Raw genomic sequence first — 57,671 nt, forward strand, 5'->3', positions numbered from 1 at the left:
AAATCAGTGTCACCACTCACATAGACTGTAATTTCCTTAGTGGTTTCCCCTGGGGCAAACTCAACTGTACCTGATGGTAATGGATTTCCATAAGTCAAAAGCAGTTGTACATCACCACCGGGATTTCCAAAGCTAAAGCCAAAAATGAACTCAGTGTTATCAATACCATCCAAGGTTGTTATTTGTCCTCCCAGGGCAAATTGTTGACCACTCTTGGCATTGAGGGCATTGACTAAACTTGAATTCAAGTCGATTGTGACTGTTGTATAACTATCTCCTGCGGAGAAATCCCTGGAACCATAAACTGTGCCATCACCTAGGTCGTTGTAGATACTAGTTAAGCCGTAACCACCTGCTCTGAGGGTACTTACCGGGGTGGTAACATCTCTTAACTCATAGGTCTCACTTGAATCATTTGAACTGTAGACGTAGGTTTGGATTTGTAATTGGGCAGCCGTCACTGGAGTTGTAAAGGTGGGTAGGTCAAAGGCTATCCAGTTACGGAAGTATCCGTCCGCATCATAAGTTTCACCTACAATATAGTTTGTATTACCCTCATCGTGCCATCCCGTGCTATCATACCATCCTGTATCTATGGCATTGATGATGCTGGCATTGGTGGTAGGAGTGATTGTTGGACTGGATGTGGGGCTGAAATCAACACCAGCAGGATTGATACCTGAGCCGATAATTTCCCAGTTGACCTCACTCACAGACTCGATGTACTCAAATACCCGGCTATTTCCGTAGGTAGCTAGGGCTGTTTCTATGGGGGTTGTTTCTGGTAGTTGCCATATTTCTACCTCTGGGAGATTAATGATTTGTGTCTTGACTACTCCCAGGCTATTTTTAATTTCATCGATTTGGGTGGTGGTGGATTGTGGGTTTAACTTGACTATCAGTCGATCAGCAGTATTGATAAATGCCGGAATAAGGCTAAAGTCAGCAGCATCAGCCGCACCGGAAAGGGTCACCGCCCAGTTGACGCTACTTGTACCTGTGGTGTCGCCGCTACGGGTGACGGTGAAGGTAAAGGGGGTTGTGCCTGTGTCGCCTTCTCCTTGCACTGCGTCAAGAGGGGCAATGTCTAAGGTAGGAGGTGGTGCATCATCATTAAGAATGGTTCCCTCTGCAGTGTCCGTGTTGATGATGGCGTCCGTAGCATCAGATAAGGTCACGCTGAATCCTTCATCACCTTCAAAATCAGTGTCACCACTCACATAGACTGTAATTTCCTTAGTGGTTTCCCCTGGCGCAAACTCAACTGTACCTGATGGTAGTGTTGTGGTGGTTGCCAGCAAGGCATTATAAACATTCAGTCGCCCCCCAGATACCGTAATCCCATTTAGAGTCTCAGTGGGGTCTACTGTCTGCAGTAACACGTCTTTCACCTGCTCGGCTGTCCAGGTGGGATTTTCTGACCATAGTAGTGCTGCGGCTCCCGCAACGTGGGGAGATGCCATGGAAGTTCCAGAATAGCTAGCGTAACCATTTCCGGGAACTGTGCTGTAAATATCTGAACCCGGCGCACCTAAATCTACTGTGGTCAGCCCATAGTTGGAGAACCATGATAGACCATCTGTGTGTGTGGTGGAAGCAACGGAGATGATATTGTCTAAATTGTAGCTTGCCGGATAGCTGGGGCTACTGTCGTTATTATTAGACTCATTTCCCGCCGCTGCAATGAATAATGACCCTGCGTCCCCAGCGGCTGCAATGGCATCGTATAGTGCTTGGCTGTAACCGCCACCTCCCCAGGAGTTGTTTGTCAGTTTTACCCCCTGGGCTGTGGCATAGTCCACTGCCAAAATTGCATCAGAAGTCCAACCAGAACCCGTGTCGTCTAGGAACTTTAAGGGCATAATCTTGGCGTTCCAAGCAACTCCTGTGACTCCCACCGCGTTATTACCTTTACCCGCAATGGTTCCAGATACATGAGTTCCATGTCCTTGTACATCCATGGGGTTGTTGTCGTTATAGGCAAAGTCCCAACCCCTGATGTCGTCTATGTAGCCGTTCCCGTCATCATCTATACCATTGCCAGCAATTTCTCCGGTGTTTGTCCAAATGTTCCCCACTAAGTCCGGGTGGGTATAATCTACTCCGGTGTCAATTACACCAATTACTAAGTCGGGGTTACCAGTTTGAATGTCCCAGGCTTCTGGGGCGTCGATGTCTACATCTGGGGTGCCCCCTGTTTGTCCTGTGTTATGTAGTCCCCACAGGAGGTTAAAGCTGGGGTCGTTGGGAATGGTGGCGGCGGTGGTGACAATATAATCAGGCTCAATGTATTTAAATACTTGACTCCTACCGTAGGTGGATAGGGCTGTTTCTACGGAGGTTGTCCCTGATAGTTGCCAAATTTCTGCCCCGGTGAGTCTGATGTTTTGTGTCTTGAGTACTCCCAAGCTATTTTTAATTTCATTGGCTTGGGTGCTGGTAACTTCTGGGTTGAATTTAACTATCAGTCGATTGGGTGCATAAGGCGATGATGGCGTGGTTGTGTCGCTTTGGCTGTTTGGTGCATAAGGCCTTGATGGTGTGGTTGTCTCCCTTTGGCTGTTGTTAATGGACGGAGTGAGGCTAAAGTCAGCAGCATCAGCCGTACCGGAAAGGGTCACCGCCCAGTTGACGGTACTTGTAGCTGTGGTGTCGCCGCTACGGGTGACGGTGAAGGTAAAGGGGGTGAGTCCTTCATTGCCTTCTGCTTGCACTGCGTCAAGAGGGGCAATGTCTAGGGTAGGTGGCACATCATCATTGAGAATAATTCCCTCTGCGGTGTCTGTGTTGATGATGGCATCCACAGCATCAGATAAGGTCACGCTGAATCCTTCATCAGCTTCATAACTAATGTCACCATTGACGTAGACTGTAATTTCTCGGTAGTTAGTGGTATCCCATGGTTCAAAGGTGAGAGTACCCCGTGGGAATACTCCCAAATCAAAGTCATCAGCAGTAGCAGGGTTGTCACCCGTACCTGTCACCGCCCAGTTGACGGTACTTGTAACTGTGGTGTCGCCGCTACGGGTGACGGTGAAGGTGAAGGGGGTTGTGCCTGTGTTACCTTCTGCTTGCACTGCGTCAAGAGGGGCAATGTCTAGTACTGCTACATTTTCATAAATTCTCAAATTACGGAATTGACCATTACCAGTAGGTGATGTTACATCATGGTCGTTGCTAAGGACGAAGTACTGAAAGTCACCTGTAAAGAAATTTCCCACTGGAATCTGGTAAGTCTGCCAACCGGAACCCGTGACGTAGTTATCAAAGTCTCTCAATCCCACATTCTGGGTTCCACTGAGTTTGAATAGCCAACTCGTGCTCAGTACATTATCATTATCAAACCCAAGTCCGTGAATTTCTCCCTCGATGGTGCTTTGGAAGTCAAATTCTAGGATCGTATCTGTGGTAATAGTGTAGTTAACGCCAAAGTCGAGTTTTTTCCAAGTGTTACCTTTGAGTTCTAATTGGGTTTGATTGTTTGTAATATTGAACTGACCGTTTCTATCTTCCGTAGCGTAGGAGGAAAGAGGGTACAGTACGCTATCACCGTTGATTTGTACAAAGAGTTTGTCAGTTTGAGTCATTTTACTTGATCATTAAATTATTTAACTCGGACGACAAAAATTAAATTACTTTAATCCTTGTCGCGCACATTTAGACCTTGAATGCTGCTTGCGGCTATTTCGGAGCAAAAAAAATAATTAATTTTTGTATCCACCCGCGCCGGTAAAAAGATGTTTGGCAGTGTACATTTATATCCACCCCAAACAATAGATTAAGGACTATTTCCTGATATTAACGGTATGGGTTACCAAACATATTTAGGTAACTAAATAATCATCTTAACCTAAAAATATGTATTTACACATTTAAATTTTTTATGTTTAATAACGTTAATACAATAGTGATTTAAGTTGACTATGTAAGGATACAATGGCAAATAGTATACAAAAAACTACATGATAATATCTTATGTTAATTATGTTTAACTTACTTGCTTGTGTGCAGTTTGCTGGGTGGGGAGTGTTTTCACTGCTCCTGGCCGAAGTATTCAGAGATAGTTATCATGTTTTGTGTCACCAGGTGAAATGGTTAGCTAAATGGCACAATAAGCATCATCAAGTATATCGGCGGGATTTGTCTATAGTCTCCCTACAAGCTTACCAGGATTCCCAACTGTATCATGATGTAGTTGAGTCCGGTTTACTAGTGGTGGTTTTAACAATCATTGCCTTACTGGTTAACCACATGGGGTTATGGCTGGGAGTAGTCTATGGCTGTACTTTCTTGTATGGCGCTTCTGTGCGATATTTTTCTGGTAAAATCGATACAGACTACAACCACTTACCTGGACCTTTACAAATCATCCCTTCTGTGTGGTGGGTCAATCGTTCTTACCATTGGCGACATCATTTTGATGATGTCAATGCTTACTACAGTGGTGTATTTCCTCTAGTGGATAAAATACTGGGTACAGGACTATCCCTGAAAGGTAAAACCGTCGCTTTAACAGGAGCATCCGGCGCTCTGGGTCAAGCATTAGCAGCAGAACTACTCAAGCATAATGCTAAAGTAGTCGCCTTAACCACCAACCCGGAAAAATTAGCACCCCAGAGTAATTTAAAGGTGCTTTCCTGGGAATTGGGGAATGAAGAGCAACTGCGGGAGAGTCTCCAGAAAATTGATATTTTGATTATTAATCACGGTGTGAATGTCTACAACAATCGCACACCTGATGCGATCGCCACCTCCTATGAGGTGAACACTTTTTCCGCAGTGCGACTGATAGATATATTTCTAACTACAGTCACCGGACCCCAAGACAAAGCCACCAAGGAAATTTGGGTTAATACTTCCGAAGCTGAAGTTTCCCCCGCTTTCAGTCCCCTGTATGAACTGAGTAAACGCACATTAGGGAATATTGTTACCCTCAAGCGTTTAGATGGAAGTTGTGTAATTCGTAAGTTAATATTGGGTCCGTTCAAAAGTTCACTAAATCCCTATGGAGTCATGTCAGCCCAGCAGGTGGCTCGTGGTATATTGTTTTTAGCACGGCGAGACTACCGCAACATTATTGTCACTATCAATCCTCTGACCTATTTGCTGTTTCCTCTCAAGGAAGCAACTACATGGTTTTACTACCGGGTTTTTAGTAAGATGACTCAGAATTAGGCACATACAAATCATAGTGGGTCACTGACTCTGCATTGACCCCGATGAAGCGCGCTGTAACTCCTAAACCCCAGCGATCGCAAAAACAGTAATTAAAGAGGTAAAAATGTCCCCAAATGTGCGATTTAAAATTCCCCATCAAAAGTTAATCATATTAGTGGTAGGTGCCACGGTAATCACATCGGGAATTGCTATTTATGGACTATCCCAGTTTAATTTAAGTAGTGAAAATACCGTAGCAGTAGAAAATCAGCCAACTGCAACCAGAGTTACCGCATTAGGAAGACTAGAACCAGAAACAGAAGTAATTAGCCTATCAGCACCACTACAATTAGATGGCGATCGCATAGCTGAGATTTTAGTACAGGAAGGGGAGCCAGTCAAATCTGGGCAAGTAGTAGCAATTCTCGACTCAAGAACCCGTCTGCAAACTGCTGTAGTCCAAGCAGAAAAACAGCTCAGAGTTGCTGTTGCTAAACTAGCTCAAATTCAAGCTGGGGCTAAAACTGGAGAAATTCAGGCGCAACAAGCAACAATTGAACGTTTACAAGCTGAGTTAGAAACAGACATCATCGCCCAGCAAGAAGCGATCGCCCGCATAGAAGCACAATGGCTAGGGGAAAGGATAGCACAAGAGGCGACAATTAACAAACTGCAAGCAGAACTGAATAACGCCCAAGGGGAATATCAACGTTATCAGCAACTATCTGCTCAGGGAGTAATTTCTCATTCTTTATTTGACAATAAACGCTTAAGTTTAGACATCGCACAACAGCAACTAAAACAAGCGCAAGCAGTTCTCAATCGCATTAACTCCACAGCGAGCAGAGAATTAAACCAAGCGCAAGTCGCGCTCAAGCGCATCAACTCCACCGGGAATAAACAAATCACACAAGCAAAAGCCAGACTCAACAGTATTGCTGAAATTCGCCCCGTAGATATAGAACTAGCCAAAAGTGAAATTGAGAATGCAACCGCCGTACTCAAACAAATAAAAACCGACTTAGAATCTGCCTATATTAAAGCACCAATAGAGGGAAAAATCCTCAAAATTCACGCTCGCAAGGGCGAAAAAATTGGGGATGATGGAATCGCGCAACTAGCACAAACCCAGCAAATGATTGCTATAGCAGAAGTGTATCAAACCGATATTAGTAAAATTCAACTAGGACAATCAGCAGTAGTTACCAGTCAAGCATTTAATGGTGAATTGCAAGGAACAGTTTCTCAAATTGGTTTACAGGTAAATAGACAAAATGTATTTAGCAACCAACCAGGGGAAAACCTAGATAGTCGAGTCATTGAGGTAAGAATTCGCCTAGATCCCACAGACAGTAAAAAAGTAGCGGGATTAACTAACTTACAAGTGCAAACAGCCATTGAATTATAAGAGGATGTTTTATAAGTTTTCAACAGGTAATTTTTATCTTAGGGAACAGGGAACAGGGATTAGGGAACAGGGAACAGGGATTAGAGAACAGGGAACAGGGATTAGGGAACAGGGAACAGGGAACACACCGGAAGAAACAAAATCAAGTCCCATTCCCTTGTGAAGGGAATGGGGAGGGTGGGGGTAAAACAATATTTGATACACTAATCATACCTTTTAAAACATCCTCTAACACTCATTTGACTTCTATTTGATTTTTGAACAAGACTCAGTACAAATGGCAATTCTTCTTACCTGTTCCCTGTTCCCTGTTCCCTGTTCCCTACCTAGACAAATCAATTCAGAAACCAAACCGGATTTCTATATGTTTTTCAAATTCTTACATAAAACCCCCCTTGCATGGCGACAGTTAATGAAAGAAAAAACTCGTTTACTAGTCGCCGTCGCAGGTATTACATTTGCTGATATGCTGATGTTTATTCAGCTAGGGTTTGAAAGTGCGCTATTTGACGCAGCTACCAAACCGCATCGGAACCTACAAGCAGATTTAGTTTTAATTAATCCCCAATTTCAAACTTTATTTTCAGTCAAAAGCTTTTCTAGAGAAAGACTTTATCAAACATTGGGTTATGAGGGTGTACAATCAGTAAATTCTGTTTATATTGGCACCGGACAATGGCGCAATCCCCAAACACGTCTGGATCGTGCTATTTTAGTTTGGGGTATTGACCCTGTAGCACCGGCGTTTAAATTTCCCGCAGTACAACAAAATCAGCATCATCTCAAGGCATTGTATCAAGTTCTGTTTGATCAAGATGGTCGTCCAGAATATGGCGCAGTGGGTGATATTTTTGCAACCACAGGTAAGTTTAACACAGAACTCAATAATCAAGCCATCAGTGTTCGGGGGTTATTTAATAATGGTGCTTCCTTTGCTGCGGATGGGAATGTCATTACCAGTGACTCTACCTTTTTACAACTCTTCCCCGAACGCCAAAGAGATAAGATAGAGGTAGGATTAATTACACTTAAGCCCAGTGTAAATATTGAGAAAATGCGATCGCAACTAGCCGCCGGCTTACCCAATGATATTAGCGTATTAACCATAGCAGATTTCGCCCAAATAGAACAGACTTACTGGGCCGAGAGTACTGGGATTGGTTTCATTTTTGGTTTAGGTGTGGTCGTGGGGTTTATTGTCGGTATAGTCATTGTCTACCAGATTCTTTACTCTGATGTCTCCGAACACCTACCAGAATACGCCACCCTCAAAGCCATTGGATATACTGATGGCTATCTGTTGGGGGTTTTGCTACAAGAAGCGTTATTTTTAGCTGTTTTGGGTTATATACCCGCTTTGTTCCTGTCATTTGGATTATATCAGTTAACCTACGCCGCCACCATGCTACCCATAACTATGAAGGTAGAACGAGCCATAACTGTATTTATTCTCACAGTCATCATGTGTAGTATTTCCGGTGCGATCGCCATAGGTAAACTACGTAAAGCTGACCCAGCTGATGTTTTCTAATTCCCAGCAGTTGTGAGTTTATGAAAGTCCCACCCTTGAGTAGTATTCTAAAAACATAAATTAAATTACCTTAGGGGGATGTATCCTATGACAATTTGGGTAAACGAGCAAATTGATCCTTCCGGTATGATTCACGCTTGTATTGCTTGTTGTGATGAATCCCAAGCCAAACACTGTCATCAATCCTTTGAAGAAAATTTGACTGATAGCCAAAAATTAGCCGGTTGGGTAGCACAATTGCGAATAGTTAACTCTTGGGATGAAGTCCCAGTTAATGCGCTCAAACTTAATTAGACACCAGTCTTCTATAAAGGTCATACCTTTGAGGTTTTGACCTTTATTTTTCTACCAGGGGGGGAATTTTCCCTTATATACAGCGCATTTTATCTGAGTAGGTACAAGGGCGGGCAGGATGCGCACCCCACAAGATTTATGATCTTAAAGTGTGTACTTTATTTACTTGAGAAGTGCTGTAAGTATTAAATGTATGATAATTTATACGTATCACCTAATAAACCATAAACATTAGACTCACAAAATCAGCACTCATACACAACAAATTTTAAGAAACATCAATAATTATGCAAATTTCATGAGTTTTATGAACTTTTAAGAGTTATCATCATAGCAATAGTTTAATGTAAAACTTGCGAAACCCGAATTAATATAGTGAACTATTCCCCAGTTTACACTATGGCTAACGCCACGCGATCGCTATCGGAGCAAACCTGTCCTATTAATTTAGTTGGCGAAACAGGACAAGCAGTGCAGATTTCTATTCATCCCCCCAGCCATTATATCTGTGCCAACTGCGAACAGATATTACCAGACTGGAAAAATCAAGCTTGTATATGGGTCGTAATTGTTTTACAGCAATCACGTTATCAACTAGTAAAAAGAACCACCGCAATAGAATTAGAGAAAGAACGCTTACGAGAAAAGTTTATGCGGTTTGGTTGCGATTTAGCATTTAAACTCAGAGATTGCGGCTATTTAACAGACCTGATTGATCCTCGCACTGGCTATCCTTTACTGTCACGTCCGGGAAAAATTCCCCACAATGACACAGCAGTAGTGCAAGCTTTGCTCAACTATCCAGTCATGAAAAACAAATGTCGTGTACTGATTCATCCCCTATGGGGTGCAGCAGTTTATCCGAGTATTTTAATATCAGCTGCACCCCCAAGAATTATCGCCACTTTTACTAAAGAGATTGCACCCTTACACGGTTGGAATTGAATTTAAATCAAATATCAAGGGAACAGGGAACAGGGAACACCGGAACAGGGAATGGGGAATGGGAAATAGGGAACACCGGAACAGGGAATGGGGAATAGGGAACACCGGAACAGGGAATGGGGAGCTTGGTGTGCAACTTTATTTATTAGACACAAACCAAAGGCTTTACCTGAATGTTGGGATTAATTAAATATTTCTCCCTCGGTGTCGTGGTTGAGCATTAATAGGGATGAGAATTTGGTTAAGCCTACGTAATTGCTCTGATGTTCCCAGGCAAATTAGTGTATCTCCAGGTAATAAAATAGTATCCCCAGTCGGACCGCCAATCAGACTACCATCAGTGCGGCGAATGGCAATCACTAAAGCCCCAGATTGTGATCGCAACCTTGTTTCTTTTAAACTCTGACCCACCAGAGGACATACCAGGGGGTCTACTAGAAACTGTTCCATATAAAACTGGCGGTCTGCACTAGAGATAAAACCATCCACAAAATCCAACACCTGCGGTCTTAAGGCCGCCGCCGCCATCCGCTTACCACCAGTAATATAAGGTGAAACCACGATATCTGCCCCGCCGCGTTGTATTTTTTTTGCCGATTCCTCCGTACTAGCCCGGGCGATCGCTCTAATTTTCGGATTCAGTGTTTTTGCAGTCAATACAGTATATAAATTTTCAGCATCAGAAGGTAAAGCCGCCACAATACAAACCGCTCGGTCTACCCCCACCCTCAAGAGGGTATCATCCAAAGTGACATCGCCCTGGTATGCTATGTAATTTTGTGCTTGTGCCTGTTCTACAGATTCTAAATCCGAATCAACCACCACAAAAGGTGCGCCTTCGGCCTGAAATTCCTTAGCAATTTGACGGCCAGTGCGACTAAATCCACAGATGATATAATGTTGTGTCAGGGTTTCCATTAACCTTCTCTGCTGCCGTAATCTCATTCCTTCTTGAAAGTAGCCTTGAATCACGGCTTCTGTAAATCTATTGATCATGTAACCAATAGTGACTACACCCAACAAAATCAAGGCAATTGTAAATAATCGTCCTTGTCTACTCAAGGGATTAGTCTCCCCAAACCCCACAGTAGTTAAGGTAATCACTGTCATATAAGCCGCTTCTTCCCATGACCACCCCTCCATGAACTTGTACCATAAAGTACCGGTGAGAAAAACGCCCCCCAGGGAAATAGTCCCCAGGGTAAGTTCTTGTTGGAGTCTTCGGTATTTTTTCTCAAGTGTGGAATACAAAGTTATTTTACCGTTACCATTATTTGGCAGAATATTTAACCGTTAACCTAGAAAAAAGTATCAGATTTAATAAATAAAATGTTATTTTTAATAATTTCTAGCAAACTAGTAAGTGACTATTAAAATTAAAGAGATATCAGGAGGCGCGGCCGTGAGTATCGAAACTCTCATTGAGCAAGCTACCATCCCCCCAACATCAAATTCTATGTCATCCAGCCCTTTTGACCCTGATAGCTTCAATGAAGCTGTTATGTCAACCTATGCTCGGTTCCCCCTAGCTTTAGATCGGGGTGCAGGTTGTCGGGTTTGGGATACCCAGGGACGTGAATATCTGGACTTTGTGGCCGGAATAGCCACTTGCACCCTGGGACACGCCCACCCGGCTATGGTAGAGGCGGTAACGCGCCAAATCCAAAAGCTGCACCATGTTTCTAATTTGTACTATATTCCCGAACAAGGTCAATTAGCCCAATGGATAGTTGAACACTCCTGTGCAGACCGGGTATTTTTCTGTAATTCCGGTGCTGAAGCTAACGAAGCAGCCATTAAACTAGCCCGCAAATATGCTCACACGGTTCTAGAAATTGACAAACCGATTATCCTCACAGCCAATGCTAGTTTCCACGGTCGCACTTTGGCCACAATCACCGCCACCGGACAACCGAAGTATCAAAAATACTTTGATCCTTTAGTCCCCGGCTTTGAATATGTTCCCTATAACGATGTTAGTGCCTTTGAGGCAGCAATTAGTGAGTTAGATGAAGGTGATTATCGTGTCGCCGCAATTCTAATTGAACCCTTGCAAGGAGAGGGTGGTGTCCGCCCAGGGGATCTGGCTTATTTCCAAAAGCTACGGCGACTTTGTGATGAAACTGGTATTTTGTTGATCTTCGACGAAGTGCAAGTTGGTATGGGACGCACCGGTAAGTTATGGGGTTATGAATATCTGGGCGTAGAACCAGATATCTTTACCAGTGCGAAAGGTTTGGGTGGCGGTATCCCCATTGGGGCGATGATGAGTAAGAAGTTCTGCGATGTTTTTCAACCAGGAGAACACGCCAGTACTTTTGGCGGTAACCCCTTTGTTTGTGGCGTGGCCTTGGCTGTCTGTCAGACTTTGGAAAAAGAAAATATTTTGCAGAATGTGGAAGCCAGGGGTACTCAGTTACGTGATGGATTAAACGCGATCGCCGCTAAATATCCCCATGTGATTTCTGAAGTCCGCGGTTGGGGTTTAATCAATGGTATGGAGTTACAAGCAGATATTGCGCTCACCGCCGCTGATATTGTGCAGGTGGCTATAGATCAGGGTCTGTTGTTAGTACCCGCAGGTCCCAAGGTTGTCCGGTTTGTACCCCCGTTGATTGTCACTGAGGCGGAAATCAATTTGGCTTTACAAGCTGTCAAAGAAGCGATCGCTTCTTTGACAGCTTAGTTGTATATCCTCAGCGAGGATGGGTTGTACCTGTCTCTCGCTGTTCCACCCAGGAAAGAGGCAGAAGATGTAAAAATATGTTAATTTTCTACGGGGTGCTGCCCATAATATGGTTGAGCATCGAACCAATGGGGATGTTTACCTTCTTGCCAATCTAAATAAGCCAATTCCAAAATACTGCCTACAGTTATAGCCAAGTTAGATGTAGCTTTAATTAGTTTATATTCACTTTGCCAGTTAGCTAAGGTTTCTTGCCATGCTTCCGGTGTGAATACAGTATCCGGTAATAAGGCTCTGATGCTCGACTTATCAGGGGATGGTTCATATATCCCACCAAACACTTTTCCCCTTTGTGCTGGCATTTCTACGGCTATTACCCCCGATTTTTCCCGGTTTTGAGGTTTTTTAGCCCAAGCCAATGCCGCTAAGGTAGAAATCGTAAATACAGGGATATTTAATTGTTGTCCTAAGGTGCGAGCAATGACAAGGCCTATCCTGGTTCCGGTAAAACCACCAGGACCTTTAGCTACAGCAATAAATCCTAACTCTTCCCAAGTGTGGGGCTTAATAAATTCTACTAAGTATTGATGGACGTAACTAGATAAATCACGCCCCAAATCCCAAGTATGAGCACGACTTTCACTATTAAAATCACTGATAGCCAAACCCAGTGAGGGAGTGGTTGTGTGTAGGGATAATGCGTATGGTTTGGCTCCAAGGTCTTCTAGTTGTTCAATCACGGCTAATTACAATGGTATATTCCACAGTCATTTAACCTCTATGTTAGATGCACATCACACTTACAAAGCAACTGAGTACATTAAACGATAAGAATCCATACAGGAGGAAACATCGCCCTGATTTTTGCCCAAACGGCTACCTGCGTCACTCAGTAGTAGCCGCTTTCAATGATAATTGTATTGGCTCAGGTTGGTACTAGTTCTCCAGGACGCAATTTTGACCACTTACCCACTTCCTGCTTAAAGCTCAAACAACCCACCACGTCCCACTCCATTTCAATGATATCTTGGCTGGTACGAATGTTGACGTTGATGGAAGGTTCACTCGGAGCAAAGGTGGGATTTTCAGTTAGGTGCGGCTGTTGGTGCTGTGTTTCTACCGCGTGGTAGGTTTGACAGCGGTCTACGTAGTGGCAGTTCACACAAATACACATAATCGAACTGACTCCAAAAACCTATTTTACTGTTAATGTTAATGTAACTTAAGCCCAAGTTGTATTCACTAGTTGTTGGGTTGATTTTTATGACAATCCACAGTTTGAGAAATCTCACTCTAGTTACCGAAAATTGCCCTTTTAACTGGCAACTTCTCCCTCCATCTGCTTATATGGTAGGTGGTGCAGTGCGTGATGCCCTGTTGAGTAAGACTCGTGAATATTTGGATCTCGATTTTATTATTCCCTCTCAGGCGGTGCTGTTAGCTCACACCATCGCCCGCCATTATCATGCTGGTTTTGTGCTACTCGACCCCGAAAGGCAAATCGCTCGGGTGGTATTTCCCAACGCTACAGCCGATTTTGCCCAACAGGAAGGAGATAGTTTAGAGGCAGATTTATCAAGAAGAGATTTTACCATTAATGCGATCGCCTATCATCCCCATACCCAAACCATCTTCGACCCCTTACACGGTTATGATGATTTACAACGGGGTATATTACGCATGGTATCACCAGCTAACCTCAAAGATGACCCCCTGCGATTAATGCGGGCATATCGTCAAGCTGCCCAACTTGGTTTTACCATTGAACCGACTACTCAGGCAACTATTACCACCCTAGCACCACAGATCACACAAGTCGCCCCGGAACGAGTACGGGGAGAAATTGCTTATTTATTAGCAAATCCTCAAGGGACATTTTGGCTAGTTAAAGCCGCGTCACATCATTTACTTGCGCCTTTCTTTCCCCATGCTACCCCCGAAAGTTGGCAAAAATTGGCAACAATAGACACAGTAGCTGATTTGATTGCTCAACATTGGCCACAATTAGATGTAAAATTACAGCAGCATATCCGGGATACAGTCAAAACTACTTGGTTAGGCATTGCTAAACTCGCTTGTCTAGTTCACCCTGACCCAGAAGTTGCTAAAATCCAACTCCAAGCACTCACTTACAGCCGTGCTGAAATTCAGGCTGTGACCACCGCCCTAAAGCTGTTTCCCCTACTCAAATCCCCTCATATGTCTGTGAGAGAACAATATTTTTTCTTCCAAGAGGCGGGAAATGTATTTGCGGCTACAATAATCTTAGCCTTAATAAATAATAATTTGGTATCGGCGACCTCAGTCCACAAGTCGCTACGCGCCTATGCACCATTAATCAGCCGGTACCTGAACCCTGATGACCTGGTTGCCCATCCCACTAAATTAGTGAGTGGCGATGAGTTAATCATAGCACTAAATATTCCCCCTTCCCCAAAATTAGGCGAATTATTAACAGAAATTGCCATTGCACAAGCTGAGGGAAAAGTTTCTACCCCAGAAGATGCGATCGCCTTCGGGCAGCAGTTATTATTAAATATAGACTGAAGGTGATTTTTCATCCTCAAGATTATCATGGTCAAAATATCAATTCCTTCTCGACACCAGAAGGAAAACTAGACCCTAACAACCAGAATCTAGCTGATTTAGAAAACCATACACCAACATTAATCACCCATCAGGAATTTAGTCCGATTATCTTTTCATCCTCATATCACCAGGCGAAATCACGTCATAATTCTCAATCAACTTTAGTAATAAATAACTTACCAGCTGATATCATCCGAACTTTCCTGACTAATTTACATCAACAATCACATAGCAAATACCAGTTAGAAATTTTACCTCTTGCTATATCTGTAAATAATCGTCTAGTAGTACAAAGTACCTTAGTCCGGGGTTATGAAGATGGTCTTAATCCAGTAGACTTAGAGAATTGGCAAATACCCTATGAAGTAGTTTTACAAGCTCTAGACATTCAAACCTCTCAACTACCAGATGGTCAATTAGAACTGCGATCAGCTCATTTTATCCTGGGAATCAATCCCAAAGAACTTACTCTAGACCCAGAATTGGGACGAGTGATCAAAATTAAAGATATACAAGAATTATTTGATGTCGTAGTCAAATTTGAGATTAACAGTTATACATTGCTCATTCAAGCTCCCTGGTTAGATCAAACACCTTCTCAAATAACCAGGAAAAAACCCGAAATAATCACATTAGATGGATTACCAAAAGTCAAAAGTCCACTATTTAGCTTTAGTCATCTTTTACACGATATACAGTTCAATAGTTCTCATAACCATACCATTCAAAGTTCAGCTAGTTTTCAAGCCATTGGTACAGCTTTTCAGGGAGGATGGAGCTTAGGAGTTCAACAAGGAAATATACTAGAAAACCCAAAATTCCAAATTAATTCCTTTCAATGGGTTAATTCAGATGCACACCAAGACTACATTGTAGGACAGCAACAAACATTGTGGCCCAGGACATTCTTTCAGCAATACTGGGGAGTGTCATTAGTCCAGCGCCATGGTTACACCTTGTCACCTACCCAAAGCACTAATATAGAGCAACGCAACCAAGCTGCTGACGTTAAACGTACCATTCAGGGAAAAGCCGAACCCGGAACTTTTGTCGTCCTCCGTCCCCAGAGTGACACTAAAAATATCTTAGGTGAAATATTAGTAGATGAAACTGGTATTTATCGCTTTCCTGATGTCAGTAGTGGGGTGTTTGTGATTGAAAAATATCCCCGTGGAAGATTAACAGCACAACCCCAAGTTAAAGTAATTAATTTAGCTTTTACACCAGGACAATTATCTTCTGGGACAAGTTCCTCTGTATTTTCTGCTGGTTGGTTATATCAACCCCCATTCCCCCAAACTTCCGAAATTATCGGCAATTTTTCTAATTTTCAAGCTGGAATAAAAAAAAAGTGGGGAGTTTCCGAAAGTCTCACATTAGGAATAGGTGCATTTTATCATGGCAATATTAATGCTATTGGTGAGCTATTTTTTCATCCTCAAAATGTCCCTTTAAGTGTTTATTTGAGTGCGAATACCCAAGACAGAATCAAATATCCCTCAAATCGTGGCAGCAATATTTATACCCGCATTAAATATCGCATTTCTAACAACACACAAATCAACTTAAATGGAGATTTATACTCACAGACATTAAATTTTAACCATCAATTAAATTTGAATCAAAGTACAACTATGCAGTTGTTTAGCAACATTCAAAATACAGGAACTGGTAGTTTACAAATTAGTTTGCGCCAAAATGATGATAATTTCAATACACAGATATCATTAGACAAAAATCAGAACTTAAATTTTAATAATACCTTGAATTTAGCCAAAGCATATAAAAACTTTATTTTTACCTTCCGTACTAATTTATCGGGAATAGATGCTGAAATTAAATACAATTTACCAAAAGCTAATACTGGGGTGGCGACTAATCAAATCGCATTGAGATATCAAGGTTATCAAAAAAACTATGATATTTTGACAAATCCCATTCCCCAATTTCCAAGAAATTTCTTAGAATTATCTTGGCAATATGCTCAGAAAAATGGATTACAGTGGCGAATAGGATCCGGTCTGAGTAACGATGGCTCAGGGATAAATGCTACATTGTCTATACCGATGCTTTCAGGATTAAACCTGTCTGCACGATACCAATCAATATCTCAATTTTCCCATGGGTCTTCCTTTCAAATTCAAATTAATAGTAGCTTTAACCTCCAACAAGGTTTCAGAACTATTAACCAGAAATTGGCTACACAAGGGTTATTTATTCAACCCTTCCTTGATAAAAACAGTAATCACAAACTAGACCAAGGAGATGAGATAATTACTGAGGACTTAGAAGAACTCTTATTGATTAATCATCAAAGCATTAGTCAATATCAATCGGAGTGGGAACATGATGGTATTCGTATATCCTTACCACCCGGTAATTATCGCCTCGATTTAAATACTACCGGTTTTCCCCCACAGGCGCAAACATTAGTTCCTTCCTATGCGATCGAAATTGCTCCCGGTAGTTTTACCACTCTTCCTATTCCATTTAGTCTAACTCATCCCGTTGAGAGTATAGTAAATTACATACAAAACTAGCCCATTACTCGATCATATATAGAACAGTCATCCGGTTCACTTTTAATTGGCATAACATGGGCTGAAAACAGACAAGTTTGCCTCAGTCTCCCTGGTAAATGGCATTAGGTCAAGATGTTAGCAATAAATCCTATGAATTACCTCTGAAATATCACAATTATCCTATTTTATCGACTTTAAATAAATTAAGTCAGTTGCTATCAAATCCGGGTTAACTATAGGTTAAACTGTGTTTATGGGGGCTATTATATGTCAAGTGCATATTAACTATTAAATGGGTGGTTCTGATGTCTGTGGCTTGTATACAACCTCACGTAAATCTATCCTTACGAAATCGAGGCAATATTATAGCTGTTATGCCCTGGCTGCGGTGTCCTCATGAGTTAATTAACACAGATGTCGGAGTACTTGTGGGAAGGGAAAGTTTATAAGTCCCGTTAAATTCAGGGAATTTAACATAATGCACAACCAAGAAAGTTATGAGTTGAGCAGTGATGCTGCGATCGCCATCAATAAAAATTTATGCATAAATGACCGCCACAATAAAGTGAATAATTCCTCCAATTTAAGTTTCGAGACCTTGGCAGACGCTGTCCCACAAATTGTTTGGACTTCCCGTCCAGATGGCTGGTTAGACTATTATAACCAACGCTGGGTTGAGTATACAGGTATGAATTGGGAGGAAAGTCAAGGTTGGGGCTGGCAATCTGTACTGCATCCCGAAGATGTGCAAATGTGCCTAGATACTTGGCGTGAATGTCTTCGTACAGGTCAAAAATATCAGGTAGAATACCGTTTGCTTCGTGCTAGTGATAGGGAATATCGCTGGCACTTAGGGCGAGCTTTTCCTTTACGTAATCACAAAGGAGAAATTATCAAGTGGTTTGGTTCTTCTACTGATATTGATGACCACAAACGCGCCGAAGCAGAACTGTGGAAAGCCTTGGAACAGCAACAAGCAGCCCGCGCAGCAGCTGAAAAGGCGAACCGCATTAAAGATGAGTTTCTTGCAGTCCTTTCTCATGAATTGCGCACCCCACTTAATCCCATTCTCGGTTGGGTACAGCTATTGAAAACTAACAAACTAGATCAGGCTAAGACTGCTCAAGCTATAGAAATTATTGAACGCAATGCTAAATTACAGGTGGAATTGATTGAAGATTTACTGGATGTATCTCGCATTCTTCAGGGAAAACTAACTTTAAATGTTTCTAAAATCAATCTAGCCAAGACTATTTCCGCCGCTTTAGACAGTATTAATTTGGCAGCTTCTGCGAAAGAAATTAGCATTAATACTATGTTAGACGAAAATGTAGGGGAAGTTACCGGTGACTCGGCTCGCTTACAACAAATTGTCTGGAATCTTTTGTCTAATGCTGTCAAGTTCACTTCTCCGGGGGGGAAAGTGGAAGTACGCCTGGAAGAATCTCATTGTATGGCTCAAATCCAAGTCAGTGATACAGGCAAAGGTATTAGCCCTGATTTTTTACCATACATATTTGATTACTTTCGTCAAGAGGATAGTTCAATTACCAGAAAATTTGGGGGACTAGGCTTAGGACTGGCAATTGTGCGGCAGTTAGTAGAGTTACATGGCGGTACTGTTGAGGCTAATAGTTTAGGTGAAGGGCACGGAGCCGCTTTTAGTGTGAAACTACCTTTGTGTAGATGTGTAGTGACTGAAGATAAATCATCCCGGCCAGAGATATCAACAGAGAATATACTGCAAACAGGAACTTTGGATTTAAATGGCATTAAAATCTTAGTTGTGGATGATAATCCTGATTCCCTTGATTTTATCACTTTTGTGCTGAAAATGTATGGCGGGAAAGTGACCAAAGTAGCATCAGCCTGGGAAGCATTGCAAATGCTCCTCAAGTCCCAGCCAGATATTTTAGTCAGCGATATTGGTATGCCTTATATGGATGGGTATGAATTATTACGAAAAGTTCGAGGATTACCCTCACAAATGGGAGGGAGAATTCCCGCGATCGCCTTAACGGCTTTTGCCGCTGAGTTTGACCAACAACAGGCTATTTCCGCAGGTTTTCAAATCCACATACCTAAACCAGTACAACCAGAAACTTTAGCAGCCGCAGTTGTTCAATTAGTTAAGCAGCATTCGACCACAGATGAACACAGTTAAACCGTCACACCTTCCAATTGTTCCTCTGTTAACTCATATAACTGACGCAACTTACCGATTTTATCTGCATCCGCTTGCCATAAACCCCGCCCATGTGCCTCAATCATTCTGCTTAAAATATTCCGAAAAGCTTCAGGATTAGCCCGGCGTAACTTCTCCGCCATTTCAGCATCTAAAGCATAAGTATCTGCCGCTTGGTCATATACCCAGTCATCCTGGAAATCAGCAGTACCACCCCAGCCAATTAACGCCGTCATCCGTTGGGAAATTTCAAATGCACCCCCAGAACCTTGATTAGCCATGGCTTGCGCCCATTTGGGATTGACTAACTTGCTGCGGTACTCCATACGGAGTAAATCATCTAAATTCCGGGGGGTACTGTCCTTAGAAAAACTTTCCACAAAGCTGGTAGTCACCTTTTTACCCCGTTGCTTTTCTGCTGCCTTTTTTAAACCGCCAGTATTAGCGTAATATTCTTGAATATCGGTTAAACCATATTCCACAGAATCAATTTCTTGAACAATGCGATCGCTAGTTTTCAATAAAGTATTTAAAACCTCTGGTCTAGCCTGACCCTTATCTTGTCTACCATAACTAAACACATTGCGACCTTCCCAAGTCTTACCCAACTCCTCCCCAGATTCCCAATTACCATCAACCACCTGATCATTGACTAAAGAACCAAAATCACCAGCGGGATTAGAAAACAATCTTGCAGAACTATTCTCTACCCCTTGGGCCTGCAAAGCCAAAGCGTGCTTTCTAATAAAATTCTGCTCTTCGGGTTCATCAGCATCAGCCGCCCGTTGAAACAAATCATCTAATAATTCAATAATATTGACAAAACTATCCCGAAAAATCCCCGATAAATTCCCCAAAATATCAATGCGCGGATGTCCCACCTCAGCTAAAGGCTTTAACTGATAACGGACAATACGCCCAGTCCCCTCCTTCACAGGTTCCGCCCCCACCAACTCCAAAAGAATACCCAGGGACTCGCCCTTAGTTTTAATCGCATCCAAACCCCATAACATCACCGCCACCGTTTCCGGATAAGTTTTATGTTCCGCCAAATGCTGGGCAATAATTTTCCCCCCAATTTCCCGCCCCCGAGCATAAGCAGCAGGAGAAGGCATTCTATAAGGGTCTAAAGCATGAATATTTCTGCCCGTAGGTAACACCCCCGCACCATCCCGCAGTAAATCACCCCCGGGCGCGGGTAAAATGTACTCTCCATTCAACCCCCTTAACAAACTCCTCAACTCATCAGTAGACTGCATCAACAAGTCAGTAACTAACTCCTCCTCCTGTGGGTGTTCTGTGCTTCCCTGGGGTTCCTTGCCAAAATAAGCCTCTAAATATCCCGCCAACTCCTCCTGATTCGGCGGTTCCCCCAAAATATGCAGCCCAGAAGAAAACAGACGATTCTCTAACACCTGGAGATATTCATACAACTTCAGCAAATAATCATCAAAGGCGTGAGCGCTAAACATCCTCACATTCTCAGGACTAAAAGCAATTCCCAAACGTTGAGCATCAGTAAACGGACAATCAGCATCCAAACCAGTATCAACAATCTGCTTACAAATCACCTGCTTCAAAGCATAATTTTTCTGGGGGTCTTCTCGATACTCCGCAATTAAATCTCGCAAAGATAACAACTCTTTATACAAACCAGCGCGACCGTAGGGAGGGACATTGTGAGAAATTAACACCCCATAACCCCGACGCTTGGCCAAAATCGACTCAGAAGGATTATTGGCGGCATATATATATAAATTAGGTAAATCTCCCAATAAAATATCCGGCCAAGAATAACCAGTATTACCCAGGGGGGATCCAGGCAACCATTCTACTGTCCCATGCATCCCAAAGTGAACCACAGCATCAGCCGCAAAATCATTTTGTAGCCATTTATAGAAAGCCGCATATTGGGGATGGGGAGTTAAATCCCGTTCAAACATTAACCGCATCGGGTCGCCTTGTATACCCAAAGGCGGCTGTACACCAATCCAAATATTACCTAACTGTATACCGCCAATATGTAATTCTTCCCCATAGGTTTTAATTCCAGTTCCCCGTAGAGACTTCCATTGTTTTTCAATGCGGGAAGTCAGCAGATACCCCAACCATCTTTCTAGTTTACGGACATGAACAGTATTAGCAGAGGAGGGAAAAGGCTGATTTTTTTGCCAGGTTTCCATTTCTTCATCTGCTGCTTTCACCTGACGAATTAATTCTTCCCCATCCTCGGGGATATCCCCAACATCATAACCTTGGTCTTTGAGGGCGTGGAGAAACTTAACTAGACTGCGGGGAACATTCAATAAAGCCGCAGTCCCCACAGCCCCATAACCAGGGGGAAATCCATATAAAATAATCGCTATTTTACGTTGAGATGGCAATTTCTGCCGCAAGGAAACCCAATTTTTAACTCTACCAATTAACCGTTGTACTCGTTCTGGCACCAGATAAATTTGTTCACCCACTAACCCCCCCAGGGGAATAGTATCTATTGCCCCATCTAGTTCAGGTAAAGCATATAACACTACACTTTGCAGTCCGCCGATTCCCTGACGTGTCCAGGAGTGAATATCTTGAATCAGCAGGGGTGCTGCTACTATATAAGGTACATTTTTCGCTGTCAGGATGCGTTTAGCTACTTCCACCTGGCGGCCTGCTTCCATTGAACCGGCCGGACCGCCTACTAAGGGAAAGCCAATGGTAGAGACAATTGCATCTACCTGGACTGCTTGATCTGACAGGGAGTAAGTTTCTATATTTCCTTGTTTTCGTTGCTGGGCTTCATGGTCGGTGGTCATCCAATCCCTTACCGCTACGTGTCCTTCTACACCGTTGATAAAAATGGGTAAGGGAATTAAACCCCCTTGCTCAAAACGGTGAATGAGTTGGGGAATGTATGGTTGTTGCGTAATTACGTGTTTACGGTAAAGCAGAATACCTACTATAGGTGTGGTTGTGTGGCTATGTTCCCCGCTTTTTGATGATGTCTGTCTCTGAAGATACCACTTTAAATATTCCCGGGGAGATGTGAAAAATCCCTCATATTCAGGATGCAGTAACCCCATATTCGGGGTTTCCTGCGGTGGGGGAATGTCGCCAACCTTTAAATTTAAATATTTTTCTGCTAGTATCCAGAATAGGGCAGCAACGTTTTCAGAACCGCCAGCGTTCCAATATCCATAGATAATTAACCAGTTGCGTAAGTCTTGAACTTTCTTTACTGGAATGAATTTCAGCAGTTTAGGACCGATTTTTAAGAAGCTAATATACCCAGCAAGTTTGTCTTCTTCCCTTCCGTTGCTGAATTTGTCCAGGATGAATTTAACTGGTTTTGGCATTCCTTTGGGTTCGCCGCCAATGGTAAAGTTACCCAACTGGGTTAAACTCATTAGCTCTAAGGCTGACTCGAATACCAGACGGATGGGAATTTGGTTAATGCGCGATCGCAGCCACAAAACCTGATCATAATCAAATAGTAAGCTGCCGAAAAACACATCCGCCCCATCCAGTGCTGCTTCTACTTCCCCAGGGTCAGTGGTAATATTGCGATCGCTAAACACCCGAATATCCAGAGCACACCGTGATTTAGCCAACTCAGCCGCCTTCTTGTACAAGTCAGCATTAAACGATTCAAATCCAGCAATCAAAACAATACGTTTCATGCCAAAGCTAGTAAAGATACCTTTACTGATGATCTTAAACGTAGTTTCGGTTTCATGACCCATTCCCCAAAATGAATTTGGTCATCTACCAGTAGACATAGGGTTATGGCGATCGAAAATAATTCGGCAATTTGGCATATTTTCTTACTTAAGATTTAATATGATTAAATTCTCGAATATCGTTGTGTGACAATACCGACTTGCAGAATCCCTCAGTTAACTACTGGGGGTATTTTTTTATTTTAACTCCCCCCGATGTCATACAGCAGATCAAACATTAAGAGTAAATATCACTAGAGGAATATACAAAGATTGCCTTAATGTGGAATTTTTTCATAGAGATGTACAATAAGAATAACTGCCAAAGGTTCAAGCTTACTTCTACCATTACAGGAAGCGGGTTTCACCCAAGTTATTGTCTCCTGTAGTCAACCTATATGCATTAGTAGTAAGTCATGAAAAACATACCTGTAGGCACTGGAAAGATTGCGTAAAACCTGCGTTAACCAGATTGAATCACTGCTCTGGGCTTTACATTTGGGAATCTCTACAATTAGGACAATTTGAGTTTATTTGCAACTAGTCCCCCATTGGTAACATCAAAAAACTTTGATTTCGGGATTTAAACTGTTGCAAATGGTAGCTCTATTTACGCCATGAAACCAGACTATTGACAAATTACCCCCAAGCGTTGCCAAATTTAAAATCTAGAGGAGTCAATGACTAGCACCAATTTTACCAAAGCAGAAAAGCCCCACAAACGACCACAGGAAGAACCTGATTTACCCAGAAAAAACTTAATAAAAAATAGTGCCAAAAATGAACATTCCCCAAAAATAGAGCAATTACCTGATGGTTCCTCATTAAATATTCAAAATCGTGGTCGAGTAGCTATTTTCATTGATGGCGTCAGTCTATTTCAAACAGCTTTGCAATTGAGTATGGAAATCGACTATCTCAAATTGCTGTGTTATTTAACTGGGGGGTCGCGCTTGTTGCGAGCTTTCTTTTACACTGCTATCGATACCTCAAGACTAGGTTCTACACGTTCACGCCCTAACGAAAAGCAACAAGGTTTTCTTTTTTGGATGCGTCGAAATGGTTATCGTGTGGTTACCAAAGAAGTACAACTGGCAGACCATACAAAAAAACACAACTTGAATGTAGAAATTGCTGTGGATATGATTACTTTAGCTCCTTACTATGATACAGCTATCTTAGTTAGTGGAGACGGAGATTTAGCCTATGCGGTCAATGCAGTTACCGCTACAGGTTCTCGCGTTGAATTGGTTAGTTTGCGAACCATGACCAGCGATAATTTAATTGATGTTGCTGACGAATTTATTGACCTCGATAGGATGAAACAATACATTCAAAAAGATTCCCATCTCGGCTATAGTTATCGCATGCTTTCTAATTCCAAGCTGTAAATCTCCATGGCTCATTGAGCTAAGACAATGATTACTGCCTACCTACTAACTAATACCAGAAAGTAGAATGGCAAAATCGGGAATTACTCTGCGTATTTTTTTTGATTATTTATACATTTGTCACAGGATTTCTATGACTGATACATTCTTTTTGTATAGTTGGTTACCGGGGGTTACACCCCTGTGACAACTCGTTCCAGAATGAATTAATGTAAATTGGTCTAACTGAAAATTAGTCATAATTGCCACCCACTAATTTTTAGCTGAAATTAACCATAAATACTGTTTGCTTCTCAGGGGTAATATTATCTATCTCACTAAAAAATATTAGTGCGGTATCAGAAGGAAGAAGATCGAAGTTACATATATCTGTATTTTGGGAAATCCAATCATATAATAGTTGTATTCACTTGAGTGGTACTAATCATAAGGAGTGTGAAACATGAATCAGATCCAAGTAACATTACTATTAAGTTATTTCCTGATGAGCTGCTATTTCTTCACCAATTGGCTAAGATTTTCTCTGCGTCATCCAACTTCTACCCCCGAAGAGAAATTTTTATCTTTTGTGATGTTTCTAGTCACAACGATTTTATGGCCTGTAGTTATCATCATGAACCTGTGGCAAATTTTCAATAAACGAAAACTGGAACTGAGCAATGTCATTCCTGTGATTTTCGCGATGTTTGCCTTCAGTCTTTCATACTATTTAACTTATTGGTATTAACGCGGTTTCTGTTATCAAAATTTATTCCGCTGATTCCCTTCTAATTTTGAGCAGTTCAACGATACACCCCTGCATGCTATAAGGCGGCAATTCCATATATAAAAGTTAAATAATATCTCAGCACAACCCGGTAACTGCTATTGGTTATAAATCAACACAGAATACCAACATTATTCAGGGTGTATACTATCTGAATTATATCACCATTTCAAATTCTAACTGATGACTCTCGAATAAATCATGAGTGAAATGATCCACTACATTAGTATCAGCCAGTTCTAAGTTATAAAAATCTACAACTTCATGTGCAAAATAGGGTCCCGCGTGCCAAGTACCCTGGTTTAATTTGATAAAGCAATTTCCCGGTATACGGAAAGCAGCCATCTGGGCTAATACTGGTTGATTTAAATGATTATGAGGAGGACAAACAGCCATTAACCAGTCCTTTCCTCCTAAAGAACCTAAACATTGGGTACATTGTAAATGACGAGTAATTTTATCAAACTTACAACCCCGATTTTCTAGCCTCATAATATAAAATCGCGGTGTCCCATTCTGTAAGTTTAATTGCGCATCTTTCCCATCAAAATTCTTGCCATCTTCACTAGGCAAAATTACCTGACCATAAGACCGAAAATTTTCTGGTGTTATCCATTGCGCCGGTAATTGTTGCACTGTTTTTGATGTAATCATAAATCTGACTGCTTATCTTAGAATATTATTTTTTCTGTCCACTTATATCAGCATCTGATCTGGGGTGAACTTATGCCAATCTATGTATATTGGGGTGAAGATGATTTCGCTATGGAAAAGGCAGTGGCGACATTGCGCGATCGCATCCTTGATCCCCTGTGGGTAAGTTTTAACTATACAATCCTATCACCAGATCAACCAGATGCAGCAATTGCTGGTTTAAATCAAGTGATGACACCAGCCTTTGGTGCTGGTGGAAGGTTGGTGTGGCTAGTCAATAGCACACTCTGTCAGCATTGCCCAGAGAACATTCTAGCAGAACTAACGCGAACTTTGTCAGTCATTCCCGATAACTCCTGGTTATTACTCACCAGTCGCAACAAACCAGATGAACGCATCAAATCCACTAAATTACTCAAAAAATGCGCTAGTGAATTTCGAGAATTTTCCCTCATCCCACCTTGGAAAACAGAATTGCTGGTACAGTCCGTCAATCAAGTGGCTGAAACTGTGGGGGTGAAACTAACTTCCCGCGGTGCGGAACTTTTAGCTGAGGCTGTAGGTAATGATACACGCTTGCTGTATAATGAAATGGAAAAACTGCGACTTTATACAACTAATACCACTAAGCCTCTAGACATAGATACCATTACGCAATTAGTCAGAAATACTACCCAAAATAGTTTACAATTAGCAGCAGCAATTAGAATGGGAGATACACCCAAAGCCTTGAGCATTTTGGCCGATCTGATCAATGCTGCGGAACCGGGACTACGGATAGTTGCTACTCTCATAGGTCAATTCCGTACCTGGTTATTAGTAAAGATAGCCATGGACAGCGGAGAACGTAACCCCCAAGCGATCGCCCAATTAGCCGAAATTAACAACCCTAAACGCATTTACTTCTTACAGCAAGAAGTCAAATTACTTTCTCTAGAGCAACTCATCTGTTGCTTACCACTACTACTACAATTAGAAGTAAGTCTCAAGCAAGGATCCCCTGAAGTATCTGCACTACAGACAAAAGTTATAGAAATTTGTCAAGTATGCCAAGTTCGTAGACACTCCCAAGGCTAGAAGCGCTGGGGATTCTTGATTCATTCAGCCCACTTATTTAGAGGAGTTTCCCCACCCAAACAGAGGTTGTTCTGGTAAAGATTAAAGATCAAAAAGATAAAAATTTTATTCACAGGCAGTTTTGTTGGAACTTCTAACTCCTAAAATAATTCAAAGCTATTAACTATTCCTATTATACTTGTGTGTCATAGACTTTATGAAACCAACCCCTAATTTATTTTGTCACACTAGTCTGCAACATATGCTCTCCCAGATTCTATGTTTAGGCATTCTCACCACTGCTAGTTTCATCACTAGCGCTCTTACCTTCAGTTACCAAGCCGATGGTCAAACACCACCTGTAAACAATTCCGTTAATAATACTGAGATTACCAACTACGCCCAAGCTATTTTGGCAATGGAAACACCCCGACAACAGGCTTTTGATGAAATTAAAAAACTAATTGGGGGTGGAGAAATGCCCAGAATCTTTTGTAACGACCCCAAGAGTATGCAAGAGTTACCACGCCAGGCTCAAAATATCGCTGTAACTTACTGTAATAATTCTCAGAAAATAGTCGAAAATAATGGACTCAGTATTGATCAATTCAACAAAATCACTATGGAGCTACAAAGTAACAATGAGTTAAAACGAGAAGTTTATAATACGTTGATTCGCTTGCAAAAAACTCCGGAATCTCCATAGGTGACAACCTCTAAGAGTGAGTTGTCAGGTTGCTGTTTCAGCTAAAAACCGCCCCTTTTAGTGCGGTTACCACAACTGGGGAATAAATTAATAGATTTTAATATTACGTTACAATTATTGGATACAGCAGACGTATTCAAAGGTGTACGGCATGAATGGTACAATTCGCGTTGGCAATCTCTTCGGGATTCCCTTCTATATCCATCCGTCGTGGTTTCTCGTGCTGGGCTTAGTAGCTTGGAGTTACAGTAGTGGACTAACAGCACAATTTCCCTGGTTATCTGGGGGATTAGCTTTTTTACTGGGACTGATGACGGCGTTGTTATTGTTTACCTCCGTCGTCGCCCATGAATTAGGACACAGTTTTGTCGCAATTCACCAGGGAATTGATGTAAAATCTATTACCCTGTTTATATTTGGCGGTCTAGCTAGCTTAGAAAAAGAGTCCCAAACCCCAGGGGAAGCATTTTGGGTGGCGATCGCCGGTCCTTTAGTCAGCTTGTTGCTGTATGGGACATTTACAGTAATTAATGTCACCACCACCGCCACAGGAGCAACAGCAGCCATCCTTGGTGTTCTCGCCTCCGTTAACTTAGCCTTAGCATTATTTAACCTGATTCCCGGCTTACCCCTAGATGGTGGCAATATCCTCAAAGCAGCCGTGTGGAAGATTACAGGAAATCCTTATAAAGGTGTATCCTTTGCCAGTAGAGTCGGACAAGTATTTGGTTGGGTGGCGATCGCCTCTGGTGTGATTCCACTAGTATTATTTGGTAGCTTCGCCAACTTCTGGAACCTATTAATTGGTTTCTTCCTGCTGCAAAATGCCGGTAGAGCAGCGCAATTTGCCAGGGTACAGGAAAAATGCACAGGTTTAACAGCAGCAGATGCTGTTACCGCTGATAGCCCCATTGTATCTGCTCATACTAGCCTTAGAGAGTTTGCAGATCAAAGAATTTTCCAAAATCAAGACTGGAGGAAATTCTTAGTCACTGATGAAGAGGGAAGATTAGTAGGGGTAATTAACCTGGATGATTTGCGAGGTATTCCCACAACCCAATGGACACAAACCCCCATCAGCGCCGTCATGAAATCCATTGAGCAATCTACCACAGTCAAATCAGATCAACCCCTGTTAGAAGTAGTACAGCTACTCGAACAGCGCAAATTATCCACCCTGTCTGTGATTTCTGAGAATGGGGTACTTGTGGGAATATTAGAAAAAACTGCGGTTATTCAGCTACTGCAAGGTAAAACTCAACCTAACCCTGTATAGCTAGTCATCAGAATTGAATACCCCCCAACTCCCTGATAATTTATCGGGGATATTTATGTGTAAATTTATTTCAACCAGTTATTCTAACCAGAGGTAAAAGATGTTTGAGAAACAGCCACAAAATTTACAGCAAAGGGTAAAACAACTAGCGACTAAAGCCATAGAGGACTCAAATCCTACCGCCTGGTTTGATGTTTTGTATAGTCAGTCCCAGGGTGATGTTACCCAAATCCCCTGGGCGAAGTTAACCGCTCACCCCTATTTACAAGATTGGTTGACGACTAATAACCCTGAAGGTGAGGGAAAATCAGCCCTGGTAATTGGGTGTGGTTTAGGGGATGATGCGGAAGCTTTAGCAACCAGGGGATTTCAAGTAACCGCCTTTGATATTTCCCCCACAGCTATTAACTGGTGTAAGCAAAGATTTCCTGATTCCTCTGTGAAATATGTCGTTGTAGATTTGTTAGCCCTTCCCTCACACTGGGAACAAGCCTTTGACTTAGTGGTAGAAATCAGGAATATCCAAGCTCTACCCTTGAATATCCGCTCAACTGTAATCACATCGGTTGCTTCTGTAGTTGCACCAGCAGGTACTTTACTATTGATTAATCGGTTTCGCGAAACTGAGGTAGAACCTGATGGACCGCCTTGGCCTTTGTCTAGTTCCGAATTAGCCCAGTTTACACAATTGGGTTTACAAGAACTCAACCGGATTGTATTTTTTGAGAGTGACCGGGCTGATATTCCACAACTACGGATAGAATATCAAAAATCTGCCCCAGTGTAGGAATGCTACAAAATATTACTGAAAGTTCACATCAGCACTATTTTAGGGATTTTTGAGCCACAATGGAGGTAGGAAACCAGCTGGAGGTGTAAGATGACTCACAATCTCACATTATCTGACCCTACCACTTACCTGATATTTAAACTCAGTATCCTGATTATGGTACTGCTAGTATTGTTGGTGATTTCCGCTGCTCCAGCGGTTTAGTCCATCCGCGACTAATTCCACGCCGAATACTTGGGCAAAACACCGGGCTATATGAACACGTACCTCTTGAGAGGTAATACCGGGAATCCATTCGGCTAAACTACTTACAGGCTTATCGGCAATACCACAGGGGATAATCTCTTGAAAGCCTAACATATCAGGACAAACATTGAGGGCGAACCCATGCATAGTAATCCAACGGCTAACTTTAATCCCGATGGCGGCTACTTTTCGTCCTTCTAGCCAAACACCAGTCAAACCCGCAAGGCGATCGCCAGACAGGCCATAAACAGCTAATACCTGAATTAATACTTCTTCTAATTGCCTTAAATACCAATGCAGGTCTTGGCGATAATGTCGCAGATTTAAAATCGGATAACCTACCACCTGACCAGGACAATGGTAAGTCACTTCGCCGCCCCGTTCAACTGTGTGGACATCAAACTTAGTATTTTGTCGGTCAAACTTGAGAAATTCCGGGTTACTTCCTTGTCCCAAAGTGTAGACAGGGGGATGCTCGAGCAAGATTAACACATCCTCTAGACTAGGGTGATGAATGCGCTGAGTCAAGAGCGATCGCTGCCATGAGAGAGCATCGAGATATGGCATCAATCCCACATTAAATAACAAACAACTTCTGTGATCTGTTTCCATACTACGGATCATGCCAAAAATCAACTACCTTATTGACCAAATATATTGCAAATGACAAGACTTGAAGCAACAAATGTCAAGCTATGCAAAGGATTTTAAAGGAACATCAACTAAATGTGCATTACAGAATACAAAGTGCTACGTTAGATATATAACCTCAATGGTGTTAGGAGGAATTCTCTGCATCAAGCATCAAGCCCAACAGGATCACAACGAATGCACTGGCCGATCAATATCATAAATAGTTCGCATCTCAAACCAGATCGAAGATCCGATAGAGAGTACATTAAAATCGTTCAAAATTTGTTTTGGCGGTAATGCGCGATATTACCGCGACATCCATTCATACAAAACAAATTCACATCAAAAAATATATCAGTGGGAGGGTTTACATGAAGCTTGTCATCCACGGCAAAAATATTGAAATCACCGATGCAATTCGGGAGTATGTACATCAAAAAATTGAAAAAGCCGTCAGTCACTTTCAACACATCACTAATGAAGTGGATGTACATCTAAGCGTCGCCCGCAATCCCCGAATTACTACCAAGCAAGCAGCGGAAGTGACTATTTACGCCAATGGTAACATTATCCGTGCTGAGGAAAGCAGCGAAAACTTATATGCCAGCATTGACTTAGTGGCAGATAAAATTGCCCGTCAACTGCGTAAATATAAAGAAAGACGTCAAGATCAAAAAACTCACGCCCAACCCACAAATCAAGCATTAGTTCCCGAACCAGTGGCCGCAGATTTAATCGGCGATCGCACCCCGGAATTACCCGATGAGGTGATCCGGACAAAATATTTTCCCATGCCACCCATGACCCTTGCAGAAGCCACAGAACAGCTGCAACTAGTGGGACACGACTTTTATATGTTCCGCAACTCAGAAAGTGGGGAAATTAATGTGGTTTACGAACGTAACCACGGCGGTTACGGTGTCATTCAACCCCGCAAGACCAACGGTCATACCAACGGTAAGAATGGTCATTCAGCCCATGTTAATCATCCAGTAGGGGACAAATCCCACTCCTATAAGTAAGTAAATCTAGTCCCCTCCCCTTAATCAGGGGAGGGGTGATGGGTGGATTTATTTCACAGCTAAATCTTGCAAAATTTTCAGAGCTTCCTCTACGTGAGCCTGAAAATTAAACATAGTATCCAAAACAAACCGCACAACCCCCTCTTGATCAATTACATAAGTTACACGGCCAGGAACAAAACCAAAAGCCATAGTAGCGCCGTATTCCTTACGCACCTTGTTATCTTTATCACTCAAGAGAGTGAAAGGCAAATTGTATTTTGCCGCAAATTGCTGGTGAGATTGCGGAGAATCTCCACTCACGCCGATCACTTCAGCACCCGCAGTTTTAAACACCTCATATTGATCCCGGAACCCACAAGACTCCGCCGTACATCCGGGTGTGTCATCCTTGGGATAAAAGTATAAAACCACCGCTTTTTTGCCCCGAAAATCCCTCAGGCTGACCCTAGAGCCATTTTGATCACTCAGGGTAAAATCAGGGGCGGTATCACCAACTTTAACTGACATATAATTTCTTACCGTTTTTCTTAAGATTCCATCTCAGCTAATTCTAACCAGCGTTCTGTAGCTATATCAATGGACTGCTTCAGGTTTTCTACCTGTTCGTAGAGTTTTTGGACCTGGGTGTAATTCCCCCCAGATAGACTACTCAAGGCTTTCTCCGCTTCCGCTTTCTCAGATTCCAACTTCGCAATTTTAACTTCTAACTCCCCAAATTCCCGCTTTTCCCAATTTGACAGTCGGCGACGCTTTTTATTTTCCGTCACTGTAGATGAACTGCTAACCTTGGGTGTTGCTGGTGGTTTTTCAGCCACATTGGCCGCTTGCTGTTGTTTTTCTAGCTCCTCTTCTGCTTTTTTGTAATCTAGATAAACTGAGTAATTACCTGGATATTGTCGCAGATTACCGCCCTCCTCCAGGGCAAAAACATTATCTACAGTCCGATCTAAAAAGTAGCGATCGTGAGAAACCGCAATTACACACCCCGCAAAATCTTCTAAATAATCTTCTAGTACCGCCAATGTTTGCACATCTAAATCATTAGTTGGTTCATCTAAAATCAACACATTGGGCGCACCAATGAGAATTCGCAACAAAAATAAACGGCGTTTTTCGCCCCCAGATAATTTATGAATTGGCGCGTACTGCTGGTTTCCCGGAAACAAAAATCGCTCCAACATTTGCGAAGCCGAAATTTGAGTACCGTCGGCGATTTTGACAAATTCCCCTTCTTCCTTGATATAGTCAATCACCCGCTGATTTTCATCTACCGCTGCGAGTAACTCTTCAGAATGCTGATCAAAATAACCAATGTGAACCGTAGCCCCAATTTCCACAGTACCAGAATCAGGTTGAATCCGCCCGGTAATCATATCCATTAAAGTAGATTTCCCAGTACCATTACCCCCAATAATCCCAATCCTGTCTTCTGGACTAAATTCATAGGTGAAATTATTAATCAGAGTGCGGCCATCATAGCCCTTAGATACATTATTTAATTCAATCACCTTTTTACCAATGCGGCGGCTGACTGTGGAAATCTCCACTTTACCTTGAACTTGTTTAAACTCAGTTTCCCGCATGGCTTGGATGCGTTGAATTCGGGCTTTTTGCTTAGTACTCCTGGCTTTTGGCCCGCGACTCAACCATTCTAATTCCCGACGTAATACACCTTGATGTTTACGTTGGCTACTCATAGCCGACTCTTGGGCTAAAGCTTTCTTTTCCAGGTAATATGAATAATTACCTGCATAGGTGTAAACATCACCTCTGTCTATTTCAATAATCCGGCTTGTGACCTGATCTAGGAAATAGCGATCGTGAGTAATCAGTAGCAGCGTACCACGAAAGCGATTTAAATAACTTTGCAGCCATTCCACAGACAGCGCATCTAAATGGTTAGTAGGTTCATCCATCAGTAAAACGTCTGGTTCCGATAGTAAAGCTGTAGCTAAAGCAATGCGCTTGCGATATCCCCCTGATAAAGTCCCAACCACCGCATCAAAATCAGAAATTCCTAACTTAGTTAAAATAATTTTGGCGTTGGTTTCCAACTCCCAAGCGCCCGTGGTTTCCATCCTTTGCATCACCCCAGACAAGCGGGACATCAACTGACTATCTTCTGGATGATCAACAAGTTTGTGAGATAGTTCCTCATACTCACGTACTAAAGACAAGTGTTCACCGCTATCGGCAAAAATTTGCTCTAAAACTGTGTAATTCTCGTTTACATCTGGTTGTTGGGGTAAGTAAATTACCTTTGCACCAGCACTAAAAGTAATCTGTCCACTATCAATTGATTCTAATCCGGCAATCATTTTTAACAAAGTTGATTTACCAGAACCATTAGTACCAATTAACCCCACTTTATCAGTAGCATCTAAACTAAAACTGGCATCTCTTAAAATTTCCTTGATCCCAAAATCTTTTTTAACTGATTGTAATGTAATAATACTCATAGAAATTAGTCGTTTTAACTTTCAAATTATTTTGCTATTTTAATTATTATAAGCATAAATATTGATTGTGGGGTGGGCATCTTGCCCGCCCTGCCTACCTACTCCCATCAAATCCGGCTGTATCCATAGAGGACTAAAGTCCTCACTACAAACCTGATCTAAACTAGAAGACTAAAATCCTCACTACCAATCTGATCTAAGCAAACAAATCCAGGGGCAAATGCCCATACATTTCGTTAATTCCCCCTTCACGATAAGATTGACAAGAAATTAATACTCCCCGATGATGTCCCGCATAGGAATCAAGATAACATAAACCATTTTTGCCATTCAATTTGATATAAACTGGACCTTCTGGTGTTGGTAAATTACTCGGGGCTTCATAGCCAAAAGCATAAGAATAAGTTCTCATCGCCAGTATCCCTTCTGCGGCTGTATCAGCACAAATTCCCAATATTTGGTAATCAGAAATACTAGTTACCAAAATTAAAGCCCGACGCACTAAAGCCTCCTCTGAGGGTTTGAGGATAGGTGCTATATCTAAGCAGTTGAATTTGTTCAGAATTTTTTTGGCTTCTGAGACTGTGAGATTTTGATGGTTGGGAGTTGACATAACTTAGTTTCTTATGTTCTGGTTGAGTTTTGCTAGTGGTGTGTGTGAGGTGGGTATAGCCCACCCCGCTATGATTAACCTAAATTATGATTGGTCGGTAACATTACCTAAGTTGAAAATGAATGGTACACTGCCTTTGGCTTCACCACCCATAACGAGAACTTTCGGCATTTGAGCGCCGCCAGTTCTCCAAGCTTCAATTGCTTCTTTTTGCAGAACTAACTCTCCCCCTTGGGCTTTGAGGGTTTCTGCTAAAAGTCTTTGAGCCTCTGCTTTACCCTTAGCGCGATTAACATCTGCTTGCGCTTCTTGTTCAGCTTCTCGTGCTACATAAACTGCTCTTTGAGCCCGTTGTTCAGCTATTTGTTTTTCTTCTACAGCCCTGGCAAACTCCGGTGAGAAATTCAAGTCAACTACACTAGTGTCTAAAACGATTATCCCATATTTAGCCAAGCGATCGCCCAAGGCTAAATCAAAATCCTCTTTTAATTCACTTCTTTTGGTAATTGCTTCTTCTACCGTTCTTCTGGCCGCCGCGATTTTAAACGCTTCCTGTGTTTGCGGCGCAATTATCTTTGAAACAATATTTGCTAAAGTTCCTTGTCTTCTTCTCACCTCAACTACCTGCGCCGGATCAAGGCGAAAGTTAATCGCAAATCTTGCAGATAAATTTTGCAAATCCTTGGTAGAACTTTCCGCCGGGACTTCAAACTTTTGTACTGTCAAATCATACACATCAACTACTGAGATAAGCGGTGGTTTAATGTGAATACCTTCCAGTAGCGCCCCATCTCTAGCTCTACCTAAGATGCTGATGACTCCTGCTTGTCCCGGGCTGAGAATCACAAAGGAATTTACACCCACAAGGACAACCAGTGCTAATACAATACCCAAAACTGTAGTTTGCCAATTCCCGAATTGCTGACTTTTCAAGGTTTGATCTCCTTTTGCATCTTTAGGCAACTCCTGTACTATGGTGACACGTCTTCAGCTGTTCTCACCGAAGAATCAGATTACAAAAGCCAGATGCTCTCCTCTCCCCTATGGTGGTAATATCGGTTTCACCCAATGGTAAATGACCTTAGCTGTGGCTGACCAAAAGCCCTATCTGTCAGCCCTGACTTGACTACTAACACGAGTATTCGCAATAAATTTGACTCGTTATCGGCTGTTTGATTTTGGGTAAAGTTTTTAACTTGGCAGCACCAGCATTAATTGCCATGGCAGTTGATCTGCTAGTTAAGCAGCAAGATTCTATCATTGGTTAGTTTGGTGTTCAAGATACCTTTGGACAATTTTCACTTCTGTTATAATATCTGAATGTTTGGCTGTGGTGGCGCGGTTTTTGCAGTTTTGGTGACAAACTGGGGTAAGATAGGTTTCACGTACTAGGCGCACCAGGCGCAGAGAGTTTATGATGTTTGGTAGTGGTGGCGCGGTTTCCCATAATAGCAAGTGGCGTGTTGAGTTAGATAAGTTTGTTAGGGATAATCACCGCGATTTGGCGGCTGTTTTTTGGGGGTTGTGGTTACAAAATGGTAATGAGCAGGGTACCCTGGGTATTGATTTACAGCCTAGTCCCCATTTTATTTATTGTCCTCAAGGGGCGATTGAGGTTTTAAATCAGAAGGTAGAAAATCGTCTTCAGGAAATTTTGGGAATTATTGACCATCATGATCCTGAGGTGGAAGTGTTGATGATTGCAATTGGTAAGGGTGAACTGAAGTTGATTCAGTTTGCGCCTGAACCTCCCCCCCCGGTTTGTTTTGCACAGGTGGGTAAGGATGTGAATGAGTTATTAGATTTGTTGGAAGCAAGGTTAAATGAGGTGGAGTTTTTTTAAGCTGAGTTAGCACTGAGGTTTTATTGGTCTCCCTCTATGACTGTTAACACGGCTTTGGGTAAAAGTTTATCTTTGAACCAGACTATTTTGGCGGGGACGTTATCTAATTTGACTCCAGCTTTTTCTAGGTTCAATCTTTCGGAAATGGCTAAAATTAAATTCTCACATCCAGAACGCCGCACTTGATAAAATTTCTTTTGTAAATATTCCGGTCGCCAATAACCAACTATTTCTAGTAAGTAGTCACGTCCATCAGGATGTACTAGGCGAAAGTCGGGAATCATGACGCTACCAGGTATGGGAATTAAATCTACTTCTCGCTCTAATACCCAATCGGTTTTAAGTACATCCCATTTCTCGGCAAAGGATGACTCTAACATACTATCGTAAGGTTTACCGGGGGAATAGTGGGAGACTAAGCCACATTCAGAGTTGAGGGTAAAACGTCGGGTGTTCCATTGTTTGGTGTCAAAATCTCTGCTCTGTAAGGTGGCGCAAAGACTCCATTTAGTCACATGAAGTAAGGCGGGAATTAATTTGGCGATCGCCAGTCCATATCTTGTACTCGGTCTAAATAAACTTGTCGGACCGTCAACAGTAATTGTAAATCCATGGTCAGCATCCCCCTCAATATACGCCATCAATTGAAACAATTTTAAATAACGAAATAATAGTTTATATTGCCCCGGCACATTGCGATGAGCATTTAAAGTTAACTGACTGGCTTTATAAAAAATTCCCTGGACTTGAGACAAGTTATATCTATTTAATAATTCTACGGGCGTGGGTGCTTCAAAACTAGTTAAAATCTTATTTTCATTCAAATCAGCATATAACCCATCCCGCACTTGTTCCCATAAAACTTCTCTTTGCAGTTGCTGACTCAGTTCATCAGCAATTCTAGTTAAAATAATTTGGGTTGATTCTCTACTACAAACAGACTGGGAGGCTAAACTAAATACCCGCTCTCTTAACATGGGTGGTTCTAGGGGACTAACTACCTCAAAGGTACAGAAACTGCTTTTGAGAATATAACCTAACCCCCGCTTGACTCGGTAATCTGTCCCGTCTCCCTCTAGGTCTAACAGTTGACTTTCTAGCAACCCTACAGACTTACCCCGCGCTTCCTCAAAACAATTAATCAACTCCTGCGCTAACTCCAAACTATGGCGATCAATCTTCAATCTCTTGGGAATGATTTCCTCTCCGTTCTGGCGATGACTCAGTAAATCCGTCGGTAACATTTCCCTGATCTGTTGAATATTTAATGTCTAACTGTTCTGCTGCTTTGGGGACTCTACCTTGACCCCCGCCATAAATTACCCGTAAATTCCCCTTGTTCTCTGGGTGTTTTTCCCTGCTCTGGGTTTGGTGATCCACCCCCCTGCGTCTGGCGGAGGTTCCCTCTTCGCTGGTATCTTCTGCTACTACTTCATATAAAATCGCCTGTTTATTAGCTACATTCCCCTTTCTTAACACCCTACCCAACCGCTGTATATACTCCCTGGTAGAACCAGTACCAGATAAAATAATGGCCACGGAAGCAGCGGGAACATCAACCCCCTCATTTAAGACATGGGAAGCTACCAAGGTATTATACTCACCCTCTCGAAACTTGGTGAGGATTTCGTGCCGTTCTTTGACAGGAGTTTGATGGGTAATGGCGGGAATTAATAACTGTTGGGAAATTCTATATACTGTGGTATTATCGGCTGTAAAGATTAAAATCCGCTCCGGGAAGTGTTGGGCTAATAGGTCGGCTAAAATTCGCAACTTGCCATCAGTACCTAAAGCAATATTTTTCGCTTCCCGGTGTGCTAACATAGCTCTACGACCTGCAGGCGATCGCCCACTCATTTTCACAAACATTTGCCAACCTTGAATACTCCCCAGGGAAATTTTAGACTGGCGGAGAAAGTCGTTACGGGTTTGAATTAACTGGTTGTATCGCTCTCGCTCCTGCTGGGATAACTTCACCTTCATATGCACAATTTCATGATGAGCTAAAGCACCCCCCGCTAAATCCTCAGCGCGTTTGCGATAGACTTCTGGACCGATAAGTATATTTAAATCAGCGTGTTTCCCATCAGTACGTTCCGGTGTAGCTGAGAGTCCTAACCGATAAGGAGCAATAGAATACTCAGCAATTACCCGCCCAAAGTCTGTTGGTAAGTGATGACATTCATCAAAAATTATTAAAGCATATTTATTGCCTAAACTTTCCGCATGAATTGCCGCACTATCATAAGTCGCCACTAAAATCGCCGTGCGATCGCCCGAACCACCCCCCAACAAACCCACCTCAGCATCAGGAAAAGCCGCGACTAAATGAGCATACCACTGATGCATTAAATCCAGAGTTGGCACTACAATTAGGGTAGTCCGGGGTGTAGATTGCATCGCCATTTGTGCTAAATAAGTCTTTCCCGCCGCCGTGGGGAGAACCACAACCCCCTGTCTACCCCCCAATTTCCAAGCCGTTAACGCCTCAATTTGGTGGGGGTAAGGCTCCATTTCTAAACTGGGGATTAAATCCACCGGGTAAAATTCCTTGGCTTCATCAATAAAATATACCTCCTCCCCTTGCAGTGCTTCCACCACAGCGCGATAATTAATCGCGGGAATCCGAAACTTTTCCACCCGGTCATCCCATGTAGCGTAATCCATCCACCCTTTACCCCTTGGTGGTGGATGTAAAATTAAAGTACCTCGGTTAAATTGTAGGGTGGGTGTGCGAGCCATTACATATGAAGATTTACAAGCTAGGTTACTGACAGTATTGAAAATTATCGGGGTTGGGGTGCAGACAGTCTGGGTTGAGACAGTAGATTTGATTGCTCATGTCTGGGGCGGTTTGTCTGGTGGTGATTGCCAAGAAGTATTATACACTTAAGTATGGGTTAAAGTGCCCGCACAAAAAACTTTTATGGCACACACCGAACGGTTCCACCAAGGACGGATAATTTACAGGATGAACAGAGAGATTTGATCACCAATTACCAATTACCTAATAAAAGATATGGAGATTTAAGCAATGCTGAACTTGCGAATTACCAAAGAACAAGTATTTAGTTTACTTGAACAATTATCTTGGCAAGAAAAACAGGAGATTTTCCAATATCTGAGTCAAAAACTCCATCGCCAACCAGTTGATAGTCAAGCCAATCTTGATCATGCTTTAGAGCATCCCATTAACCAACTCTCAGGCAAAATTACAGCTTTTCAAGGGGTTAATGCTTTAGCTTGGCAAGAGCAAATCCGGAGTGAGTGGGATGAAACTGGATTATCTCATTGATACTAATATTTTTATCTCATTGTTCAATCAAGAATTAACCCAACCTGTCCCCAATGGTAACATAGGTTATTCTGTGATCACAAGTATTGAGATTTTGTCTTTTAAGGGTTTATCTTTGGAGGAAGAGAATCTAATTCGCTCAACTCTAAAAACTCTTATCGAAGTATCTCTAGATGCGGCTATTGCCGAAAAAACGATTCAATTACGACGAAAATATAGCTTAAAGATTCCCGATGCTGTTATTCTTGCGAGTGCTTGGGAGTGTGCAGCAGTGTTGATTACGAATGATCAGCAGTTGTTCAAAATCAGCGAAGTACAGGTTATTTCTTTGCCAACGAAAAGTTAGGTAAGAGGGAACAGGGAACGGTTCCACCAAGGACGGATAATTTACAGGATGAACATAGACCCTATGCTAGTATCCTATTCTCAACTTTATCAACGGTTTATTGAGCAGGTTATTGGTTTAAGTCAAAAAAAAGATTTTTCCTTAACTGCTTTAATCACTAACTATATTAGCATGAATTACCAGCTTAAATTAGAACAAATAGACAAGTTAAAAGCCTGGTTAGATGACTTTAGACCATTTGACCAAACAATAATCGCCGAACTCAAAAAGCTGTATCATGTCCGCTTTACTTATAACTCTAATGCCATTGAAGGGAATACTTTAACTCAAAGTGAAACTGAGTTAGTGTTAACCAAGGGAATTACAATTGGTGGTAAGACTCTTGATGAACATTTAGAGGTAATTGGACATAAGGAAGCGATTGACTATATTGAGAGTTTAGCCCAAAAAGATACAGTAATTAATGAATGGGAGATTAAACAAATTCACAATCTAATTCTGAGAAAAATTCACCCTAATGAGGCGGGATATTATCGGCAATTAGATGTAATGGCTGCAGGGACAAATTATATTTATCCTCCCCATTATTTACTGTCTCAATTAATGACAAATTTTGTGATCTGGCTCAATTCAGATGCTGCTTTAACACTCCATCCTGTAGAATATGCAACCATGGCACATTATCGTTTTGTTTCTATCCATCCTTTTCGAGATGGGAATGGCAGAACGGCTAGATTATTAATGAATTTATTGTTAATTCGTGCCGGTTATCCTATTGTAGTGATTAATAATCAAATTCGTAATGATTATATTCATGCTTTAGCCTATGGACAACAAAACCAAGATGATTTAAGTCAGTTGTTTGATTTGGTTTGTGATGCTACTATCAGTTCATTGGTGGAAACTTTAAGGTTATTAGTAACTGCGAGTAGCAGTAGGGAAAAAGGGCAGGTTTTTTATCAGGAAATTACTGATTTTATTGATAATTTTTTGATAAAATAGGTAAATTGCTGTTTTAAATTAATCGGACAATTCCATTATTCAGGGCGATCGCCCTGGGTGCGGGTGTATCCGGGTTGTATATATTATTGCATAGGGAGCCAGGGAATAAATTCCCTGTCTGAAAGCTCAAGTCGGTTAAAAACCGACTGGTTTTGGGGTGGGGTGGAGGTTGTTCTAAAAGCGACTTAATTACCTTTGTGAGCGATCGCCCCACGATTACCGCTATGCTAGGGATTAAAAATCGCCTGTCCCGAATAAATTACCTACCAAAAACGGTGGATTACCCCAGAGCAACTAGCTGCGATCGCAGATAAATACGCCAAAAATAGTTATGGTGAATATTTATGTAAGTTATTAGGACAAATCCCTTGACCCTTTGATTTCGGTGGTTGAGCGAAGTCGAAACCACAATCCCGCCAATACCCCCTGATATTCCTTCGACTTCGCTGACGGGAACGTATTGATTTCGGTTTCGATCTTACTATCGAATATTATTATTTTACCCCACCCTAACCCTCCCCTTGTAAGGGGAGGGGACTGGATTTGATTGTTTTTTGTGTGTTCGGTGTGTTCCCCAATCCTTCAGTGTTCCCTGTTCCCTGTTCCCTTTACTCTGTATAGGACTATTATTTGATTCTTGAACAAGACTATGATTATATTATTGCCATAAAGCCATAATTAAATTGATAAATTAAATTAACAAATCACACGAAAATCCTGACACCCCTCCCTAGTCGGTTTTCAACCGACTTAAGCTTTTAGACAGGGAATTTATTCCCTGGCTCCCGTGTGGATAACTATAAATTATGGCTCCCGTGTGGATAACTATAAATTATGGCTCCCGTGTGGATAACTATAAATTATGGCTCCCGTATGGATAACTATAAATTATGGCTCCCGTGTGGATAACTATAAATTATGGCTCCCGTATGGATAACTATAAATTATGTCTCCCGTGTGGATATTAAAAACTCTTAACGTCCTGGACAATTATTTCTATTTGTGAACTTGTTAACTCTGGGAACATGGGTAGGCGCAATAAACAATCAGACAGAAGGTTAGTATGATCCATCTTCCCATTCACCCGTCCATAATGCTTACCAGCAGGAGAGCTATGTAAAGGTACATAGTGAAACACCGCATTAATACCTTGTTCTTTCAAGTAGTTAATTAGCTGGGTACGGGTTTGTAAATCCTCTAGCAGGATATAGTACATATGTCCATTGTGCTGACACTCAGGGGGAATGATAGGACGGCGTAATTTACCGGATTTTTCTACAGGTTCTAGCAGTTGATGATAATGGTTCCATACTTTGAGGCGGTTGGTAATAATTTGTTGTGCTTCTTCAAGTTGCGCATAGAGAAAAGCGGCAATTAATTCTCCTGGTAAGTAACTAGAGCCTTTTTCTATCCAGGTATACTTATCTACCTGTCCCCGGAAGAATTGACTGCGGTTAGTGCCTTTTTCCCGAATGATTTCCGCTGATTCTGTGAATTGGGGATTATTGATAATTAAAGCACCGCCTTCACCGGCGATAATATTTTTGGTTTCATGGAAACTAAAGCAAGCCAAGTCACCAAAACTACCAAGGGGTTTTCCTTTATAGGATGACATCAGTCCCTGGGCTGCATCTTCAATTAACAATAGTTGATGTTTGGTGGCAATTTGTTGCAAGGTATCCATTTCACAACCAACCCCAGCATAATGGACGGGGACAATGGCGCGGGTGCGGTGTGTAATAGCTGTTTCTACTAGGGTTTCATCTAAATTGAGGGTGTCGGGGCGGATATCTACAAATACGGGAATAGCTCCCCTGAGAACAAAGGCGTTGGCGGTGGAAACGAAGGTATAACTGGGCATAATTACCTCGTCTCCTGGTTCCAAATCGGCTAAAATAGCTGACATTTCTAGGGCGGCGGTGCAGGAGTGAGTCAGGAGGGCTTTATGGGAGTGGGTATGGTTTTCTAGCCATTGATGGCATTTTTTGGTATAATTTCCATCCCCGGCGAGTTGTCCTGCGTGGTGAGCTTGGCTGATATACCATAGCTCTTTACCTGTCATGTAGGGTTTGTTAAAGGGTATTTTATTCATGGGTTATTGTTTGTAGGCAATTACTAACAAAGAGCCGCCCCAGGGAAAGGAAAAACCTAGTTTAATCAACCAGCGTTCTACATCTAAAATTTTCTCTAAGAGGTAATTTAAGCTGCCACTAATTTTTAACTCACTGGTGGGGTCATAATTCTTTGATGAGCGCTGATTGAGTCGAGAAAGTAGCATTAAGGGTAAGAGAAGAGAAACAAAAGAGGTAACTTTTACTACTTTAAATCCTGTTTGCTGTAACTTGGTGATTAAATCTTGTTTAATATAGCGCCGGACGTGGTGAGCGTAGGTATCAGCTTGACTCCATAACCAGGGATGTTGGGGGACAGTCAGTATTATACCCCCACTGAGTGGAATAGCTTGATACATTTGTATAAGTACATCTTCATCTTGTTCTATGTGTTCCAGAACGTCAAAAGCTCCAATAATATCAAATTCCTCGGCAAAGGGGATATTACGGGCATCCATTTGAAAAAGTGTTGTTTTACACAGGCGTTCTGTGGCAAATTGTAAGCCGGTAGTAAATATTTCACTACCGCAGGTGATGAGGTGGGGGAGGTGTTTTTCAATTCCCTGAAGGACAAAGCCAGTTCCGCAGCCGATTTCTAGGAAGGTTTGAGCGTGGGGGAAGTAATGTTTAATGGCGTAAATGATTAAGCGGTTGCGGGCGCGAAACCAGAAGTTTTTGGCTTCTAGTTTTGCTAGTATGGGGAAGGCTGAGTCCTCAAATCCTTCGCTAGCCGCTGCGAGTTGCGGTGCAAAGCTCTGGTGTCCATCTAATATTGGGGGTGTGTAACCACAGGCGGGACAATCCCAGTTAGGTTGGTTAAAATGATGGTGACATTGGGGGCAGATTTTCATCGAAAATTATTGTTTATTAAAAAAAATATGTGATTTTTCCGTTTAATCTGGTTTTATACATTCTATAATGATATGAGTATAGGGTATCCGTAATAAGTCATGACGAATGTTACAGGATGTATGTGGGGGGGGGAATAAATTATACCCTAGATTTAAGTAACCTTTTTCATCCCTTACATTTTGTCCCCGGTCTTTAGATATAATCCATCTGGCAATGGGGGATTGATTCTCTGTGTAGCAATTCTCGACAGCTACTAATCGGCCTCCGGGTTTCAAGGCAGTGTGAGCTAATTTAAACAGTTTTTCTGCTTCTATATCGTCAAGATGATGTAATACTCCAAACACTAGAACAATATCAAAATATTCCCTATATGTGAGGTTGTCAGATGTGACTAGTTGACAGATAAAGGTTCCCTGATTGCCATAACGCTTTTTGGCATCACTAATATACTTTTCACTGGCATCAAATCCTATATACTCCACTTGGGGTAAATAGGCTAATATATTAGCAGGTCCACAACCAATATCTAGTATGCGATCGCCGATACTGGGTCTGAGATAATTTTTAATCAGAATACTATAGACTCTATTCTGACCTAGGATTTTTTGAAATAAGCTATAAAAGAAAGGGATTGAAAGGATTGAGCGAATTCCTTGGGTAATTTGGGGCATATTAATTTTTTATGATTCTTTTGAGAAGTGGATTTCTACCCTTTGCTACCAATGATAATACCTAAGATAATGAATCCCAACCCCAGAGATTTGGGAATAGTTACGGGTTCTTTAAAGAAGATGGCGCTGAGGAAGAGGACTAGGACAAAGGCTAAACTCATGAATGGGTAAGCATAGCTGAGGTCAAATTTAGTCATGGCGGCCATCCAGCTAATTGCTGCTAGGAATGCACCAGCAAAGCCACTAATTACCCAGGGGTTGAGTAGTAGTTTAATGATGTATTCTAGTTTGGCTATATTGTCTGGGGGAAGTGCTCCCGCCAGTTGCACTTGCCATTTAATCACAATTTGTCCGTAGACTGTGAACAGGATGGTTAGGAGAATGTAAAGATGATTCATTAGTATTATTGAAAATTGTATGTAATTGGTATGTAATTGAGTTGAAATAGTAATTAATTATTCTACAAGTAAATGATATATATCTACCGGTTTTCTAAACCTAAATCCTAAAGATGAATAGAGATTTAGAACGGCCACATTAGATATAGATATTGAACTTGTTAATTCTTGATAACCTTTTTCTAATAATCTTTTACAAGCAATACTCCAAAAATATTTGGATAGTCCTTTTCCTCTATACCCTTTACTTAAAGCATGGAGTATAATTTTATTATCTGAATATGCCCAAAAACCTACTACAGAACCGTAAAACATTAAACTAAAAACTGTTTTGGACTGCCAAAGGTCTCTTAACCACAAATCATATCTTAGATCCGCAAGATTTTGATTTATATTAAAATCTCTATGGAAGCGACCATAAGTGAAAGCACCATAAACAATCTGACTTATTTCTTCTATGTTTAATGGTTCACAAATCTCTATACCCTCTCTTTTATATGTTAATAACCTCTCAGAAGTACAATAAGGTTCAATTAAGGTATCACAATAATAAAAACCGAACTCATGTAATGTTTTCTTTGGGGCTAATGGGTTAATTTTAATAGTATAGTGTCCCTCAGATTTTTGCTTTTTAATTTTCTCTAGCGTATTTCTTAGATCATTTTCAGATATATAGGGTATTTCAAATGTTTTGATTCCAAAAGCGCGAGAATCCCATGGAGTAAATACAATATCCTCAGACATATTCATCACATTTTTTTAGTTCATAACTGATATTTAAAGTTTCATGTACAGTATCAGTCTTATTCCTGACTAAATATAAAGGTCTTCTTTTTGTCTGATCAAAAGTTTTCCCTAAATAAATACCTAGTATTCCCAGAATAGAAATAATAATCCCACCTAGAAAATACAAAGACACAATCAGGCTACTCCAACCAGTTACAGGCGAACCATAAAACACAAACCTAACAGCAATATAAATACCATAAATAAATGACAAAGTGGAAATCAGAAAACCTAACTTAATAGACAGGCGTAGAGGCTTGTCTGAATAGGCGATAATTGTTTCACTAGCTAGTTTCCAGAGTTTAGCGAAAGTATAAGTGCTTTTACCCTCAAAACGCTGGTCATGGGTAATGTTAATACTAGCGGTGGGAAATCCCATCCAATCTACCAACCCTCCAAAAAATCTCAGTTGTTCCCGCATTAAACAAAAGTTCTCGACAACTTGACGAGAGATAATGCGGAAGTTACCTACTTGTCCATCATATTGTAAATCTGTCAAGTAGTTAAAGATTTGATAAAACAACCATGAAGTAAGTCGCTTCAGCGGGGGATCTTTACGTTTACCTCTGCGAGCTAAGACAACATCATAACCCTGTTGAGCTTTGCGATACAGTCGGGGAATTTCTTCTGGTCTGTCTTGCAAATCACAATCCATAACAACTACCCAGTCAGCGTCACAATGATCTAACCCTGCTGTGATACCATAATGTTGGCCAAAATTGCGACTAAATTGAATTCCTTTCACCCGTGGGTCAGTCTTACTTAACTCCACAATAATATCCCAAGAGCGATCGCCCCCACAATCCTCAACTAAAATGATTTCAAAATCCTGTGTAATCTCAGACAAGGAAACCTTAAGCCTCTCATAGAGAACATCAAGGCTTTTTTCTGCTTTATATACAGGGATGACAACGGATATATGAGACATTTGATGATGGTTGGAGTAAATGCAATTCTAGACTGGAGCTATCCCACAGAGAATTTACTTCTGGTCGAACCCCTGACAAGAATATAGTTGAATTTGTTTCCTGGTCACATTCAACACTTTGTCAAAACCTAATTTAGTGGACTTGGCGCAGATATCTTCCTGAGAAATTGGACGATTCCAAGACTCTGAACTATAGTCCTTCATACCAAAATCCTTAGTTAAATTACAGTTACTATTCTCACCTCTGACTCCATTCAGCAGGGGTAATCCGGTCATTGCAGGAACTACAAAAGATTTATCCCAACAACTTCTTGCACCACGGGGTTGCCAAAAGAATGGAAAGTCATGTGAAATATGAATAGCTAAGTTTTTGTCACCTGGTTCTAATTTCTTTGATTGAATTAATTGAGCAAGTCCGGTTTGGATGTAACCCAACTCTGTCTTGGTGTTGTAGATTTCCCAGTTAATACTGGGAGGAAAAAGTAACAAACCTAACTGACGTTGGAGTTTACTTAAACCTTTCAAATTAGTTAATGACTCTGAATCAGGTGATGAATTGGACTGAGCAGAAAACACATCTAGAGCAGTTACCAACTGATCAGCAAACCCGAACGCCCTATCCTTGTAGCTACCACGATAGACAATTCCCGTTCCACTGGACAATGAAAAAATTAAAACTAAGGCTATCAGTCCCCAACGAGTAGTTGGAGACAAGGGTTTGGTTTCATGGTCTAGGGGATCTACAATGAATAGAAAACCAGTTTTGCGGTTGACTGACCAATAGTCAGCTACAGCAGCCAAGGTAAACAATAAGGTGACTAACAGCGCTGGGTGCATAAAATGATATGCTGCGGTTCCGCCCATATCCAGTAAAGCTCCTGGTAGTTGAGATGCTAAAAATAGCACTGTGAGGATGATCACCTGCGATCGCCCCAGGAATTTTTCTTGATTCCTCTGCAACCAGGAAAATAGGACAATTAACGCTAAAAATACGATATTTGGCCAAATAAAATGAATTGTGTAGATGCGTGCAAAGTGAAAGGGATAGAAAATGTTAGTAAGATTTCCCCCACTAAAGCTAAAGGCTAAAGCTAAACATCCCACAAAAAAAGCGATCGCTAAAGCTAATAACAGTCCTACATATCGCCAATTCAGTTGATTTTTGTGCCAAATTTTAGGGATAAACCCACAGAGGATGAGAAACAAAGCCAGTATCACCCCGGTAGAAATCTTTGCAGCGCCACAAGCTAGGACTGCTACCACGGACAATGTTAGGGGTAAAGGGTCAACTGTGAACCAGCGATTACTTTCCCTAGCTTTGAACAACCATCTTTGCCCTACTGGTACCATGGCTATAAATATAGGAAGGCCAAAATTATAGGATTCACCGCCTAAAGCAGTCCAGATGCGAGTTCCGAACAACCATAAACCTAAAAAAGTAAACCCACAAGCCACTAGTGTAGAAAGTGGAGTTGATAGCAAACACATGAAGGCTAAAACTGTAGCAAAGAAAACCGCCGGTAGAAAAGCAACTTGTTGGCAAATACCTAATAGTAGAGGTACTTGTCCGCCTAAAATGTTGAAATTTGCCGCCACCCAACGATGTACGGCAACATGATAGCTTAAAGGTTGTACACCATCTAATCCTGTTGATGGTGTATTAAACTTAGCGATCATCTGCACAATAGCAGAATGAAACAGGGTATCTGGGTGAACAGTATTAGTATAAGCAGTGAGGTCTGCGAATATATTGGCATAACCATGACCATTGACCACAAAAAAATAAAATACCGCGAGAATCATTCCCGCCCCTGAAAGTTGCAGGGCTTTAATCACCGGTCGGTCTTGTTGGGATAAATATGTAAAGATAGTGGCGCTAATACCGAATATACCCAGAGGAATTAAACTCCATCCCCCTAGGAGGGTTACTAGAAATGGTAATCCCATAAACACCAGGGAACCTATTGGTAATATCCAGATGACATGGGAAACATATCGCCAAGCTAAAGCAACGCCACCAAATAATACACTGGGATAAACAAAGATACCCCACACCTGGCGAGTGATGGTAGGGTCCCAGGTGCGGAAGTGTAAAAATAATAGTGCGGTTACCAGAATATAAATAGTAAATAGCAAAGCTACTTCGCTAACTATTTTACTTTTGACGGCAAAATGTTCTACTCTAGGTTCGGACTGTGACATAGATGCTTATTTACCTGCGTACTATATGATTTTACATTAATAATGTATAATTAATGCAGTTGTATAATAAATTATTATAGTCAGCGAAGAATTTATCAGGAATAAATTCGGTGTAAAATTTGCTGAAATACCATGGCAGCCCAATCTACATCAGCAGGGGTAGTTTCACGCCCAAGGGTGAAACGTACCCCTCCTAAAGCTGCTGACTCTGAATAACCCATTGCTAAAAGTATGGGACTGGGACTAAGTTTACCACTATGACAGGCAGAACCAGCACTAATACCAATACCAGCCAGATTCATTTGTCTAACTAGGGCTTTACCACTGATTTTTTTACCATCAGCCTCCTTGATACACAAACTCACATGGTGAGGTAACCGATTGACTAAATCACCCGTGGGGACTAAACCGGGAATATCTGCTAATTGGGCAAATAGGCGATCGCGTAAGTTAATTAACCGGGGTGTTTCTCTGGGTAATTCTACCGCTGCTAATTGTGCCGCAATTCCAAAACCCGCAATGGCGGGGACAGCTTGAGTACCGGAGCGTAAACCCATTTCTTGACCCCCACCACACAGTAGGGGAACTAATTCTATACCTGGACGCACATAGAGCGCCCCTGCTCCTTGGGGTCCATATATTTTATGACTAGAAATACTCAGTAAATCTATTGATAATTCTTGCACATTTATGGGTAAACGTCCCGCCGCTTGTACCGCGTCAGTGTGAAATAAAACCCCGTGTTCCCGCGTAATCTTTGCTAATTCTGCAATGGGTTGGACTGTACCAATTTCACTTTGTCCATAAATTACAGACACTAAAACAGTATTGTCTTGTAATGCTGCTTGTAACTCTTGGGGGTTAACCCTCCCCTTGCAATCTACACCCAAGCGGGTTACCTCCCAACCCCACTTTTCTAACAACCGCGCAGGTTCAGAAATAGCGGAATGTTCCACCTGAGAAATAATTATATGTTGGGGTAGATTATATAATCTAGCAATGCCAATGATAGCTAAATTATTGGACTCAGTACCACCAGCGGTAAAAACTATGGATTCTGGCGCACCATGAATTAATTCTGCGACTTCGATTCTTGCCTGTTCCACAATTGTAGCCGCCCGTTGTCCCCACTCATGTAAACTAGAAGGATTACCCCACTGTTGATTGAGGACTGCTTGCATCGCAGCCATGGCTTCAGGGCGAGTGGGAGTGGTGGCGCTGTAATCTAAATATATTTGCATATTAATAAATAGATAGGAAATACGGCGCTATGGGTCTGTTTCTCAAGGGTTTTCGGCATGATTGTTATAATGTGGCGTTAGGCATAAATTTACCATATATAGCAATCCTCAATGATTCATGAACAATTTCTGTTCGGTGTGTTCCCTGTTCCCTTTCCTCACTGATAATTTCTCAACTCAAATAGGATGACAATAGATTGTTGATTTTTCCCCAATCCACTGTTAGTGAACTACCGTGCTGATTTTCCCACCACGAAAATACATCCTGATCTTTTTGCTGGTTTTGATGATCACGGCTTGTCAAAAACTACCAGATAAAACTCAGCTTTTACCAGCCCTACCACAAGACCCACTAGTTAAAGTTTACTTTAACCATTCCCCATCAGCAAAATATCCAGAACCCTATCGCCTACAAACTCGCCTGGGAGATAACCTAGAACAACAGATTATTGATACCATTTCTAGAGCCACATCTACAGTAGATGTAGCCATTCAAGAATTGCGCCTACCAAAAATTGCCCAAGCATTGGTAGCAAGGCAAAAAGCCGGTGTACGGGTGCGGGTAATTTTAGAAAATAATTACAGTCGTCCTTGGAGTAGTTTAACACCGACGGAGGTGCGGAAGTTAAGCCCCAGAGAACAAGCCCGTTATCAAGAATTTTATGATTTTGTAGACCAAAACCGAGATCATCGCCTCAGTGAGGAAGAAATTAATCAACGAGATGGGTTAATAATTTTACAAAATGCCCAAATTCCCTGGATAGATGACCGTGCTGATGGTTCTGCTGGGAGTAATTTGATGCATCATAAATTCTTGGTGGTAGATAATCGTTGGGTAATTGCCACCTCAGCAAATTTTACCCTCAGTGATATCCACGGTCAATATAACAACCCTAGCAGCTTAGGCAATGCTAATAATCTGTTACATATTGACAGTCCGGAATTAGCCAGTTTATTTACTCAAGAGTTTAACATTATGTGGGGGGATGGTCCGTTCGGGAAGCCAGATAGTAGATTTGGCTTGGGTAAACCCAGGCGATCGCCCCAAACTATTCAATTAGGTGAAACTGAAATTACTGTACATTTTTCCCCCACTTCCCGCGGCCAACCTTGGGACAAATCTAGTAATGGTTTAATTGGTCAAAACTTAGCTGAGTCTACCAAATCCATTGATATGGCCTTGTTTGTGTTTTCCGAGCAGCGTCTGTCACCGATTCTAGAAACCCGTCACCTGCAAAATGTGACTATCCGCGCTTTGGTAGATTCAGACTTTGCCTATCGTCACTATAGCGAAGCTTTAGACATGATGGGGGCGGCGCTGAGTTATAATTGTCAATACGAAATTGATAATCATCCTTGGCAAACCCCCCTGACTACTGTTGGTGTTCCCACTTTAGCTCCGGGGGATTTATTACATCATAAATTTGCCGTAATTGACCAAGAAACAGTAATTACAGGTTCTCACAACTGGTCACAGTCCGCCAATTATGGTAACGATGAGTCAGTATTAATAGTCAAAAATCCTACCATTGCTGCCCATTACGACCGGGAATTTACGCGGCTTTATGGGGGTGCGATATTGGGTATACCTCCATTAGTTCAGGAAAAAATCGCCGCACAAGCAGAAGAATGTCCCCAGATAATCACCCGCAAGTCCAGGGATAATCAGGAACTAACCACGGTCAACATTAATACAGCTACTATAGAAGAACTAATAACTCTTCCGGGGATAGGTGAGCGATTAGCGCAAAGAATCATTACTGCTCGTGAGGCGCAAAAATTTAGATCTAGAGAAGATTTAGCCAGAGTCTCAGGCATTAGCAGTAAAATGGTCAACAATTGGGGCGATCGCCTGAGTTGGTGATACTGGGTAAATAATGTTTTGGTTGATATAGCAGTAACCACAAGTGCTAGGACATTTCCCTGCTTGTTGTTCCCCATTCGCTGTTCCCTGTTCCCTGTTCCCTGTTCCCTTAAAACCACAATTATGATGTCCTAACGTGTATGCGTAGTGCTATAACAATTTACCTTGCGCCCCAACATCCAGTAATTGATCCCTTTTTTAAGGAATTACTAAGGTAGTTGTGTCCCCCTGCGGTGCTAGAGTGTAAGATGACATTGCATCATCTCAAGTCTTCTAAGACCCTACCTGAAATATAGTTTCAATTATTAGGTTCCCCATGGTCACCACAGCAGAAAAAACAAATATTGGCTACATTACCCAAATTATTGGCCCAGTTGTAGACGTTAAATTTCCCGGTGGAAAATTACCCAGCATCTACAACGCTTTGAAGATCACAGCCACCAACGAAGCAGGACAGGAAATCAACCTCACAGTTGAAGTACAACAGCTTCTAGGGGACAACCAAGTGCGATCCGTGGCGATGAGCTCCACTGAAGGCTTAGTGCGGGGTCTTGAAGTTGTTGATACAGGCGCTCCCATCAGCGTTCCAGTTGGGAAAGTTACCTTGGGACGGATTTTCAACGTCCTGGGTGAACCTGTAGACAATCAAGGGCCTGTAAATGTTCAGGAAACCCTACCAATTCACCGCCCCTCTCCTCAATTCACTGAACTGGAAACCAAACCTTCAGTATTTGAAACTGGGATTAAAGTTGTTGACCTCCTCACCCCCTATCGCCGTGGCGGCAAAATTGGTCTGTTCGGTGGTGCAGGTGTTGGTAAAACCGTCATCATGATGGAATTAATTAACAACATCGCTACCCAGCACGGTGGCGTGTCTGTGTTCGCTGGTGTAGGTGAACGCACCCGCGAAGGTAATGACCTCTACAACGAAATGATCGAATCTGGGGTAATTAACAAAGATAACCTCAATGATTCTAAAATTGCTCTAGTTTATGGTCAGATGAACGAACCACCCGGAGCCAGAATGCGGGTTGGTCTGTCAGGTTTAACTATGGCTGAGTATTTCCGTGATGTGAGTAAGCAGGACGTACTACTGTTTATTGACAACATCTTCCGGTTTGTACAAGCAGGTTCGGAAGTGTCAGCGCTTCTGGGTCGGATGCCTTCCGCGGTAGGATATCAGCCTACCCTGGGAACTGATGTGGGTGCTTTACAAGAGCGGATTACCTCCACCACAGAAGGTTCTATTACCTCTATTCAAGCGGTGTATGTACCTGCGGATGACTTAACCGACCCCGCTCCCGCAACCACTTTTGCTCACTTGGATGGAACTACAGTACTATCTCGTGGTTTAGCAGCTAAGGGTATTTATCCGGCGGTTGACCCTCTGGGTTCTACTTCTACTATGTTACAGCCTGATATTGTTGGTGCTGAACACTACAATACCGCTCGTGCTGTGCAAGCAACTTTACAACGTTACAAAGAACTTCAAGACATTATCGCTATTCTCGGTCTAGATGAATTGTCTGAAGAAGACCGTCTGATTGTAGCACGGGCGCGGAAGGTAGAGCGCTTCTTGTCTCAGCCTTTCTTTGTAGCTGAAGTATTTACCGGTTCTCCTGGTAAGTATGTGAAGTTGGAAGATACTATTAAGGGCTTCCAAATGATTTTGTCTGGCCAATTAGATGAATTACCAGAACAAGCTTTTTACTTGGTGGGCGATATTAACGAAGCGATCGCTAAGGCTGAAAAGCTCAAAGGTTAGTCATTAGTCATTAGTCATTAGTCATTAGTCGTAATCCTAATGGCTAGTGACAAATTAGGCAAAATTACAGACAAAGGACAAAGGACAAATGACTCTCACCGTTCGTGTAGTCGCACCAGATAAAACAGTCTGGGATGCTGTAGCTGAAGAGGTAGTTTTACCTAGTACTACCGGTCAGTTGGGTATCTTAACTGGACACGCCCCTATGTTGACAGCTCTGGATATAGGTGTAATGCGCGTCCGTGCTAGCAAAAATCAGGATTGGCAAGCCATCGCTCTTTTGGGTGGTTTTGCGGAAGTTGAAGAAGATGAAGTCACCATTCTGGTGAATGGTGCTGAACGTGGCGATAAGATTTCACTTGAAGATGCACGTACCGCTTTTAACCAAGCGCAAACCCGTCTAAATCAGGTGACACCAGGCGATCGCCAAGCACAAATCCAAGCCACCCAAGCTTTTAAACGCGCCCGCGCTCGTTTTCAAGCTGCTGGTGGTATGGTGTAATTTAATATTGGGGTCTATTGGCCTTCTCTGGGGTGGGTGGAAATGTCTCGTTGACCCCGCCCCTGGTTTTAAACGCCAAGGGTCGCAAAGTATTCGCAAAGGTACGCAAAGACTAAGTTATTTTTTTTGCATAATTTTCCAGCATTGTTGGGCGATCGCCCAGTCTTCTTGGGTTTTGATGACTAAGACCCTAATGGTTGAGTCTTCTGTGGCTATATCTTGATCAAGGGGCTGCTGTTGATTTTTTGCCGGGTCAATTTTTAGTCCCAGAAATCCAAAGGCTTCACAGGCTGCTTGGCGAATTCCTGGGGACTTTTCCCCTACCCCGGCGGTGAATACTAAAGCATCTAATCCTTCTAGACTGGCTAGCATGGAACCTATACCAGACCTTAATCGGTGTACGTACATATCCCAAGCGAGTTGGGCGCGATAATCTCCCTCGGCGATGGCTGCAATTACTTGGGGTAAGTCGCTGGATACTCCCGAAATTCCCCTTAAGCCAGAGGCTTTATTTAATACATAATCTAACCGCTCCGCTGAGTAATTTGATTGCCGCAATAAATGAATCAAAATCCCTGGGTCAATTGCACCGGAACGGCTCCCCATCATTAACCCATCCAGGGGTGTAAAGCCCATAGTGGTGTCAATACTGCGACCCTTTTTGATTGCTGCTAGGGAACAGCCGTTACCTAAATGACAGGTAATTAATTTCAGAGATGCTAAATCTCGGTTGAGAATTTGGGCAGCACGCCCAGAGCAGTATTGATGACTGATGCCATGAAAACCGTAGCGGCGAATACCTTGCTCTACCCACTCATAGGGACCGGGGTAAATGGCGGCAGCATCGGGGAGGGTGGCATGAAATCCGGTATCAAATACTGCCACTTGGGTGACATCCCCTAAGCTCTGTTCAATGGCTTCTATCCCTTCTAAGGCGGCTGGATTATGTGCCGGGGCTAGGCTGGATAAACTGGAGATTTTGCTTTTGACATCTTCGGTAATTATTACACTTTTTCTGTATTCCTGACCACCGTGGACTACACGATGCCCTACTACATTGATTTCTGAAAGCTGATCTATGACTTTAGTGGCTCCACGAGTCAAAGTGTAGAGGAGATAGGCTACGTGCGCCCGTCGGGAATCACCATAAATTGATTCTTGTAGTGTTTTACCCGTGGCTGTTTTGACTTCAATCTCTGCTACACCCCGGTCTTGAGTCCAGTTGACTTTGCCTTCCCACAGGGGTTGGGGGGTTTGATTAGGCATAGTATGATCGGGGATTTCATACAAACAACTTTTTTGGCTGCTGGAGCCAGCATTTAAAACTAGTACTTTCATTACTTTTACCGGTTGGGGGCTTGTGAACAGTTAACTGTATAGTTGCCAATTTTCAGCTATTAAATAAAGTCATTACCCATAATTTACCGCAAGGCAAAAACATGAAAGGTTTCCAGAAATTATACTCAGTTGGGATTCTGATGTTTGCCTTCATCTATCCCTCAGCTATGGCTGAAGCTAAAAATACTGATCTTAATTATGTTCTCTATCACCAAAATGCGGGAGTGGAGACAAGTTTCATGGGGGGAGATACTAACCCAGAAGTTTTACAGGCTCATAGATATAACAGAAGTCGTATTAGACGACACCACCATAACTATAGACCAAGAAGGTACTATAGTGCGGCACACTATCGTCATGGGCGTTGGCAGTTAGTTCGCGATCGCCATGGTAGATTAATCTATGACTGGCACAGATATTAAGGTACTGTCAACAAAGGGTGAGTATCTCCTCACCCTTTCTAGTATTAGCGGTTAGCTATTACTTCTTTTTCCAGGCGCTCTAGGCGTTGTGCTAATAGTTCTTCTAAAGAAATCAAAGCTTTGGTAAAGCCATCAATACCTTCTGCTAGTTTATCCGATGCCATGCGGTCAGCCTTGTGCATCTTCTCAAAAGTTGCCTTGTCAATAGACATCTTTTCGATTTCCATGGTTGCTACCCGAGCGGGATCAAGTTTCCGTGGTAGTTCCCCAATGGTGGCTTGCAATTCCGCCAACAGTGCGGGGGAAATGGTCAGCAAATCACAACCGGCTAATTCTGTGATTTCGCCAATGTTACGGAAGCTAGCCCCCATAACTTCGGTTTTGTAACCAAACTTTTTGTAGTAGTTGTAGATTGTGGTGACAGATAATACCCCAGGGTCTTCCGCGGATGGGTAACTATCTCTGCCAGTATCTTTTTTGTACCAGTCGAGAATGCGACCCACGAAAGGAGAAATTAAGGTAACACCGGCTTCGGCACAGGCGATCGCTTGATGCAGACCAAACAATAGAGTTAAATTACAATGAATACCTTCTTTCTCTAAAATTTCCGCAGCGCGAATCCCTTCCCAAGTCGAGGCAATTTTAATTAGTACCCGTGAGCGGTCAATCCCAGCCGCCTTATATTGGGCAATTAATTCTCTGGCTTTGGTAACGGTAGCTTCAGTATCAAAAGACAAGCGAGCATCTACCTCTGTAGAAACCCGACCCGGAATAATTTGTAGAATCTTTAACCCAAAAGACACTGCTAAACGGTCAAAGGCCAGAGTCACAATATCCCCTTGGCTAGCAGCCGCACCGGCATCTTTTTTAGCTTGGAGCAAAGTTTGATCAACAATTTCCTGATATTCTGGCATTTGTGCTGCGGCTGTAATCAGGGAAGGATTAGTAGTAGCATCTTGGGGTGTAAACTTCTCAATGGCTTTAATGTCCCCTGTATCTGCAACCACAACCGTCATTTGACGTAATTGTTCTAGTAAACTTTTAGACATATTTCTCTCCATGAGTTGTGCTAGTTTAGGACTTTCTTGATTCCCTTGTTCGGTGCCCCATCCTTTTACTGACAATTACTAACTAGGCAATTTTACTGAAATTTTGCCTGATTTACTGGCAGTTTTGTGCCTCAGCCCTATTCTAAGTGCTTTCTACCCAAATTGGCTGTCCAATAGAATGCACTTTAATTAAACTTGTTGTTCTTAGCTGACTAATTCACAAACCAGAAGTAATTTATTCTTTCTGTGACATGGACAACATTAAATCCACCACGCGATTTGAGTAACCCCACTCGTTGTCATACCAAGCAACCACTTTAAAGAAATGGGAATTTAATTCAATCCCCGCGCCAGCATCAAAAATACTCGAATGGCTATCACCTTGAAAATCAGTCGAAACTACTTCTTCATCAGTATATC

At 42.1% G+C, this 57,671-nt stretch carries 50 protein-coding genes (1 of these 50 running past the window's edge); 25 read left to right on the forward strand and 25 right to left on the reverse strand.

What is annotated here, in order from left to right:
• Window positions 1-3,587 (reverse strand): S8 family serine peptidase (locus PN457_RS17260; RefSeq protein ID WP_271734785.1); only part of this gene is annotated, 3,587 nt, incomplete at its 3' end.
• Between the two features lie 397 nt (window positions 3,588-3,984).
• Here PN457_RS17260 and PN457_RS17265 point away from each other — a divergent pair.
• The 5 genes from PN457_RS17265 (at window position 3,985) to PN457_RS17285 (ending at window position 9,335) form a co-directional block, all read left to right on the forward strand.
• Complete coding sequence (locus tag PN457_RS17265) at window positions 3,985-5,175, forward strand: bifunctional sterol desaturase/short chain dehydrogenase (protein ID WP_271734787.1); 1,191 nt, start codon at window positions 3,985-3,987, stop codon at window positions 5,173-5,175.
• A gap of 106 nt (window positions 5,176-5,281) precedes the next feature.
• Window positions 5,282-6,565, forward strand: a complete 1,284-nt coding sequence (locus tag PN457_RS17270; protein WP_271734788.1) for an ABC exporter membrane fusion protein — start codon at window positions 5,282-5,284, stop codon at window positions 6,563-6,565.
• Window positions 6,566-6,929: 364 nt separating this feature from the next.
• Complete coding sequence (gene devC / locus PN457_RS17275) at window positions 6,930-8,096, forward strand: ABC transporter permease DevC (RefSeq protein WP_271734789.1); 1,167 nt, start codon at window positions 6,930-6,932, stop codon at window positions 8,094-8,096.
• An 87-nt stretch (window positions 8,097-8,183) separates the two neighbouring features.
• Window positions 8,184-8,390: a glycogen debranching protein gene (locus PN457_RS17280; RefSeq protein ID WP_200986888.1), complete on the forward strand. Its 207-nt coding sequence runs from the start codon at window positions 8,184-8,186 to the stop codon at window positions 8,388-8,390.
• 372 nt (window positions 8,391-8,762) lie between these two features.
• The gene (locus PN457_RS17285; RefSeq protein ID WP_271734961.1) at window positions 8,763-9,335 is read left to right on the forward strand and encodes a methylmalonic aciduria and homocystinuria type D protein; all 573 of its coding nucleotides are present in this window, start codon (window positions 8,763-8,765) and stop codon (window positions 9,333-9,335) included.
• 186 nt (window positions 9,336-9,521) lie between these two features.
• Here the strand turns inward: PN457_RS17285 and PN457_RS17290 are convergent, their stop codons facing one another.
• Complete coding sequence (locus PN457_RS17290) at window positions 9,522-10,586, reverse strand: potassium channel family protein (RefSeq protein WP_271734792.1); 1,065 nt, start codon at window positions 10,584-10,586, stop codon at window positions 9,522-9,524.
• A 151-nt stretch (window positions 10,587-10,737) separates the two neighbouring features.
• Here PN457_RS17290 and PN457_RS17295 point away from each other — a divergent pair, with 151 nt between their 5' ends.
• On the forward strand, window positions 10,738-12,021 hold the full coding sequence (locus PN457_RS17295; RefSeq protein ID WP_271734962.1) for an aspartate aminotransferase family protein: 1,284 nt from the start codon (window positions 10,738-10,740) through the stop codon (window positions 12,019-12,021).
• Between the two features lie 80 nt (window positions 12,022-12,101).
• On the opposite strand, the gene tsaB is transcribed toward PN457_RS17295, so the two are convergent.
• Complete coding sequence (gene tsaB / locus PN457_RS17300) at window positions 12,102-12,761, reverse strand: tRNA (adenosine(37)-N6)-threonylcarbamoyltransferase complex dimerization subunit type 1 TsaB (protein WP_271734794.1); 660 nt, start codon at window positions 12,759-12,761, stop codon at window positions 12,102-12,104.
• A gap of 185 nt (window positions 12,762-12,946) precedes the next feature.
• Window positions 12,947-13,195 (reverse strand): Ycf34 family protein, encoded by a 249-nt coding sequence (locus PN457_RS17305; RefSeq protein WP_271734796.1) that lies wholly within the window; start codon window positions 13,193-13,195, stop codon window positions 12,947-12,949.
• An 89-nt stretch (window positions 13,196-13,284) separates the two neighbouring features.
• Here PN457_RS17305 and PN457_RS17310 point away from each other — a divergent pair, with 89 nt between their 5' ends.
• The 3 genes from PN457_RS17310 (at window position 13,285) to PN457_RS17320 (ending at window position 19,296) form a co-directional block, all read left to right on the forward strand.
• Window positions 13,285-14,568: a CCA tRNA nucleotidyltransferase gene (locus tag PN457_RS17310; RefSeq protein WP_271734797.1), complete on the forward strand. Its 1,284-nt coding sequence runs from the start codon at window positions 13,285-13,287 to the stop codon at window positions 14,566-14,568.
• Between the two features lie 2 nt (window positions 14,569-14,570).
• Entirely contained in the window at window positions 14,571-17,150 is a 2,580-nt protein-coding gene (locus tag PN457_RS17315) for a hypothetical protein (RefSeq protein WP_271734798.1), read from the forward strand.
• A gap of 460 nt (window positions 17,151-17,610) precedes the next feature.
• Complete coding sequence (locus PN457_RS17320; protein WP_271734799.1) at window positions 17,611-19,296, forward strand: hybrid sensor histidine kinase/response regulator; 1,686 nt, start codon at window positions 17,611-17,613, stop codon at window positions 19,294-19,296.
• Here PN457_RS17320 and bchH read toward each other — a convergent pair.
• Window positions 19,293-22,982 (reverse strand): magnesium chelatase subunit H, encoded by a 3,690-nt coding sequence (gene bchH / locus PN457_RS17325; RefSeq protein WP_271734800.1) that lies wholly within the window; start codon window positions 22,980-22,982, stop codon window positions 19,293-19,295. The genes PN457_RS17320 and bchH overlap by 4 nt on opposite strands.
• Window positions 22,983-23,701: 719 nt before the next feature.
• Here bchH and PN457_RS17330 point away from each other — a divergent pair.
• Window positions 23,702-24,412 carry a LabA-like NYN domain-containing protein gene (locus PN457_RS17330; protein WP_271734801.1) on the forward strand — a complete coding sequence of 237 codons (711 nt, stop codon included), beginning with the start codon at window positions 23,702-23,704 and terminating at the stop codon, window positions 24,410-24,412.
• Between the two features lie 442 nt (window positions 24,413-24,854).
• Entirely contained in the window at window positions 24,855-25,139 is a 285-nt protein-coding gene (locus PN457_RS17335; RefSeq protein ID WP_271734803.1) for a hypothetical protein, read from the forward strand.
• A 195-nt stretch (window positions 25,140-25,334) separates the two neighbouring features.
• On the opposite strand, the gene PN457_RS17340 is transcribed toward PN457_RS17335, so the two are convergent.
• The gene (locus PN457_RS17340; RefSeq protein ID WP_271734804.1) at window positions 25,335-25,832 is read right to left on the reverse strand and encodes an ureidoglycolate lyase; all 498 of its coding nucleotides are present in this window, start codon (window positions 25,830-25,832) and stop codon (window positions 25,335-25,337) included.
• Window positions 25,833-25,904: 72 nt separating this feature from the next.
• On the opposite strand from PN457_RS17340, the gene holA reads away from it, so the two are divergent.
• From holA to PN457_RS17360, 4 genes are all read left to right on the forward strand, one after another.
• Window positions 25,905-26,909, forward strand: coding sequence for a DNA polymerase III subunit delta (holA, locus tag PN457_RS17345; protein ID WP_271734805.1), 1,005 nt, complete (start codon window positions 25,905-25,907; stop codon window positions 26,907-26,909).
• 196 nt (window positions 26,910-27,105) lie between these two features.
• Window positions 27,106-27,594: a DUF4168 domain-containing protein gene (locus PN457_RS17350; RefSeq protein WP_271734807.1), complete on the forward strand. Its 489-nt coding sequence runs from the start codon at window positions 27,106-27,108 to the stop codon at window positions 27,592-27,594.
• A 151-nt stretch (window positions 27,595-27,745) separates the two neighbouring features.
• Window positions 27,746-28,870: a site-2 protease family protein gene (locus PN457_RS17355; protein WP_271734808.1), complete on the forward strand. Its 1,125-nt coding sequence runs from the start codon at window positions 27,746-27,748 to the stop codon at window positions 28,868-28,870.
• 100 nt (window positions 28,871-28,970) lie between these two features.
• Window positions 28,971-29,657 carry a class I SAM-dependent methyltransferase gene (locus tag PN457_RS17360; protein ID WP_271734809.1) on the forward strand — a complete coding sequence of 229 codons (687 nt, stop codon included), beginning with the start codon at window positions 28,971-28,973 and terminating at the stop codon, window positions 29,655-29,657.
• A 168-nt stretch (window positions 29,658-29,825) separates the two neighbouring features.
• On the opposite strand, the gene lipB is transcribed toward PN457_RS17360, so the two are convergent.
• Window positions 29,826-30,530 (reverse strand): lipoyl(octanoyl) transferase LipB, encoded by a 705-nt coding sequence (gene lipB, locus PN457_RS17365; RefSeq protein ID WP_271734810.1) that lies wholly within the window; start codon window positions 30,528-30,530, stop codon window positions 29,826-29,828.
• A gap of 380 nt (window positions 30,531-30,910) precedes the next feature.
• On the opposite strand from lipB, the gene hpf reads away from it, so the two are divergent.
• Window positions 30,911-31,561 carry a ribosome hibernation-promoting factor, HPF/YfiA family gene (gene hpf / locus PN457_RS17370; RefSeq protein WP_271734811.1) on the forward strand — a complete coding sequence of 217 codons (651 nt, stop codon included), beginning with the start codon at window positions 30,911-30,913 and terminating at the stop codon, window positions 31,559-31,561.
• Window positions 31,562-31,609: 48 nt separating this feature from the next.
• Here hpf and PN457_RS17375 read toward each other — a convergent pair whose 3' ends face one another.
• From PN457_RS17375 to PN457_RS17390, 4 genes are all read right to left on the reverse strand, one after another.
• Window positions 31,610-32,071, reverse strand: a complete 462-nt coding sequence (locus PN457_RS17375) for a peroxiredoxin (RefSeq protein ID WP_271734813.1) — start codon at window positions 32,069-32,071, stop codon at window positions 31,610-31,612.
• 20 nt (window positions 32,072-32,091) lie between these two features.
• Entirely contained in the window at window positions 32,092-34,023 is a 1,932-nt protein-coding gene (locus tag PN457_RS17380; protein WP_271734814.1) for an ABC-F family ATP-binding cassette domain-containing protein, read from the reverse strand.
• Window positions 34,024-34,219: 196 nt separating this feature from the next.
• Window positions 34,220-34,636, reverse strand: coding sequence for a DUF1824 family protein (locus PN457_RS17385; RefSeq protein WP_271734816.1), 417 nt, complete (start codon window positions 34,634-34,636; stop codon window positions 34,220-34,222).
• An 84-nt stretch (window positions 34,637-34,720) separates the two neighbouring features.
• Window positions 34,721-35,569, reverse strand: coding sequence for a prohibitin family protein (locus PN457_RS17390; RefSeq protein ID WP_271734818.1), 849 nt, complete (start codon window positions 35,567-35,569; stop codon window positions 34,721-34,723).
• 481 nt (window positions 35,570-36,050) lie between these two features.
• On the opposite strand from PN457_RS17390, the gene ccmS reads away from it, so the two are divergent.
• The gene (ccmS, locus tag PN457_RS17395; protein ID WP_271734820.1) at window positions 36,051-36,479 is read left to right on the forward strand and encodes a beta-carboxysome assembly chaperone CcmS; all 429 of its coding nucleotides are present in this window, start codon (window positions 36,051-36,053) and stop codon (window positions 36,477-36,479) included.
• A gap of 20 nt (window positions 36,480-36,499) precedes the next feature.
• On the opposite strand, the gene PN457_RS17400 is transcribed toward ccmS, so the two are convergent.
• Both PN457_RS17400 and PN457_RS17405 read right to left on the reverse strand, forming a co-directional pair.
• The gene (locus PN457_RS17400; RefSeq protein WP_271734821.1) at window positions 36,500-37,723 is read right to left on the reverse strand and encodes a DUF790 family protein; all 1,224 of its coding nucleotides are present in this window, start codon (window positions 37,721-37,723) and stop codon (window positions 36,500-36,502) included.
• A complete protein-coding gene (locus PN457_RS17405) occupies window positions 37,653-39,221 on the reverse strand; it encodes a DEAD/DEAH box helicase family protein (protein WP_271734822.1) in 1,569 nt (522 codons plus the stop codon). Before PN457_RS17405 ends, PN457_RS17400 begins: the two co-directional genes overlap by 71 nt.
• Here PN457_RS17405 and PN457_RS18485 point away from each other — a divergent pair.
• From PN457_RS18485 to PN457_RS17425, 4 genes are all read left to right on the forward strand, one after another.
• Window positions 39,211-39,372, forward strand: coding sequence for a hypothetical protein (locus PN457_RS18485; protein ID WP_271734823.1), 162 nt, complete (start codon window positions 39,211-39,213; stop codon window positions 39,370-39,372). The genes PN457_RS17405 and PN457_RS18485 overlap by 11 nt on opposite strands.
• Window positions 39,373-39,513: 141 nt before the next feature.
• A complete protein-coding gene (locus PN457_RS17415) occupies window positions 39,514-39,774 on the forward strand; it encodes a hypothetical protein (protein ID WP_271734825.1) in 261 nt (86 codons plus the stop codon).
• Complete coding sequence (locus tag PN457_RS17420) at window positions 39,752-40,120, forward strand: type II toxin-antitoxin system VapC family toxin (RefSeq protein ID WP_271734826.1); 369 nt, start codon at window positions 39,752-39,754, stop codon at window positions 40,118-40,120. Before PN457_RS17415 ends, PN457_RS17420 begins: the two co-directional genes overlap by 23 nt.
• Before the next feature lie 63 nt (window positions 40,121-40,183).
• Window positions 40,184-41,122, forward strand: a complete 939-nt coding sequence (locus tag PN457_RS17425; RefSeq protein WP_271734827.1) for a Fic family protein — start codon at window positions 40,184-40,186, stop codon at window positions 41,120-41,122.
• Between the two features lie 13 nt (window positions 41,123-41,135).
• On the opposite strand, the gene PN457_RS17430 is transcribed toward PN457_RS17425, so the two are convergent.
• From PN457_RS17430 to PN457_RS17470, 9 genes are all read right to left on the reverse strand, one after another.
• Window positions 41,136-41,336 carry a hypothetical protein gene (locus tag PN457_RS17430; RefSeq protein ID WP_271734828.1) on the reverse strand — a complete coding sequence of 67 codons (201 nt, stop codon included), beginning with the start codon at window positions 41,334-41,336 and terminating at the stop codon, window positions 41,136-41,138.
• A gap of 750 nt (window positions 41,337-42,086) precedes the next feature.
• The gene (rffA, locus tag PN457_RS17435) at window positions 42,087-43,214 is read right to left on the reverse strand and encodes a dTDP-4-amino-4,6-dideoxygalactose transaminase (protein ID WP_271734829.1); all 1,128 of its coding nucleotides are present in this window, start codon (window positions 43,212-43,214) and stop codon (window positions 42,087-42,089) included.
• 3 nt (window positions 43,215-43,217) lie between these two features.
• Window positions 43,218-44,084: a class I SAM-dependent methyltransferase gene (locus PN457_RS17440; RefSeq protein WP_271734830.1), complete on the reverse strand. Its 867-nt coding sequence runs from the start codon at window positions 44,082-44,084 to the stop codon at window positions 43,218-43,220.
• A 42-nt stretch (window positions 44,085-44,126) separates the two neighbouring features.
• Complete coding sequence (locus tag PN457_RS17445; protein WP_271734831.1) at window positions 44,127-44,756, reverse strand: class I SAM-dependent methyltransferase; 630 nt, start codon at window positions 44,754-44,756, stop codon at window positions 44,127-44,129.
• A gap of 35 nt (window positions 44,757-44,791) precedes the next feature.
• The gene (locus PN457_RS17450; protein ID WP_271734833.1) at window positions 44,792-45,154 is read right to left on the reverse strand and encodes an EamA family transporter; all 363 of its coding nucleotides are present in this window, start codon (window positions 45,152-45,154) and stop codon (window positions 44,792-44,794) included.
• A gap of 57 nt (window positions 45,155-45,211) precedes the next feature.
• Window positions 45,212-45,898: a GNAT family N-acetyltransferase gene (locus PN457_RS17455; protein WP_271734834.1), complete on the reverse strand. Its 687-nt coding sequence runs from the start codon at window positions 45,896-45,898 to the stop codon at window positions 45,212-45,214.
• Window positions 45,891-46,868: a glycosyltransferase family 2 protein gene (locus PN457_RS17460; RefSeq protein WP_271734835.1), complete on the reverse strand. Its 978-nt coding sequence runs from the start codon at window positions 46,866-46,868 to the stop codon at window positions 45,891-45,893. The genes PN457_RS17455 and PN457_RS17460 overlap by 8 nt, the downstream gene beginning before the upstream one ends.
• Before the next feature lie 54 nt (window positions 46,869-46,922).
• Window positions 46,923-49,070 (reverse strand): hypothetical protein, encoded by a 2,148-nt coding sequence (locus tag PN457_RS17465; protein ID WP_271734836.1) that lies wholly within the window; start codon window positions 49,068-49,070, stop codon window positions 46,923-46,925.
• 95 nt (window positions 49,071-49,165) lie between these two features.
• A complete protein-coding gene (locus tag PN457_RS17470; protein ID WP_271734839.1) occupies window positions 49,166-50,311 on the reverse strand; it encodes a cysteine desulfurase family protein in 1,146 nt (381 codons plus the stop codon).
• Window positions 50,312-50,546: 235 nt separating this feature from the next.
• Here PN457_RS17470 and PN457_RS17475 point away from each other — a divergent pair, with 235 nt between their 5' ends.
• From PN457_RS17475 to atpC, 3 genes are all read left to right on the forward strand, one after another.
• Window positions 50,547-52,175 (forward strand): phospholipase D-like domain-containing protein, encoded by a 1,629-nt coding sequence (locus PN457_RS17475; RefSeq protein ID WP_271734840.1) that lies wholly within the window; start codon window positions 50,547-50,549, stop codon window positions 52,173-52,175.
• A 316-nt stretch (window positions 52,176-52,491) separates the two neighbouring features.
• Entirely contained in the window at window positions 52,492-53,940 is a 1,449-nt protein-coding gene (gene atpD / locus PN457_RS17480) for a F0F1 ATP synthase subunit beta (RefSeq protein ID WP_271734842.1), read from the forward strand.
• An 88-nt stretch (window positions 53,941-54,028) separates the two neighbouring features.
• Complete coding sequence (gene atpC, locus PN457_RS17485; RefSeq protein ID WP_271734843.1) at window positions 54,029-54,442, forward strand: ATP synthase F1 subunit epsilon; 414 nt, start codon at window positions 54,029-54,031, stop codon at window positions 54,440-54,442.
• Between the two features lie 117 nt (window positions 54,443-54,559).
• Here atpC and PN457_RS17490 read toward each other — a convergent pair whose 3' ends face one another.
• A complete protein-coding gene (locus tag PN457_RS17490) occupies window positions 54,560-55,780 on the reverse strand; it encodes an acetate kinase (RefSeq protein ID WP_271734844.1) in 1,221 nt (406 codons plus the stop codon).
• 101 nt (window positions 55,781-55,881) lie between these two features.
• Here PN457_RS17490 and PN457_RS17495 point away from each other — a divergent pair, with 101 nt between their 5' ends.
• Window positions 55,882-56,202, forward strand: a complete 321-nt coding sequence (locus tag PN457_RS17495; RefSeq protein WP_271734846.1) for a hypothetical protein — start codon at window positions 55,882-55,884, stop codon at window positions 56,200-56,202.
• A 44-nt stretch (window positions 56,203-56,246) separates the two neighbouring features.
• On the opposite strand, the gene PN457_RS17500 is transcribed toward PN457_RS17495, so the two are convergent.
• Both PN457_RS17500 and gap read right to left on the reverse strand, forming a co-directional pair.
• Window positions 56,247-57,251: a transaldolase gene (locus PN457_RS17500; protein ID WP_271734847.1), complete on the reverse strand. Its 1,005-nt coding sequence runs from the start codon at window positions 57,249-57,251 to the stop codon at window positions 56,247-56,249.
• A 235-nt stretch (window positions 57,252-57,486) separates the two neighbouring features.
• On the reverse strand, window positions 57,487-57,671 hold the final stretch of the coding sequence (gene gap, locus PN457_RS17505) for a type I glyceraldehyde-3-phosphate dehydrogenase (RefSeq protein WP_271734848.1). It continues 832 nt past the right edge of the window; the window shows 185 of its 1,017 coding nt (coding positions 833-1,017); its start codon lies off the right edge, out of view; it ends in the stop codon at window positions 57,487-57,489.

The organism is Anabaenopsis arnoldii (genome assembly GCF_028331025.1).
Classification (GTDB): Bacteria; Cyanobacteriota; Cyanobacteriia; order Cyanobacteriales; family Nostocaceae; genus Anabaenopsis; species Anabaenopsis arnoldii.

What these genes read in the sequence shown, in the direction of transcription:
- PN457_RS17265 (WP_271734787.1), top strand. Translation starts at nt 3,985, where the DNA reads ATGTTTAACTTACTTGCTTGTGTGCAGTTTGCTGGGTGGGGAGTGTTT.
- PN457_RS17270 (WP_271734788.1), top strand. Translation starts at nt 5,282, where the DNA reads ATGTCCCCAAATGTGCGATTTAAAATTCCCCATCAAAAGTTAATCATA.
- devC (WP_271734789.1), top strand. Translation starts at nt 6,930, where the DNA reads ATGTTTTTCAAATTCTTACATAAAACCCCCCTTGCATGGCGACAGTTA.
- PN457_RS17280 (WP_200986888.1), top strand. Translation starts at nt 8,184, where the DNA reads ATGACAATTTGGGTAAACGAGCAAATTGATCCTTCCGGTATGATTCAC.
- PN457_RS17305 (WP_271734796.1), bottom strand. Translation starts at nt 13,195, where the DNA reads ATGTGTATTTGTGTGAACTGCCACTACGTAGACCGCTGTCAAACCTAC.
- PN457_RS17310 (WP_271734797.1), top strand. Translation starts at nt 13,285, where the DNA reads ATGACAATCCACAGTTTGAGAAATCTCACTCTAGTTACCGAAAATTGC.
- PN457_RS17320 (WP_271734799.1), top strand. Translation starts at nt 17,611, where the DNA reads ATGCACAACCAAGAAAGTTATGAGTTGAGCAGTGATGCTGCGATCGCC.
- bchH (WP_271734800.1), bottom strand. Translation starts at nt 22,982, where the DNA reads ATGAAACGTATTGTTTTGATTGCTGGATTTGAATCGTTTAATGCTGAC.
- PN457_RS17330 (WP_271734801.1), top strand. Translation starts at nt 23,702, where the DNA reads ATGACTAGCACCAATTTTACCAAAGCAGAAAAGCCCCACAAACGACCA.
- PN457_RS17335 (WP_271734803.1), top strand. Translation starts at nt 24,855, where the DNA reads ATGAATCAGATCCAAGTAACATTACTATTAAGTTATTTCCTGATGAGC.
- PN457_RS17340 (WP_271734804.1), bottom strand. Translation starts at nt 25,832, where the DNA reads ATGATTACATCAAAAACAGTGCAACAATTACCGGCGCAATGGATAACA.
- holA (WP_271734805.1), top strand. Translation starts at nt 25,905, where the DNA reads ATGCCAATCTATGTATATTGGGGTGAAGATGATTTCGCTATGGAAAAG.
- PN457_RS17350 (WP_271734807.1), top strand. Translation starts at nt 27,106, where the DNA reads ATGAAACCAACCCCTAATTTATTTTGTCACACTAGTCTGCAACATATG.
- PN457_RS17355 (WP_271734808.1), top strand. Translation starts at nt 27,746, where the DNA reads ATGAATGGTACAATTCGCGTTGGCAATCTCTTCGGGATTCCCTTCTAT.
- PN457_RS17360 (WP_271734809.1), top strand. Translation starts at nt 28,971, where the DNA reads ATGTTTGAGAAACAGCCACAAAATTTACAGCAAAGGGTAAAACAACTA.
- lipB (WP_271734810.1), bottom strand. Translation starts at nt 30,530, where the DNA reads ATGATCCGTAGTATGGAAACAGATCACAGAAGTTGTTTGTTATTTAAT.
- hpf (WP_271734811.1), top strand. Translation starts at nt 30,911, where the DNA reads ATGAAGCTTGTCATCCACGGCAAAAATATTGAAATCACCGATGCAATT.
- PN457_RS17375 (WP_271734813.1), bottom strand. Translation starts at nt 32,071, where the DNA reads ATGTCAGTTAAAGTTGGTGATACCGCCCCTGATTTTACCCTGAGTGAT.
- PN457_RS17380 (WP_271734814.1), bottom strand. Translation starts at nt 34,023, where the DNA reads ATGAGTATTATTACATTACAATCAGTTAAAAAAGATTTTGGGATCAAG.
- PN457_RS17385 (WP_271734816.1), bottom strand. Translation starts at nt 34,636, where the DNA reads ATGTCAACTCCCAACCATCAAAATCTCACAGTCTCAGAAGCCAAAAAA.
- ccmS (WP_271734820.1), top strand. Translation starts at nt 36,051, where the DNA reads ATGATGTTTGGTAGTGGTGGCGCGGTTTCCCATAATAGCAAGTGGCGT.
- PN457_RS17400 (WP_271734821.1), bottom strand. Translation starts at nt 37,723, where the DNA reads ATGTTACCGACGGATTTACTGAGTCATCGCCAGAACGGAGAGGAAATC.
- PN457_RS17405 (WP_271734822.1), bottom strand. Translation starts at nt 39,221, where the DNA reads ATGGCTCGCACACCCACCCTACAATTTAACCGAGGTACTTTAATTTTA.
- PN457_RS17415 (WP_271734825.1), top strand. Translation starts at nt 39,514, where the DNA reads ATGCTGAACTTGCGAATTACCAAAGAACAAGTATTTAGTTTACTTGAA.
- PN457_RS17420 (WP_271734826.1), top strand. Translation starts at nt 39,752, where the DNA reads ATGAAACTGGATTATCTCATTGATACTAATATTTTTATCTCATTGTTC.
- PN457_RS17425 (WP_271734827.1), top strand. Translation starts at nt 40,184, where the DNA reads ATGCTAGTATCCTATTCTCAACTTTATCAACGGTTTATTGAGCAGGTT.
- rffA (WP_271734829.1), bottom strand. Translation starts at nt 43,214, where the DNA reads ATGAATAAAATACCCTTTAACAAACCCTACATGACAGGTAAAGAGCTA.
- PN457_RS17440 (WP_271734830.1), bottom strand. Translation starts at nt 44,084, where the DNA reads ATGAAAATCTGCCCCCAATGTCACCATCATTTTAACCAACCTAACTGG.
- PN457_RS17445 (WP_271734831.1), bottom strand. Translation starts at nt 44,756, where the DNA reads ATGCCCCAAATTACCCAAGGAATTCGCTCAATCCTTTCAATCCCTTTC.
- PN457_RS17450 (WP_271734833.1), bottom strand. Translation starts at nt 45,154, where the DNA reads ATGAATCATCTTTACATTCTCCTAACCATCCTGTTCACAGTCTACGGA.
- PN457_RS17455 (WP_271734834.1), bottom strand. Translation starts at nt 45,898, where the DNA reads ATGTCTGAGGATATTGTATTTACTCCATGGGATTCTCGCGCTTTTGGA.
- PN457_RS17460 (WP_271734835.1), bottom strand. Translation starts at nt 46,868, where the DNA reads ATGTCTCATATATCCGTTGTCATCCCTGTATATAAAGCAGAAAAAAGC.
- PN457_RS17465 (WP_271734836.1), bottom strand. Translation starts at nt 49,070, where the DNA reads ATGTCACAGTCCGAACCTAGAGTAGAACATTTTGCCGTCAAAAGTAAA.
- PN457_RS17470 (WP_271734839.1), bottom strand. Translation starts at nt 50,311, where the DNA reads ATGCAAATATATTTAGATTACAGCGCCACCACTCCCACTCGCCCTGAA.
- atpD (WP_271734842.1), top strand. Translation starts at nt 52,492, where the DNA reads ATGGTCACCACAGCAGAAAAAACAAATATTGGCTACATTACCCAAATT.
- atpC (WP_271734843.1), top strand. Translation starts at nt 54,029, where the DNA reads ATGACTCTCACCGTTCGTGTAGTCGCACCAGATAAAACAGTCTGGGAT.
- PN457_RS17490 (WP_271734844.1), bottom strand. Translation starts at nt 55,780, where the DNA reads ATGAAAGTACTAGTTTTAAATGCTGGCTCCAGCAGCCAAAAAAGTTGT.
- PN457_RS17495 (WP_271734846.1), top strand. Translation starts at nt 55,882, where the DNA reads ATGAAAGGTTTCCAGAAATTATACTCAGTTGGGATTCTGATGTTTGCC.
- PN457_RS17500 (WP_271734847.1), bottom strand. Translation starts at nt 57,251, where the DNA reads ATGTCTAAAAGTTTACTAGAACAATTACGTCAAATGACGGTTGTGGTT.